This is a genomic window from Streptomyces sp. CB02056 (assembly GCF_001905545.1).
Lineage (GTDB): Bacteria > Actinomycetota > Actinomycetes > Streptomycetales > Streptomycetaceae > Kitasatospora.
In genome coordinates this window covers 284340-339581 of sequence record NZ_LIPD01000001.1, presented here as the reverse complement: position 1 = coordinate 339581, position 55242 = coordinate 284340, and the positions used below count along the sequence as shown (strand labels likewise).

Below are 55242 nucleotides of genomic sequence, written 5' to 3'. Positions count from 1 at the left end.
CCCGAACAGCTGCTCGCCGGTCGCCATCACCCACTTGCCGAGCGGCGGGTGCGCGACGAACTCGGGCGCGGAGCCCAGCGGGATCGACTGCGGGACGGAGAGGATGTCGGCGTTGGCGTGGTCCGGCCAGGTGCCCTCGTAGCCCTGCTGGAGCAGCGACCAGGCGTCCTTGGGGTAGTACGTCTCGTCGAAGACGAAGGCGTTGGGGTGGCCGAGGTTCCAGAACCGCAGCAGGCCGGCGAAGAGCGCGACGGCGATCGGTCCGAGCCAGCCGGAGCGGTCGGCCGCCCAGCGGACCAGGCCCCCGCGCGGGGCCGGGGCCGGGGCGGCGGAGGTCGGGGCCGCCGGTGGGTGCGTGAGCGCCGCTTGCGTCATAGCCTCGCCGATTTCGCCTGTCTGCTCTGCCCGGGGCCTGGCTCCGCCCGGGTCGCGCCGCGCCCGCCGGGGCCGGGCGGTCAACAGCCACTGACACTATGTGGCGGTGCCCGCGAAGCCAAGCGCGACGGGCGCCGACCAGGTGACCTGGTCGGCGCCCGTGACGAACACCCGTGCGGGCCGTTCCGCTACGCGGCGGTCTGCAGTTCCCGGACCGGGACGGCGTGGACCACGGCCGGGGCCGCGTTGTCCTGCTCCGGCGTGAGGTACGGGCGCAGCCTCAGCGCCAGGACGACGATCAGCACCGTGGAGCCCGCCATGGCCGCCAGGTAGAGCGGCCAGGCGCCGGAGCCGACCAGCAGCACGCCGACGGCGGGGCCGACCGCGATCGCGATCTGCTTCACCAGGGAGTACCCGGCGTTGTAGGTGCCGAGCAGCCGGGCCGGGGCGAGGTCCGCGACGATCGGGCCCATGGTGGGCGCGAGCAGCGACTCGCCGACGCCGAAGAGGGCGTAGATCGAGACGATGGCGACCGTGGCGGCCATGGTCTCCGTCCGGATCAGGCCGGCCACCAGGGCCATCGCCCAGGCACCGAGCCAGACCACGCCGGCCGCGGCCATCGCGGTGGTGCGGCGGCGGCGCGCGGTGATCCGCACCATGAACATCTGCAGCACCACGATGGTCAGCGCGTTGGCGCCGATCGCGAAGCCCAGGGTGGAGGGCGCGGTGCCGACGGTGGAGGTCGCGAAGGCCGCGACACCGGACTCGAACTGGCCGTAGCAGGTGAAGAAGATCAGCCCCGCGAGCAGGCAGAGCCGCAGCATCGCCTTGTCGGCGACCAGGGCGCGCAGGCCGGTCGGGCCGTCGGCCTTCTCGTGGACGGCGGTCAGCTGGACCTTGGATATCCGGGCGGTGCCGGTGACCAGGGCGAGGCCGAGGAACGTCGCCGCCTCGATGGTGAACAGCCGGGTGAGGCTGGCCGGGTCGGACACGTTCACGATCTGCCCGCCGACCAGCGCACCGATGCCCATGCCCAGGTTGACCAGGGTGAACTGGAGCGCGAAGGCACGCGAGCGGGTGGCGGCCGTGGAGCAGCGGACGATCATGGTGGCGAGCGCCGGCTGGCAGGTGGTGACACCCGCGCCGAACAGGAAGGCGGAGACCAGCAGGGCCGGGGTGCCGGTGGCGTGGCCGAAGGCGAACGCGCCGGTGGCGGCGAGCGCCGTACCGGCCAGCAGCACCGGGCGGGGGCCGTACTTGTCGATGCCGCGGCCGATGAACGGGAGGACGGCGAGGGCCGCCAGCGCGAAGAGGGTGAACACCATCCAGGCGACCATCGACCCCAGCCCGCGCACCTGGTCCACGTACACGAACATGTACGGCATCGTGAACCCGCTGCCGAACGCACTGAGTGCGTTGCCGATCTGGACGCGGCGCAGCGGGCCGCCCGCTCCACGCCGCTGCCTCTGCTGCTTCACCGTGCCGGTCACCGTGCACATCCCTTCCTGGCTTCAACTGGATACTCTTAAGTCCAGAAGATTTCAGAGCTAAAGTTTGACGAGATAAAGTCTTAGCACCGGAAGAGTGCGGAGTCAAAGGCTTAAGGAGTGCACGCTCGTGCGACACTGGTCCGCATGACTACGGACAAGCCGCGGCCGGCCACTGACAAGCCCGCCCCGGCCACCCCCCTGGAGTTCGGCATCGCCGAGCAAGTGGCCCTCTACCAGCGGGAGTTCCCCACGGTCGACCCCCAGGTGGAGACCATCGTGCAGACCCTCAACCGGGTCTCCCGGCGGATGGGCGTGGCGTACGACCGCCAGCTGACTGTGCTCGGAATCACCTCCGCCGAGTGGGAGGTGCTCAAGGCCCTGGTGGTCGCCGGCAGCCCGTACCAGCTGGGGCCGGGCGAGCTGGCCAAGCGGCTCGGCCTCACCCCGGCGGCGATGACGCACCGGATCGACCGGATGGTCGCCGACGGCCTGGTCACCCGGGAGCGGGACGAGAACAACCGGGTGCGGGTGATCATCGAGCTGACCGAGACCGGCCGGGACAAGTGGCTGGAGTCGATGCGGATGGCGGCGGTGTTCGAGGAGGAGCTGCTCCAGGACGTCGCGGGCGAGGACCGCGCCGCGCTCTCCGCGATGCTGGGCCGGATGCTGCGGCGGATCGAGGAGAGCCGGCCGGACGCCCCCGGCCGCACCCCCGGCCAGGCGTAGCCCGGCACTGGGAACACAAAGGAGCCCGGGGCCGGGAACGCGGACGAGTCCGGCCCGCCGGGAGGATGATCCTCCCGGCGGGCCGGACTCGTCACTTCAGGTGCCGCGAGGGTCCGTCAGGCCCCTCGGTCAATCGGTGGTGCGGGTCTCAGCAGGGGCCGTTGTCGGTCCAGACGCCCCACTGGCCGCTCTGGCTCGGGTCGTCGCCCTTGGTCCACCACTTGTTGGTGTAGTAGTGGCCCTTCCACGAGACCTTGGTGCCGCCGGCCGCGTAGGTGGTGTTCGCGTCCCAGCTCGGGGCGGCCGGGCAGGAGGCCGGCGTGGTCGGGGTGCCGGTCGGGGTCCCGGTCGGCGTGCCCGTGGGGGTCCCGGTCGGGGTGCCGGTCGGCGTGCCGGTGGGGGTGCCGGTCGAGGTCGGGGTCGGCGTGCCGGTCGGCGGGGCCGGGCAGGCGGACGCGGAGCCGTTGGTGGCGCTCACCATCTTGTCGAACAGGGCGGTCTTGGTGCCCAGGTCGTACAGCGAGAAGGCGAAGGCGCCGCCGAGGCCGTTGCAGTGCGCGTAGTCGAGCTTGGCCTGGATCGACTTGGCGTCCTCACCGCTCCAGAAGGTGTTGCCGTCGTAGAAGTACGTGGCCTGGGCCGCGTCGTCCCAGAAGGTCTTGGACGGGTTGTCGACGAAGCCCGCGAGCTCCTTGAACATCTGGATGCCGGGGACGTTGCCGGACATCGCCGCGCCGGCCGCCGGCTGGGTGGCGGGCTGGTACAGGCCGTGCTTGCCGTTGTCCTTCACGCCGGTCCAGCCGCGGTAGTAGAACGGCACACCCATGTTGATCTTGTTGGCGGGGAAGCCGCCGGGGATGCCGTACTCCTTGTCGCCGACCGTCCACGCCTTGATGGCGTTGTCGATGGAGTACTTGCCGTTGCCCGGCTTGGCCGGGGTCGACGGGTCGTCCGGGGTCGAGTAGAGCGCGGCCTGGTGGTTGGTCGGCCCCTGGGCGTCCCAGCCGCCGTGCATGTCGTAGGTCATGACGTCGAGGAAGGTCAGGTACTGAGCGATCTTGTCGGTCTCGACGTTCATGATCTTGTCCTGGCCGGCGCCGACCGCCGCCGCCAGGGCGTAGGTCTTCTTGTCGGCCGCGCCCTGCGCGTCCAGCTGGGTGCGGAACTCCTTCAGCAGCGCGGTGAAGTTCTGCTTGTCCGCGGGGCTGGAGATGTTGCCGGTGTGGCCGCCGCCACCCGGGTACTCCCAGTCGATGTCGATGCCGTCGAAGACGCCGGCCGCCGAGCCCGGGCCGCCGAAGCCGGCGTCGGCGGGCAGGTTGCCCTTGATGAACATGTCGATGCAGGACGACACCAGGTGCTTGCGCGAGGCGTCCGTGGCGGAGGCCGGCGAGAAGTACTTGGAGTAGGTCCAACCGCCCAGCGAGAGCAGGACCTTGAGGTTCGGGTTCTTCGCCTTCAGCTTCTTCAGCTGGTTGAAGTTGCCCGCGATCGGCTGGTTCCAGACGTCGCCGACGCCGTCGACCGAGATGTCCGCGCCGAAGCTCTTCTGGTAGTCGGCGAACGCGTCGGCGGCGCCGTCACCCGCGTTGGGGTTGTTGTCGTTCGTGTCCGCGGCCTTGGTGGCCTCGAAACACCCCAGGTCGGTCGGGTGGATGTTGGCGAAGTCGTAGATCAGGTAGTCCAGCTTCCCGGCGACGCCGGTGTCCTGGATCGTCTTGGGGTAGTACGCGTTCGCGTAGACCGACCACTGGTCGTAGTAGGCGACCTTGATGCCGCCGCTGGTGGCGGGCGCGCCGGTGGAGTTGGTGGTGGCGGCGTTGGCCGCGGCACCGCCGGTCAGCGCGAGACCGGCGCCGAGCAGCAGGGAGGCGGTGGTGCCGGCCGCGATGGCGGCCAGGCTCTTGGGACGGCGTCGGCGGCCGCCCTGCGGAGCCGGGGTCCCGGCCCTTTCAATGCGTGAGCGCAGCATGGGTGCGTGACTCCTGGTTGTGGGGGTACCCGCCGTCCCGGGGGCGCGCGTCCGGGGTGGGGCCGGACGACCGGGACATGACAGGCATGGGTGGGGAATCGAGCGGATCAGACCATGACGGACTACCGGGATGTGCCGAACCGGCGCCGGCAGCACGAGGCCGCCGACGCCGGTTCAGGGGCTCCCTGCACCTGGGCAATAAAAATGGACTAGACCAACTCGCCCGTCAAGGGGTGCTGTTGGGCCTTGAGCCCCGCTTAAGGTTCCGCACCCGCGCTGAGCTGGGCGGCCGGGTCCAGACTCAATAGCGGACGGCGTTGGCCACCTCGGCCTTGACCGTGCCGGACAGGTCCCGGTTGGCGTGCCCGGTGGCCTGGGCGCTCTGCCCGGCGGCCACGTCCTGGACGGTCACCGCGGTCGCGTCCAGCACCTTGCCGGACTCGTCGGTGAAGTCCAGCTGGATCACGTACCGGTACGACTGCTGCCCGTGGTTGGTGACGGTCAGCGACACCTGCGGCTTGCCGTCCGAACCGGTGCTCACCGCCCCGACCGCGACGTCCCCCTTGGCGTCCAGCCCGCCCTTGATCCCGGCGACGGCCGAGGAGGCCGCCGACACCGCCGCCGAGGCCTGCGCCTCCGCCGAGGCGATCGCCGCACCCGCCCCGCCGGCCACCGAGGCCAGCGCCGAGGCGGCCGAGGCCGCGGCGCTCGCACCCCGCTCCACCGCGGCCGCCGCCCCGGAGGCCACACTGCTCGCGCTCTGGCCGGAGGAGCAGCCCGCGAGCGCCGCCGCACCGACCACCGCGGCGACCAACACCCCTGCCACCGCCCGCCGTTGGCGGCGCAGCGGCGGTGCGTCCAGGTCCTGGGCGGTGGCCCTCGGCGGGGTACAGGCCCTCGCGCGGGTGAGCGGCTGGCGGTCCATGCGGTCCCTCGTTTCCGGTCGGCGCCGGGCTGCCCGGCACACCTCCCGGCCCACCCTCCGAGGGCGGGCGGGCCTCCGCCAGCAGGGCTGCTGCCTCCGGGTGAACCGGCCTGCGGGACCCGCCCCCGCGAGGGGCCCTACGAGAGCCCCGAACCCTCCTGCTCGTCCGCCTCCACCGCGGCCCGCTCCTCGCGCAGCCGCACCTGGTGGCGGCGCCGGGCGACCGCGCCGTACGCCCCGGCGGCGCTCGCCACGAAGGCCACCAGCCCGACCCACGGCCGGTCGAAGACGTGGCCGGTCAGGTGGTCCAGCGAGTACCGGCCGGCACCGGCCAGGCCGATCGCCAGCCCGGTCGCGCCGAGGAAGGCCGGGTACTCGTAGCCGCCGGACATCGCGAAGAAGCCGGCCGGGGCGTGCACCGACACCGCGCCCGCCATCGTCCCGGCCACCACCGCGCCGGCCGCCGGGGTGGCCAGCCCGGCCACCAGCAGCGCCCCGCCGCCCGCCTCGCCGAGGCCGGCCGCGAGCGCGCTCTCCCGGGCCGGGTGGAAGCCCATGTGCTCCATGGCCTGGGTGGTGCCCTCCAGGCCGCCGCCCCCGAACCAGCCGAACAGCTTCTGGGTGCCGTGCGCGATCAGCACCCCGCCGACCGCGCCGCGCAGGGCCAGCAGGCCCAGGTCCTTACGGTTCAGGCACATGTCGCATCCTCGCTTCCGCGGCGGGCTGGTCCCGCTCGCTGGCAGTCCTGCCTCCATAGCAACCGAGAGCGCCCGTCCCTTCGAGCCGGGACCGCCATCCGGGCGAATTCGCCCCTGACCAGGAATGGAACGGCCGCCGGGGAGATTCACGCCACGCCCGGCCGCGGGGCGTGGCGCCCCGACTGCCCGGGGCCGCGCGGTCATGCTGGGCCCATGTTCGTCTTCAACCTGGGCAGCGCCTTCATCACCTTCTTCGCCGTGGTCGGTCCGCCGAAGACCCTGCTGGCCTTCGCCCGGCTGGCCGGGACCAGGAGCAACCTGGAGCTGCGGCGGCTGGCGGCGCTGAGCACGGCCATCTCGGCGGTGATCGGCCTGGTGCTCGGCTTCGGGGCCGACGAGCTGACCACCCTGTTCCACATCAGCGACCAGTCGCTGCAGCTCGCGGGCGGGGCGATCTTCTTCGTCTACGCCGTCGCGCTGGTCTTCGGCGTCCACCTCGGCTCGGACGGCGAGGAGGACGAGCACCTCGCGAACCCGCTGGTGGACGGCATCCGCGAACTGCTGCTGCCGTACATCGCCAGCCCGCTCGCCATCACGGCCGTCCTGGTCGCCTCGCTCAACCAGGACAACTGGGGCTGGAAGGCCGCCGTCTCCGGGGCGTACGTGGCCGTCGCGGTGATCAACTACCTCTGCGTGGCGGTGCTCGCCCCGCTGATGCGGCGCACCCACCGCACCTCGCTGGAGGTGCTGTCCCGGCTGCTCGGGCTGCTGCTGGCGGCGGTCGGCGTCGAGCTGTTCCTGGAGGGCCTGGCCGGGCTCGGGGTGCACCTGCCGACGGGGCACTGAACCCGGCCAGACCCTCAGCCCCCTCCCCCGGCTTAGGCCCCACTCAGCCCGCCGCGAGCCGGGCCAGCACCCCGCCGATCCGCTCGCGCACCAGCGGGTCGGCGACCAGCCCGTCCGGGCCCACCGCGCCGCGCTCCAGCGGCAGCCGGACGCAGGCCTCGTCCAGCACCGCCGCACCGGTGTAGCCGAGGACGGTGCGCAGGGTGGCCTCGGCCCCCAGGCCGCGGCCCGGGCCGGCGGCGTTGATCCAGCCGGTGGGCTTGTCCGAGATCTCGACCCCGCCGACCGTCCAGTCCAGCAGGTTCTTGAACGCGCCCGGCAGCGTCCCGGCGTACTCGGGGGTGCAGACCAGCAGCGCGTCGGCCGCCCCGATCGCGGCCCGCAGCCCGGCCACCGGCTCCGGCAGCGGGTCGGTGTCGTGGTCCGGGTTGAAGTGCGGCAGCCCGGCCAGGCCCTCGTAGTAGGCGGCCCGCAGGCCCGGGGTGGCGGCCGCCACCGCGGCCGCGGTGCGCAGCACCGTCTCGTTGGTGGAACCGGCCCGCAGGCTCCCGGGCAGCAGCAGGATGTGGCGCTCGTTCGGCATGCCGGGCAACCTACCCCTTGACGCCCGCGTCAGGGCCGGCCGGCCTCGGTGCCGCGACCCGACCGCGGCCCGACCGCGACCCGGCGGCGCTCAGTGCGGCACCACCGGCCGCCAGGGCACCGGGCTGGAGAGGATCATCGAGCTGGACGGCTGGCCGTAGCCGCCGAGCCGGTCGCACACCGCCTCGAACTCGGCCATCGTCGACACCGCGACCAGCAGCACGCAGCACGCCCCGCCGGTGACCCGGTGCAGCTGGACCACCTCCGGCCAGGTCGGCACCTCCGGGTCGCGCAGCACGCAGCGCGGGCCGTAGCACTGGATCTGGACCAGCGCGGTGATCGGCAGCCCGGCCCGGGTGAGGTCCACGTGGGCGTGGTAGCCGCTGATCACGCCCTCGGACTCCAGCCGGCGGACCCGTTCGGCCACCGCGGGTGCGGACAGGCTCACCCGGCGGGAGAGTTCGTTGTACGAGAGCCGGGCGTCGGCCTGGAGCTCGGCGAGCAGACGGCGGTCGACGGCGTCCAAGGCGGCCTCCCGGGTGGTCGGGATCAAGGGATTTCCATTCGTAAAGCGAATCGGCGGAACGCCTCGCGAACGACAGCTCCGAAGGCGGTTGTGATGCCCGTCGACCATTCAAGCGGGGGGCACCGCCGCCGCACAATGGGCACCCGGTGGAACCCGGCAGTCCGGCTGGTCCACCGGACCGGGCGACGCGGCCCGGAGGATCTGGAGGGATCGGGATGGGGCACGACACGGTGGAGACGCCCAACCTGTCGTTCGGCCGGGGCGGAGCGCCCGGCCGGGGCACCCCGTACGCCGAGTACGTACGCCTGGAGGAACTGCACGGCCTGCAGCACCCGCGCAGCAAGGAGCCGGCCGAGCTGTCGTTCATCGTCACCACCCAGGTGATGGAGCTGCTGTTCGACCTGCTGCGGCACGAGTGGACGCTCGCCCGGCAGGCGCTGCGCGAGGACGACCTGACCGCCGCCCTGGCCGCGCTGCGCCGGGGCACCCACGTCCAGGACGTGCTGGTGGAGTCCTGGGACCTGCTGGCCACCATGACCCCGCACGAGTTCAACTCCTTCCGCTCGCTGTTCGGCGAGGCCTCCGGCTTCCAGTCCGCCGCCTTCCTGCGGCTGGAGTTCCTGCTCGGCAACAAGAACGCCGCGCTGCTGGCGATGTACGACGGGATGCCCGACACCCGGGCCGAGCTGACCGAGGCACTGCGCTCCCCCGGCCTGTACGACGAGGCGCTGGCGCTGCTGGCGCGCCGCGGCCTGGCCCCGCACCCGGCCCCCTCCGAGCAGCGCTACCAGCCGTCGGCGGAGGTCGAGGCGGCCTGGCGGCGGGTGTACACGGAGCCGGAGCTCGCCGCGCTCCGGCCGCTCGGCGAGGCCCTGCTGGACGTGGCCGAGCGGGTCACCCGGTGGCGCCAGCGCCACCTCTCGGCGGTCAAGCGGACCATGGGCGGCAAGCCCGGCTCGGGCGGCTCCAGCGGGCTGACCTGGCTGCGCAAGTCGGCCGAGCAGGACGTCTTCCCGGAGCTGTGGACGATCCGGGACGGGCTGTGACGGGCACAACGGGTACGGAACGGGACGGGCAGAGGATGACGAGGGAGGGACGGGCAATGACCACGCGCGAGGACTGCGCGGCGCTGGACGCCGCCGACCCGCTGGCGGCGTTCCGCAAGGAGTTCGCCCTGCCGGACGGGGTGGTCTACCTGGACGGCAACTCGCTGGGCGCGCTGCCGGTGCGCACGCCCGAGCGGGTGCGCCGGGTGGTCGAGGAGGAGTGGGGCCGGGAGCTGATCCGCAGCTGGAACGACGCCGGCTGGTTCGAGCAGCCGTACCGGCTGGGGCGGCGGATCGCGCCGCTGGTCGGCGCCGCTCCGGCGGAGGTGGTCGTCTGCGACACCACCTCGGTCAACCTGTTCAAGGTGCTGTCGGCCGCGCTGCGGCTGCGCCCGGGCCGGCGCACGGTGCTCGGCGACGCCGAGGCCTTCCCGACCGACCTGTACATCGCCGAGGGCGTGACCGGCCTGGTCGAGGGCGCGCGCAGCGCGCTGATCCGCCCCGAGGAGCTGGACCGGCACCTGGACGGGGACGTCGCCGCGGTCGTCCTCTCGCACGTCGACTACCGCACCGGCGAGCTGCTGGACATGCCCGGGATCACCACCCGGGTGCAGGCCGCGGGCGCCCTGATGATCTGGGACGTGTGCCACTCCGTGGGCGCGCTGCCGGTCGGACTCGACGCCGCCGGCGCGGACTTCGCGATCGGCTGCACCTACAAGTACCTGAACGGCGGCCCCGGCTCGCCGGCCTTCCTGTACGTCGCCGAACGGCACCTGGCGGCCGGCCCGCTCCAGCCGCTCAGCGGCTGGTTCGGCCACGCCCGGCCGTTCGCCTTCGAGCCCGGGTACGAGCCGAAGCCGGGCATCGGCCGGTTCCTGACCAGCTCGCCCTCGCTGCTCGGCCAGGCCGCCCTCGGCGCCTCACTGGACATCTGGGAGCGGGTCGACCTGGCGGAGGTGCGGGCGAAGAGCCTGGCGCTGACCGACCTGTTCGTCTCGCTGACCGAGGGCCTGGACGGCGTCGAGGTGGCGACCCCGCGCGAGCACGCCCGGCGCGGCAGCCAGGTCGCGCTGCGGCACGCCGACGGCTACCCGGTGGTGCAGGCGCTGATCGAGCGCGGGGTGATCGGCGACTTCCGCGCGCCGGACCTGATGCGCTTCGGCTTCACGCCGCTCTACCTGTCGTACACCGAGGTCTGGGACGCGGCCCGGCAATTGGCCGAGGTGCTGGAGAGCGGCGAGTGGCGGGCGGAGCGCTTCTCCCGCCGGGGCGAGGTGACGTAGCCGGCCGGGAGGGCCGGCCCCCGGAGCGGCGGCACGACCCGGGGGCCGCCGTGACGCAGCTCATGCCCGGGCCGAGTTCGACCTCCGTCGTCCTTGGGGATGCTCAAGGCTGACGGAACGTCACACCCTGGGGAGGCGTGCGTGAACCTCGAACTCGGCCCGCTCAAGCCCGAACCGGCCCCGCTGCTGCTGGGCCTGGCACTGCTCTTCCTGCTGATGTGGGCGCTCGGCCGCCGTCTGCTCCCGCGGATCGAACGGGTGCAGTCCGAACGCTGGGAGGCCACCGAGGGCCGCGCCGAACGCGCCGAGGCCCTGCTCGCCGAGGCCGAGGCCACCCGGGAGGCCCGACTGCTGGAGCTGGCCGAGGCACGGCACGAGGCGGCCCGGATCCGGGAGGAGTACGCCGAGCGCGGCGCGGCGGCGATGGTCGCGGCCCGCGCGGAGGGCATCCGCGCCCGGGACGAACTGCTCACCACCGGCCGCGCCCGGATCGCCGCCGACCGGGCCGAGGCGGCCCGCGTGCTGCGGCAGGACGTCGGCGAGCTGGCCGTCGCCCTGGCCGGCCGGGTGATCGGCGAACCGGTGCACGCCGTCGCCGCGCGACGTCGGACGGTGGAGCGCTTCTTCGAGGCGAACTAGCCTTGCCGGAGCGTCAGTTCGTCAGCTCCTGGACCAGCCCGCGGTAGACCGCGAAGGCCGGCTTGGGCGTGTAGTCGTCGCGCAGCAGGCCGAAGCGCGGGAACAGTCCGGCACCCGCGCTGTCCGCGTCGCGCAGCGCGAAGAACGCGTAACCGGTGACGTGGAGTTCGGCGGCGAGCCCGGCGACCGTCCGGACCACCTCCGCCACCACCTCGGCCTGCCGCGCCTCGCTCCGCCCGGGGCCGGTGGGCCAGCCGTTCTCGCAGATCCGCAGCGGGACGTCCGGCCCGATCCCGGCCCGGGGCAGCGCGTCCCGGCGGAAGCCGGTGAGCACCGCCCCTACCGCGTCGGCGAGTTGGGACGGCGGGACGGGACGGAAGACGTCCGGGAAGAAGTCCAGGCCGACGTAGTCCAGGGCGCGGTGGAAGCGCTCGTCGGCGAGCTCCCCGAGCTCGGTCCAGAAGGTGTCCGCGGGGTCGAAGGAGGGCACCGCGTTGAAGCCGACGGCCAGCCGGTCGAATCCGTGGGCCAGCGCCTCCTCCTTGGCCGCGACCACGCCCTCGACCAGCGCCCGGCGGACGTTCGGGATGCTGCCGTCCACGGGCGGGAGGTCCAGGTTGGGCTCCTCGCAGATCTGGAGCAGGGCGAGGCGGTGCCCCTCGGTCCGGACCGTCCGCCGGACGAAGTCCAGCCAGCCCGCCAACTCCCCGCTCCGCTCCCGGTACTGGACCACCAGGTCGAGCCGGCGGCCGTCGACGGCGTACCGTTCGGGCCGCTCGGGGGTGTGCTCGCCGCCCGGGTACGAGCGGTAGGCGCGGACCAGGAACTCCCCTGCACCGCCCTGGAGTTCGCGCAGGGCGGCGGTGATCCGGGCCGGGTCGTCGGGGCGGGCGGGGGTGATCACGCCGGTGTCGTCGCCCGCCAGCCCGCCGGGATAGATGCCGAAGGTGAAGGTCATGCCGTCACCGTAGCGGATATTTTTGGTGTCACCACAAGTTTTCAGTGACACCATGATTGGCGGATAGGATCCGGCCATGGGACTTCGCGAACTCAAGAAGCAGCAGACCCGGGAGCTGCTCTCCGACACCGCCATGGGCCTGTTCGCCGAGCGCGGCTTCGACCGGGTCACGGTGGTCGAGGTGGCCCGGGCCGCCGGGGTCTCGCCGAACACGGTCTTCAACTACTTCCCGACCAAGGAGGACCTGTTCTTCGACCGCCAGGAGGAGGTGGTCGCCCACCTGGCCGAGGTGGTCCGGCACCGCCCCCCGGGCAGCTCGGCCGTGGACGCCGTCCGGGCCGACCTGCTGGCGGCCTTCGCGAGCGGCGAGCCGACGGTCGGGCTGAACCCGGGGATCGCGGCGTTCTGGCGGATCGTCGAGGACAGCGCCGCCCTGCGGGCCCGACTGCTGGAGCTCGGCGAACGGGCCGAGGCGGCGCTGGCGGCCGCCCTGGCCGAGGAGTCGGGCGCCGCACCGGAGGACCCGCTCCCCCGGATCGTGGCCGGAGCCGTCGCGGGGGCCCACCGGGCGGTGCTCGGCGAGATCCGGCGGGCCATGGTCGCCGGGGAGCCGGCCGAGGCGGTACGGACCCGGGTCGAGACGGCGGTGCGGCACGCCTTCGGCCTGCTCGCCTCGGGCCTCGCCCGCTACCCGGCCGAGCGGTAGGCGGCCGGACCGGGGGGAAGCCCGCGGCGGCGGGGACGGGAACGGCGCAGGCCGCCCGGTCGGGGTCGACTCGGGCGGCCTGCGCCGCTGTCCGGCTGATCAGTTCGTCAGTTCGTCAGTTCGTCAGCCGTACGGTCCGTCAGCTGTGGCGGCCGCGGCGGCGGGCGGCCAGTACGGCCAGACCGCCGAGGCCGAGCAGGCCGACGCCCGCCAGGCCGAAGACCACCGGGGCGTTGCCCGCACCGGTGGAGGGCAGCTCACCGCCACCGGGGTGCTGGCTGGTCGGCGCCTTGGTCGGGTGGTGGCTGGTCGGGCCCGGCCCGGCGCTCGACGTCGTCGCGCTGGCCGACGGCGAGGTCGGCGCCGGAGAGGTCGGCGCGGGGGACGTCGGGCTCGGCGAGGTCGGGGACGGTGATGTGGGAGACGGCGAGGTCGGCGACGGAGACGTCGGGCTCGGCGAGGTCGGTGAGGGGGACGTGGGCGAGGGGGACGGCGTCGGCGAGGTCGGCGACGGGCTGGGCGTCACGGCGCAGTCCGGCAGGTCGCCGTCGAACGGGTAGCTGTGGATCTCGTAGCCGCCGGTACCGGTGTGGACCAGGTTGCCCGCCAGGTACACCCGGCCGTTCATGCCCGGCTGGGCGATGGTCGTGGTGCCGCCCGGGTTGCCGGCCATGACCGAGCCCTGGAACTGGGCGCTGCCGAGGATCTGCGCCGAGGTCGCGGTCGGGAAGTTGTACATCAGCTTCGAGCGCATGTCGGTGGTCTGGTCCCCGGCCAGGCCGGTACCGGTGTAGGTGTTGATGATCGGACTGTCCCCGAGCATGTTCACCACGACGGTGGCGCCGGCCGGGATGTTGTTGAAGACCAGGCCGATCTGCCCGCCGGACGGCGAGGCGAGGTTCTGGGTGACGTTGAAGACCTGCTTCATGCTGGTCCCGTCGCCGGTGAAGGTCGCCTGGCTCGGGGAGATGTCGACGGTGCCGGTCGCGGTGGCCCGGCCGACGCAGTCGGAGACCTCCTCGATCTGGGTCAGCACCGACTGGTAGGGCGCGGCCGCGTTCGGGTCCTGGATCGACTCGCCGGTGGGGTCGATGTTCACGGTGCCGGTGACGGAGCCCGCGTGGCGCAGGTTGCCGAAGGCCGGGCCGTGCGAGTCGCTGCCGCCGATCAGGATCGCGTTGCCGGTCAGCACGTCGACGTTGCCGCCGGTGGTCACGAAGTCGCTGCCGTTCGGCGGCACCACGCGCGAGCCGACGCCGACGACGCCCATGTTGTAGATGCCGCCGCCGTTCTTGTCGACGGTCAGGTTCCCCAGCGCGACGATCTTGCCCTCGGCCTCCGCGGCGCGGCCGGTCACCGTGTAGTCGCCGCCGGTGAAGACGTTGATGGTGGCGTCGCGGCCGGGGAAGTCGCCGTTGTTGGGCGGCGGCCAGGTGGCGGGACAGTCGGGCCCCGAGCAGGCGCCCAGCGGCGGGGCCAGCGGGGCGGCGGAACCGACCGTCAGCACCGCGGCCAGCGGCAGCGCGGTGAGGGCGGTCGCCACCGCCACCCGGACGGCCCGGCGCCGTCGTGTGGCCGGTGTTCTCACGGCGGTCGTTCTGTGATCCGGCGAACCGGTGGCCTGACCCATCGACAATTCCTCCGTGCATGAGAAAAGGACAGGCCGGGACGACCTGCCATGTTCCGTGCCATCTGCTGGCGATCTCACAGATCCGGGACATCCAACCCCAAAACGGACCATCCGCACTTTACAGACCCTCAGATCGGATCCGAAATTCATCCGTACGGAGCAGCGCTTCCTCGGGCGGGCGCCGACGGACGGCAAGGCCCCAGGGCGTGTCTTCGAACTCGCGTCGCCCCGCAGACGCGAGTTCGAAGACAGGCCCTAGGTTGGAGGCATGACCACCGAGGCCCAGGAACAGAGCGCGCCGCTCGTCGCCGTCGCGTCCGCCGACGCCGTACTGCGGCACCCCGAGGCGGGCGAGCACCTGCTGACCGCCATGGAGCGGGAGCGCGCCGCGCGCTTCCGGCACGAGTCCGGGCGGACCGACTTCACCGCCGGCCACGTCCTGGTCCGGCTCTGCGCCGCCCGGCTGCTCGACGTGCCGGTGGCCGGCCTCGTCCTCGCCCAGCAGTGCCCGGACTGCGGGCTCGCCGACCACGGCAAGCCCTACCTGCCGGACCACCCCGGGGTGCACGTGAGCCTGTCGCACACCCGGGGCGTGGTCGCGGCCGGCGCCGGGTTCCAGCCGGTCGGGGTCGATGTCGAGCTGTCCACCCGGGGCGGCTCGCTGCGCTCGGTCGCCCGCCGGGTGCTCGCCCCGGCCGAGCTCGCCCTGGTCGAGGCCGACCCGGAGCCGGAGCGGGCGTTCCTGCGGCTCTGGGTGCGCAAGGAGTCGCTGATCAAGATCGGGCGGGCCACCCTGGACACCCTCGGCCGGGTCGACCTCTCCGCCCTGCCGCTGACCGTCCCGCCGGGCGCCCCGCTGCGCAGCCGGTACGAGGACCTGCACCTGCTCGACTGGACCGACCCGGAGCACGCCGCCGCCGTCGCGGCCGTCAGCACCGCCCCGCCCCGGATCGTGGAGCTCACGGCGGCCGGCTGAGCGAAGGGGGCGGGGCGCCGGGCATCGGCGGGCTCCGGCGGCGGGCTCCGGCGCCCACCCGCGCGGTGGGCCGGTGAATAAGCGGTGTTAGCGTGCCTGGTCGTGGGCCCGCCGATCGCGTGCGCCCCGCCCCCAGCCGACCAGCTGCCCACCGGATTCAAGAGGGTGCCCCGCCATGGCCAAGTTCCTGCTGAGCCTGCACGTCCTCGTGTCGGTCCTGTTCATAGGCCCGGTCGCGGTGGCCGTCAGCATGTTCCCGCGCCGGGCGAAGGCCGCGCTGGCGGGCGGACCGGACCGGGCCTCCGACGCCGGCGTGCTGCGGGTGCTGCACCGGATCACCCAGGTCTACGCGCTGCTCGGGGTCGCGGTGCCGGTGCTGGGCATCGGCCTGGCCCAGGTGATGGACGTGCTCGGGCAGTCCTGGGTGATCGTCTCGATGGTGCTGACCGCGATCGCCGCGCTCTCCCTCCTGCTCTTCGTGCTGCCCGGCCAGCAGGCCGCCGTGGACGCGCTCGAACTCGACCCGTCGGACGAGCAGCACGCCAAGGCCGTCGGCGGCCTGAAGCTGCTGCCGATGACCGCCGGGGTGTTCAACCTGCTGTGGGCCGTGGTCGTGGTGCTCATGGTCATCCGCCCGGGGTCGAGCACTGTCGTCTGAGCCCCTGATCCCCCGGGCCCCGGGCTCCTTGTCGCCTGGTCCCCCGCGCCCCCTCCCGCCGACCGGGGTGGTTCGAGTACCGTCCTGGGCCATGACGATCATGGCGGGCATGGGCAGCCCGACGGGAACCGGCGTCGGTCCGCTGCTGCGCGGCTGGCGGGTACGACGGCAGCTCAGCCAGCTGCAACTGGCACTGCGGGCGGACTCCTCGGCCCGCCACCTCAGCTTCGTCGAGAACGGCCGCTCCCGCCCCAGCCGGGAGCTGGTGCTGCGGCTGGCCGAGGAGCTGGACGTCCCGGTGCGCGAGCGCAACGCCCTGCTGCTGGCGGCCGGCTACGCCCCGCACTACCCCGAGACACCGCTGGACGACCCGTCGATGGCCGCGCTGCGCGGCGGGCTGGAGCGGCTGCTGGCCGCCCACGACCCGTACCCGGCGGTCGTGGTCGACGGGTCCTTCCGGGTGCTGGCGGCCAACCGCTCGCTCGGACTGCTCCTGGACGGCGTCGCCCCGCACCTGCTGGAGCCGCCGTTCAACGCGATCCGGATCACCCTGCACCCGGACGGGCTCGCGCCGCGCATCGTCAACCTGCGGCAGTGGCGGCGGCACCTGCTGGAGCGGTTGGAGCGGCAGCTGGAGCTGGTCCGCGCCGAGCCGCTGCGCCGACTGTACGAGGAGGTCCGCGGCTACCCCGAACCGGCCGACGACCCGGCGGACGAGCCGGCCGACGACCGGGTGGACGGGCCGGCCGCGTACGGGTCCCCGTTCGCGCTGCCGCTGCGGATCCGGTACGAGGAGCGGGTGCTCTCCTTCCTCTCCACCATCGCGACCTTCAACACGCCGCTGGACGTCACCGTCTCCGAGCTGGCCATGGAGACCTTCCTGCCGGCCGACGCGGAGACGGTGCGGTTCCTGCAGTCCGTGGTCGGCCCCGAGCGTCAGGTCGTGCCCGACACGCCTTAGCCCTGCTGCCGGGCCCGGCGCCGCAGGGCGGTGAACTGGAGGACGGCGAACAGGGCCACCGCCGCGGCCTGCACCGGGATCCAGACGAACCCGGCGGTGGTCGGCTCCAGCCACGCCTCCATCGCGACCAGGCTGAGCACCACCCAGGCCAGGTTGACGCCGATCACCGCCCGCACCCCCGGCCCCGGCGGCTGCCGCCGGGCGGCCAGCGCGCCGACCGCGAGGGCGTACCCGAGGAGGAGCAGCCCGACCTCGACCAGGGTGGTGCGGCCCGCGCCGAGCAGCTCGCCGAGCGGACCGGAGAAGGCCAGGTAGGCCAGGCCGTTGCCGCCGGTCACCAGGGCGTCCAGGGTCAGGGCGCCGCGCACCGTCCACGGGGAGAAGACGGAACCGGGCCGGGCGGGGCTGAGGGTGTTCGCGTGGACGGACATGGCGGATCGCCTCCTGTCGGGGGTGGGCCCCGGGACCGTGGCGGCCGCACCGGGTGCCCCCACCCTGCCCGGCCCGGCGGCGGGCGTCGATTACCCCGCAGGTAAGGGCGGGCGCCCGCACGGGCACGGGCGTCGGGCTACGGCCGCCGGGCCACGGGCAACGCGGGCTACGGCCGCTGGGCCACGAGCAGCCGGGCTACGGCCGCCGGGGTGGCTGCCGGAGCAGGACGCCCGCCCGCTTCACCGCGCGGGCGGTGATGGTGGTCTCCGCCCTGGTGACGCCGAGCGGTCCGAGGGTGTCGGTGAGGAAGCGGTAGAGCTCGCCGTGGTCCGGGCAGAACACCGTGGCCAGCAGGTTGGCCGGGCCGCTGGTGGCGAACACCCCGTGCACCCGCGGGTGGCGGGCCAGCACCGTGCCGACCTCGGCGATCCGGCCGGGCGGCACGTCCAGCCAGAGGTTGGCGTCCACGGCCAGGCCGAGCAGCCGCGGGTCCACGGTGGCGTGGGTGCGCAGCAGCCCGGCCCCGTCCAGCCGGTGGAGCCGGCGGCGCACCGTGGACTCGGGCGCGCCCACGGCCGCGGCCAGTACGGCGTGGGACTGCCGGGCGTCCTCGCCGAGCCGCTCCAGCAGCGCGCGGTCGAGATCGTCCAGCGGCGGGGGCTCGGCGGGGCGCGGGACGGCGGGCCGGGCGAGCGCGGCGGCCTCCTCCCCGGTCAGGTACCCGGCCCGCCACTGCCCGGCGTCGGCGAAGGCGTGCAGCACCGCATGGGTGGTGGTCTCGGTGACGGCGCCGGTCGCGGGCAGCTGCCCGTACAGCAGCCGGTCGCGGGAGCCGGCGTCGGTGAGCACCACGGCCCCGACCTCGTGGCCGCCGAGCATCACGTCGACGAACGGCACGTCGGGGCGGTCGGCGAGGGCCCGCGCGATGGCGTCCACCCGGCCGCTCAGCACCCGGACCCGCAGCAGCAGCGCGCCCACGGCGGCGTCCTCGACGTCCGGCAGCCGGACCACCCGCAGCACCCCGGCCTGCCGCATCCGGCCCAGCCGGCGGGTGACCGTCCGGGCGGAGACGCCCAGCACCTCGGCGATCCGGCCGGGCTCGGCCCGTCCGTCCACCTGGAGGGCGCACACCAGGCGGCGGTCGAGGGTGTCCAGCACGCTGTCCGGATCGGCGGTGGAGAGGTCCATGGTGTCCGATCCCCGCCACTTCCGGCGGCTGCTGCGTCCTGTTCGGCAGCCCCGACGGTACTCCTTGTCCCGGGCGGCCGGAGCGGACACCGGCCCGGAGCGAGGAGGAGTCACCGTGACGGACGGGCAGTGGACGCTGGCGGAGGGCGTGGAGGCCGCGGTGCGCGAGGTCGGTGCGGGGCTGGCGGCACGCCGGTCCGCCGAGCCGGTCACGGCGCGGACCGTCGCGGAGGCGGCGGCCCGCTTCGCCGAGCTGGACGGCCCGGCGGCCGCCGCCCTGCGGGAGCGGCTGACGGCGCTGCGCCCCCGGGCCGGCTGGGTGTCCGAGGAACTGGACGGCCCGGTGCCCGCCGAGGGCGAGTGGTGGCTGTGCGACGCGACCGACGGCGCGGTGCAGTACCTGCTCGGGCAGCCGCACTGGGCGGTGACCGCCACGCTGGTGCGGGACGGCGCGGCGGTGCTGGCCGTGGTGCACGCCCCGGAGCAGGACGGCCGTACCTACCGGGCGGTGCTCGGCGGCGGGGCCGAGCTGGACGGGCGGCCGATCGCGCCCCTGGAACGGGAGTTGGCCGTCACCGTCGCCGCCACCAGCCAGCCGCCCCGGGTGGCCGCCGACCCGGTGGCGCTGCGCCGGGCCGGCGAGTCGCTGTCCGCGATGGCGGGCGCCGTCCTGGCGGTGCGCAACCTCGGCCCGACCGCGCTCCAGGTGGCCCAGGTCGGCTCCGGGCACCTGGCGCTGTTCTGGGAGTACGGCCTGGACGCGGGCAACCTGCTGCCCGGCGCGCTGATCGCCCGCGAGGCGGGCGCCACGGTGACGGACGCCGCCGGGGCGGCCTGGACGGCCGGCTCCGACGGCTTCCTCGCCGCCGCGCCCGGGCTGCACGCCCGGGCGCTGGAGGTGCTGCGGACGGTGCGGTGATCAGCCCCTCGGCTCGGGCCCCGCTTCGGACCCCGGTTCGGGTCGCGGTTCGGGTCGCGGTTCCGGTCGCGGTTCGGGTCGCGCTCCGACACCCGGTCCGAGTCCGAAGAGGGCGGCCGCGTTGTCGTGGCAGACCGCCCGCAGCCACTCCTCCCCCAGCCCCAGCCCGGCCAGCGCCTCCAGCTGGTGGACGTACCGGTAGGGGATGTTGGGGAAGTCGCTGCCGAGCAGGACGCGCTCCCGCAGCCCGCGCAGGCGCGGCAGTTCCGCGCGCGGGAACGGGACGTCGGCCTCGGCGAAGTCGGTGAACGCGATGGTGGTGTCCAGCCGGACGGCCGGGTGGCGCTCGGCCAGGTCGAGGAAGTCGCGGTACTCGGGCATCCCGAGGTGGGCGACCACCAGGACCAGGCCGGGGTGCCGCTCCAGCACCGCGCCGATCGGGCCGGGGCCGGTGAACTTGCCCGGCACCGGCCCGGACCCGCAGTGGGTGACCACCGGGGTGCCGGTCTCGGCGAGCAGCCCCCAGACCCCGTCCAGCAGCGGGTCCGCCGGGTCGTAGCCGCCGACCTGGAGGTGCGCCTTGAACACCCGGGCACCGTCCTCGATCGCCCGGGCCACGTAGCCGGGCGCCCCGGGCTCGGGGAAGAAGGTCGCGGTGTGCAGGCACTCCGGGGTGCGGGCGGCGAAGTCGGCGGCCCAGCCGTTCAGCCAGCCGGCCATGCCGGGCTTGTGCGGGTAGAGCATGGACGTGAACGCCCGGACGCCGAAGTCCCGCAGCCGCCGGACCCGTTGCTCCTCGGCCTCGCGGTAGGTGATCGGCCACGGGCGGTTCACCAGCGGGCCGGCCGCGTCGAAGTACGCCCACACCTTGTCGAGGACGTTCTTCGGCATGAAGTGGGTGTGCACGTCGATCAGCCCCGGCAGGCCGAGGCCCTGCCAGAACGCCCGGACGCCCTCCGCCTCCCCGACGCCGTCCGCCTCCCGGTCGCTCACGCGATCACCGGGCGGGCGCGGTCGATGATCGCCCCGGTGTCGACGCCGGACGGCAGGGTGCCGAAGGCCGCGCCGTGGTCGCCGCCGAGCCGGCTCGCGCAGAACGCGTCGGCGACCGCCGGGCTGCCGTACCGGACCAGCAGCGAGCCCTGGAGGGCCAGCGCCATCGACTCGACCAGCCGACGGGTGCGGTACTCCAGGTCCCCCGGGTCGGTCAGCTCCTTGCGCAGCGCGGCGACGGCCGCGTCCAGCCGGCGGTCCGCGCCGGCGGCGGCGTCGAGTTCGCCGAGGAAGGCCTCGACGGTCTCCGGGCGCTTGGCCATGGCGCGCAGCGCGTCCAGGGCGGCGACGTTGCCGGAGCCCTCCCAGATCGACACCAGCGGCGCCTCCCGGTAGAGCCGGGGCATCCCGGACTCCTCCACGTAGCCGTTGCCGCCCAGGCACTCCAGCGCCTCGGCGGCGTGCGCCGGACCGCGCTTGCACACCCAGTACTTGGCCACCGCGAGGCCCAACCGCCGGACCAGCGCGTCGGTTTCGTCGCCGGCCAGGGCGCGGTCGGTGGCCCGGGCGAGCCGCATCGCGACGATCGTGGCCGCCTCGGACTCCACCACCAGGTCGGCGAGCACGTTGCGCATCAGCGGCTGGTCGACCAGCGCCTTGCCGAACGCCCGCCGGTGCAGGGCGTGGTGCACCGCCCGGGTGGCGCCGTAGCGCATGCCGGAGGCCGCGCCGACGGTGCAGTCCAGCCGGGTCATGTTGACCATCTCGATGATGGTCGGGACGCCCCGGCCCTCCTCGCCGACCAGCCAGCCGACCGCGCCGTCGTACTCCAGCTCGGCGGAGGCGTTGGACTTGTTGCCGAGCTTGTCCTTGAGCCGCATCAGCTGCAGGCGGTTGCGGCCGCCGTCCGGCAGGACGCGCGGCAGCGCGAAGCAGCTGAGGCCGCCCGGGGCCTGGGCGAGGGTCAGGAAGAGGTCGGACATCGGCGCCGAGGTGAACCACTTGTGGCCGGTGAGCCGGTAGGTGCCGTCGGCGTGCGGGGTGGCGGTGGTGGTGTTGGTGCGGACGTCCGAGCCGCCCTGCTTCTCGGTCATCGACATGCCGGCGATCAGCCCGCGCTTGGTACGCGGCTCGCGCAGCCCGTAGTCGTACTCCCGGGCGGCCAGCAGCGGCTCCAACTCGGCGGCCAGGGCCGGGTTGGCGCGCAGGGCCGGGACGGCGGCGTAGGTCATCGAGATCGGGCAGGTGTGGCCGGCCTCGACCTGGCCCCAGACGAAGAACCGGGCGGCGCGGGCGGAGTGGGCGCCGGGCCGCTCGTCGCGCCAGGGGGCGGCGTGCAGGCCGTACCCGACGGCGGTGCGCATCAGCTCGTGCCAGGCCGGGTGGAACTCGACCTCGTCGATCCGGTGGCCGAAGCGGTCGTGGGTGCGCAGCACCGGCGGGTTCTCGTTGGCCAGCCGGGCCCACTCGGCGGCCTGCTCGGAACCGGCCAGCCGGCCCAGCTCGCGCAGCTCGGGCTCGGCCCAGCCGGCGTCGGCCCGCTGGAGGGCGGCGAGCAGGGTGGGGTCGGCGGCGGTGTCGTGTCCGTACGGCAGGGGCACCTGGTTGGTGACCTCATGCGTAGCTGTCATCGCGTCCTCCCAGGGCACGCAGGGTGAAGGAGACCAGGGCGGGGACCACCGTGGTCTTGTCGCTCTGTTCGGGCTCGGCGGCTCCGGTCCCGGCGGCTCCGGTCTCGGCCGCTCCGGTCTCGGCCGCTCCGGGTGTGGCAGCTGCCCCGGACGCGGCTGTTCCGGGTACGGCTGTTCCGGGTGCGGCGGCGAGCGGGCCGGCCAGGGCCTCGCCGACCGCGCCGACCAGGGCGGCGGCGGTCAGCACCGGGTCCTGCTCGGGCAGTTCGCCGCTCGCCACGGCGGCGGCGATCTCGGTGGCGATCACGTCCCGGAACGCCCGCCGGAACACCAGTCGCTCCTCGTCCACGACCGCGTCGGCCGGCTCGACCAGCAGCGCGTACGCCAGCCGGGGCGCGCGCAGGGCGCGGGCGGCGAAGGTCTCGACCACGGCGGCGATCCGCCGCCTCGGGGTGTCCTGGCGGGCGACGGCGGCGTTGACCGCGTCGATCTCGTGCGTGACCACCCGGCGGAACAGCTGCACCGACAGCTCGGCCTTGCCGCTGAAGTGCTGGTAGAGGCTGCCGGTGGCGATCCCGGCGCGGTCCGCCACGGCGGCCATCGTGCAGCCGCCGTAGCCGCGCTCGGCGAGCAGGCCGACCGCCGACTGGAGCACCGCTTCGCGCTGGGCGTCCAGGCGGGCTTGTACGGCGGGCGTGCGTCGGTAGGCCATGCAAGCATTGAAGCACTGATTCACTGCTTCGGGGAGGGGCTGGGGCGGCCCGACCTTCCCGCCGGCGGGGCGCGGGGGACGTGCGGGCGCGGGGGCGCGGGACGACGCGAGGAGGCCGCCCCGGGTTCCGGGACGGCCTCCTCCTCATGCGTGGTGGTGCGACCTGCCTAGCGCGAGCGCGAGCGCTACAGCGGGCGGCGCTCCTGCTCCAGCCGCTGGCCCTCGACGTCCAGCGGGCCGAAGTCCGAGCCCGGCTGCGGCGTCTTGGCGAGCGAGCGGGCGGCGTTCGCGTCGCCCAGACCGGCCCACTCCAGCACCTTGGCGGTGGCCTCCGCCGACTGCGCGGCGGGCAGCTGCTCGATCTTCGAGCCGTGGTTGCCGCCGGGCACGGTGTAGACGTAGCTGTCCTCGCTGCCCCGGCCGAGGTGGAACGGCTTGGCACCCCACGGGTCGTTGCCGCCGTAGACGTACATGATCCGCTCACCCTCGCGCTTCACCCAGCGGTCGATGTCGGGCATCGCGTTCGGGTTGAAGACGGTCGGGATCTCCTTCGGCACGTAGCTGCGGACCGAGTAGAGCTCCTTGTAGTCGTAGTGCAGCACGTCCTTCAGGTGCGAGACGTCGAAGAACGGCGCGCCCAGCTCGGTCGCGGCCTGGTAGTAGTACGCGGTGTACTTCGCCAGCGACTGGTCGCTGTTGCCGGTGATGCCGGACTGCGAGTCGAACCAGGCGTACAGCTCGTCGTCGGTCGCGGTCGCGGCGACCGGGACCTTGGCGCAGTCGGCCTCCAGGCTGTACTGCCAGAAGCCCCAGACCACGTCCAGCACCCCGGCCTCGTACGCGCGGTCCGGGGAGCCGAGGGTGTTGAAGGTGGAGCCGGACGCCTTGTTGTCGGCGACGTAGCGGGGCACCAGGCGGTCACGGCGCACCAGCAGCTCGCGCTGGGCGGCGTTCAGCCTGGCCCGGCACTCGGGGGTGCCGACGGTCCGGAAGAAGTCGCTGTACGCCTGGTAGTCGTTGACGTTCGTGTTGTTCGGCGCGACGTAGGCGATCGTGCCGGCCACGTCGTCCGGGTAGAAGCGGCGGAAGTAGGTGGAGGACATGCCGCCCTTGCTGGCGCCGGTGGACAGCCACTCCTCCTGGTAGATCCGCTTGAGCGCGGTCACCAGCCGGTGCGAGTCCGCGGCGCCCTGGCGGATGCCGGCCTTCGACCAGTCCGCCGGCTCCGGGCGGGAGGGGGTGAAGAACCGGTACTCGATGGACACCTGGTTGCCGTCCACCAGCCGGGTCGGCTCGGTGCGGGACGGGTTGGTGCCCAGCGTGTAGCCGTTGGTGTAGAAGACGGTCGGGCGGTCGTAGCCGCGGTGCAGCAGGCTGAAGCGCTGCTGGAAGGTGCCCAGCCAGGGCCGGAAGTGGTCGATCGGCTGGGTGTACGTGGCGACGAAGTAGCGGTGACCGGTGGTGGTCGGCTTCTCCTCGGTGATCGTCACGCCGGGGATCGCCGCCAGGCGGTCCTTGATGTCGGCGGTCGGGTCGTCGGCGGGGCTCCGGCCGTGGCGGGACGCCTTGCCCTGGTCACCCTGCGCCCCCTGGGCACCCTGCGCGCCCTGGCCGTCGGCGGCGGACGCCGGGCTCGCCAGGCCGCCGAACGCGAGCAGCGGTATCAGCAGGGCGGAAACCAGCAGCCTTCTCACGGTGGTGGTCATCAACTCTCCATCTGTTCAACTGGCATGACTGCCGCCCGCCGGTACGGCCGCGCGGCGCGGGTGGAGCGGATGGTGCGGGTGGAGCGGGGTGGAGCGGTGGCCGACTGGTGGACGGCCGGGTGGGGCGGGGTGGAACGGGTGGAGCGGTGGCCGGCCGATGGACGGCCGAATGGGCCACCCGCCGTTCGCGGATGGCCCATCGGGGGAAAAGTGCTGGTCAGCGCGGTTGCCCTGGTGGCTTACGGGCGGGGCAGGGTGCAGCCGGCGAGGGTGAGGTCGAAGCGGTTGCCGGCGGCGAAGCAGGCCGGGATCCCGTAGGTCTCCTGGGCGTAGCCGATGCCCGGACGGACCGTCACCGCGCCGTTCTGGTCCACCTCACAGGGGTTGTCCAGGGTGCAGGTCTCGCCGCTCTCGTTGATCGTGTTGTTGACGGCGACCACCTGGCCGGTCGAGGCGTCGACCACCGGCGAGCCGGAGGTGCCGCCGATCACGTTGCAGGTGGAGGTGTAGCGGACCGAGTCCTTGAAGGTCCAGTCGGCTTCCTTCAGCCGGTAGGCGAAGCCGTCCACCGAGCAGGAGTAGATCTTCTTCCAGTAGCCGGAGACGACCTTGATCGAGGTGCCCTGGACCGGGTGGGTGGCGGCGATCGTCAACGGGGCTATGCCGTACCGGGACTGGATCGAGGCGTAGGTGGTGTTCAGCTGGTAGATCGACACGTCGGTGTCGGTCATCGCGCCGTAGACGATCTTGTTCGCGCGCAGCGTGGCGACACCGCTGCCGCTCCCGTTGAGCAGGGTGAAGGTCCGGCTGGAGGACCGGTTGAGGACCACCTCGCCCGGACCGGGCATGCCGGTCTCCAGGCAGTGGCCGTTGGAGAGTATGAGGGCCGGGTCGTTCGCGGTCGAGCCGGGCATCCGCACCAGCGAGCCGGAGCAGTTGCTGAGGGCGACCGTCCCGGCGAAGTTGACGGCGGTGACGGGCTTGGCTGCGGACTTGTCGGCGGAGGCTGCGGCCTGGGCCGGAGCGGCTCCGCCGAGGGCGGTGGCCCCGGCGACCAGGAGCGCGGCGACCGTGCCTATGAGCGGCTTGAGCGGCTTCTTCATGAGAGACCTCTCGATGTGGGGGGATCCACTGGTGGGGGTGCACCAAAGCTGTCGCGGACATGACCCACTGTCAAGAGTCAAAGCAACACCAAGAACCGCCCAAGCCGCAATGACCGGTTATCGTCGCCACCCGGCCAACTCCCGGACGGTCAACCCGCCTGCCAGTGCTCCCGACCGAGACTGATCAGGCGCAGTTGGAGGCGCGCGGTGGCGGCGATCCGCCGCTCCCGGGCCGGGTCCGTCTCCAGCGCCTCCAGGAAGGCGGCGGCCGTGGAGACCATGTGGTCGACGTACAGCTCGGCGAGCATCCGCAGGTCCTGCTCGCTCCACCGCCGCGACTGCGGCTGCAGCGCCAGGGCGGCTCCCACCTCGGCGGCGAAGCGGCCGAGTTCGGCGTCGATCGCCTCGCGCACCCGCCGAACCCCGCCGTGCCGCTCGCGCGCCAGGAAGCGGACGTGCGGCCGGTGTTCGCGGACGTGCCGCTCGATCACGTCCACCGCGCGGTCGATCAGCTCCTCGGCGTCGCCGGCCTCGGCGAGCACCGAACGGATCATGACGTGCAGGCTGGCCAGCGACTCCTCGACCAGCGCCACCCCGAGGGCGGCGAGGTCCGGGAAGTGCCGGTAGAAGGCGGCCGGGGAGAGCCCCGCCTCGCGGGTGACCTCCCGGACGCCCAGGCTCGCCAGGTTCTGATCGGCCAACAGGTGCAGCCCGGCATCCAGCAAGGCCCGCCGACTCTGCTGCTTCTGGGCCTGTCTGGCCCCAACGGTGTGACTCACGCCATTCAGTAAACATTCGTTTGCCGAACTTGGCCAGCCGAGCGTAGAGTGGGGCCGAAGTCAGTGAACACTTGTCAACCGAAATCGGCGCAGTCCCAGCCGCAGCCGAAGGAGTCAGCCGTGATCCTGCTCTCCGCCCTGGTCGCCATGGGCATCCTGATCGGCACCGCCGCCCACACCTCGCTCCCGGTCTTCCTCGCCGCCTCCGCCGGCATCACCGCCTGGTTGCTCGCCTTCGGCGCCCGCGAGGGCATCGCCCGCCTCCGGCACCGCTGACCCGGCCGCTCCGCGGACCGCACCCGCGGCCACTCTCCAGAGAGGACCCGCACCACCATGAGCACCGTCACCGACCGCATCGCCATCGGCCGCATCGCCACCGGCCGCCAGAACATTGACCGCCCGGAGCGCCAGGCCCAGCAGGCTGCTCGTCAGACGACCGGCCGTCAGGGCACCGCCGAGGCCGACGGACTCGCTGTCGCCTCCTTCCTCCTCGGCCTGCCCGGCCTACTGCTGTTCAACATCGTCCTCGGGCCGATCGCCATCACCCTGGCCACCCTGGCCCTGGTCCGCGGCACCAACCGGCGCGGCCGCGCCGTCCTCGGCCTGACCCTCGGCATCGCCTCGCTGGCGATCCTCGCCGTCACCACCGCCACCTCCCACGGGGTGCTCATCGACATCAGCTCCTGAACCGGCCCGACCCCAACTTCCCTTCCACTCCCACTTCCTGATCCCGTCTCCTATCCTCAGCCCGCCTTCCGCTCGGCTCCCGATCCACCGTCCCGGCCCTGACCCGCCGGTGAACCACCGGTGAATCGCCGGGCTGACCTCGGCTCCTGAACCGACGGTTCGAACGACTGATCCCGTCAACCCGCCCCACTCCCCCCGCCCGCCACGTAGGGTGGGCCCCATTGGCCGGGCGACCTCAGGGGGCAGGAGTGACTACGGAGAACCGCAGCGAGGCACAGCCGGAACGGACCACCCCGACGGGTGGACGGCTGCTCGCCGTGAGCGATCTGCACATCTCCTACCAGGAGAACCGCGACCTGGTGGAGAAGCTCCAACCCTCCCACCCCGGGGACTGGCTGCTCGTCGCCGGTGACGTCGCCGAGATCACCACCAGCATCGAGTGGGCCCTCGGCCTGCTCGCCGAACGCTTCGCCCGCGTGGTGTGGGTGCCCGGCAACCACGAGCTGTGGACCCACCCCGAGGACCCGGTCCAGCTGCGCGGAGTGGCCCGCTACGAGCACCTGGTGGAACGCTGCCGCCGGCTCGGTGTGGTGACCCCCGAGGACCCGTACCCGGTCTGGGAGGGCCCCGGCGGACCCGTCCGCATCGCCCCGCTCTTCCTCCTCTACGACTACACCTTCCGCGCGCCGGGCACGACCACCAAGGAGGCCTCCCTGGCGGCCGCCTACGAGAGCGGCATCGTCTGCGCGGACGAGCGGATGCTCTACCCGGACCCGTTCCCGGACCGCGACTCCTGGTGCCGCGAGCGCGTCCGGCTGACCGAGAAGCGACTGGCGGCCTGCGACCCGGACGTCCCGCTCGTCCTGGTCAACCACTACCCGCTGGTCCGTCAGCCCACCGAGATCCTCTGGTACCCCGAGTTCGCCCAGTGGTGCGGGACTGAGCTGACCGCCGACTGGCACACCCGGTTCAACACCGCGGCGATGATCTACGGCCACCTCCACATCCCGCGCCGGACCACCTACGACGGCGTCCCGTTCACGGAGGTCTCGCTCGGCTACCCGCGCGAGTGGCGCAAGCGCGGACTGCCGGACCCGCTGCTGCGGGAGGTCTTCCCGCAGCAGGCGGGCTGAGCCTCCGGCCCACCGTCACGCGGCCGGGTTGCCGGCCCCCGGCGCCGCCGACACCGTGGACCTCCACGGCGTCGGCGACCCGGGCGTCGGCCACCCGGGCGGCGGCGCCCCGTACGACGCCCGGGGCGGTCACTTGGCGCCGCCTCCTCCCGGGTCGCCCCGCGGCGGTTCGCTGAGCACGGCCCGCTTGGCGCGGTACTCCTCGGCGTCGATGTCGCCCTCGGCGTAGCGGCGGCCCAGGACGGCCAGCGGATGCTCCACGACGGCCCCGACTCCGGCTCCCGATCCGGGCCCGAACCCGGCCCTGGCGCCGTACCCGCAGCCGTGCCGCCGCCAGACCGTGCGGCGCAGGACCGCGATCACCAGGACCACCACGGCGATCCAGACCAGGGGGATCAGCAGGATCCACGGGCCCGGGCCGTGCCAGTCGGCCAGCTGGGTGTACATGGTGGTTCAACTCCTCGGTGGTGGGCTTCCAGCGCCTCGGGCGGTTCCCGAGACACCTGAAGCGTCCCGCCGAAGACCCTCATCGCGCGTCCTACCAGCAGCGGCAGTTGGGATACTCCCGGGAGAGTACGAACCACCCGCGACGCTCCGGCCCGGGAGCAGGCCTCAGCCCAGCCAGCCCGGCCGCACCAGCCCCGACTCGTAGGCCAGCACCACCAGTTGCGCCCGGTCCCGCACCCCGAGCTTCACCATCGCCCGGCTGACGTGCGTCTTCGCCGTCAGCGGGCTGACCACCAGCCGCCGGGCGATCTCCTCGTTGGACAGCCCCATCCCGACCAGCGCCAGCACCTCGCGCTCCCGCTCGGTCAGCATCGAGATGTCCGAGAGCCCCTGCGGCACGGTCTCGGGCCGCTTCGACCGGGCGGCGAACTCGCCGATCAGCCGCCGGGTGACCCCCGGTGAGAGCAGCGCGTCCCCCGCGACGGCGACCCGGACCGCCCGCAGCAGGTCGGCCGGCTCGGTGTCCTTGACCAGGAAGCCCGCCGCCCCGGAGCGCAGCGCCTCGAAGACGTACTCGTCCAGCTCGAAGGTGGTCAGCACGACCACCCGCACGGAGGACAGCGCCGGGTCCTCGGCGATCCTCCTGGTCGCCTCCAGCCCGTCCATCCGCGGCATCCGGATGTCCATCAGCACGACGTCCGGCACGAGTTCGCGGGCGAGCCGGACCGCGGCCTCGCCGTCGTCCGCCTCACCGACCACCGTGAGGTCGTCCTGGAGGTCCAGCAGGGCCCGGAAGCCCGCCCTGACCAGCAGTTGGTCATCCGCCAGCAGTACCCGAATCAATCGCTCTCCGCCTTCGGTGTCGGCAGCTCCGCCCGGACCCGGAAGCCGCCGTCGGGCAGCGGCCCCGCCGTGATGGTGCCACCGAACGCCGCCGCGCGTTCCCGCATCCCGACCAACCCGCTGCCCGACCCGCCCGCGTCACCGGGCACCGCGGGCCCCGGGTCCTCCACCCGGACCACCAGCACGGCCCGGTCCGTCCAGTCCAGCACCACGACCGCCTGCCGGGCCGCCGAGTGCCGGACCACGTTGGTGAGCGCCTCCTGGACGATCCGGAAGGCGGTGAGGTCGACGGCGGCGGACAGCGCGCGCCGCTCGCCGCGCTCCTGCACCTCCGCCTCCAGGCCCACCCGGTCCGCCTGCTCGGTGAGTTCGTCCAGCCGGTCCAGCCCCGGGGCCGGCCCGCGCGGCGGCGCGCCGGGCCCGCGCAGCGTCGCGAGCACCTGACGGACCTCGCCGAGCGCCTCCTTGCTGGTCGACTTGATGGTGACCAGCGCGCCGCGCGCCTCCTCCGGCCGCCGGTCGAGCAGCGCGAGCGCGACCCCGGCCTGGATGTTGATCAGCGACAGGCTGTGCGCCAGGATGTCGTGCAACTCCCGGGCCATCTTGAGCCGTTCCTCGTTGGCCCGGCGCTCCTCCAGCTGCTGCCGGTAGGCCCGGTGGGCGGCGATCCGCTCGCGCCGGAACCGGACCAGCTCGCCGCCCGCCATCACCAGCAGCAGCCAGGCCAGCAGCCCGAGCTCCTGCGGCCAGACGCTGCCGGACGGCGGGGCGGCGCGCTGCCAGCTCGCCGGCAGCACGAAGGTGCCCAGCAGGTGCACCAGGTAGACCCCGGCCGCGCCCGTCCAGGCCGCCCGGCGGTGCCCGGAGCCGATCGCCGCGCAGCAGGCGATCAGCCAGCTCACGAAGACCGGCCCGTACGGGTACCCGGCGGCCAGGTACCCGGCGGTGACCACCGAGGTGCCGGCCGCCACCGCGACCGGCCGGCGGCCGCGCAGCACCAGCAGGGCCGGCCCGAGCAGCAGCAGGAGGTAGCCGAGGGCGTCCAGCGGGACCCGCCCGTGCTGGCCGTGCGCGGCGACGGTCGAGCCGACCACCTGGATCGCCGCGACCGCCACCGCCGGCCCCAGGGCGTGGCCCACCGCGGCCGCGCGCGCCCACGGCGGGCGCGGCGGCTCGGGCGGCTCCCCCCGCGGCTGCTCCGCCACGGGCGGCTCGGTCGGCGGGGAGGTGGGCGGCATCATGCCCACAAGCTAGACCCGCGCCGCGCCCGTACGCGTCCTCCAGCAGTGGCGTTCGGGCGTACTCCCCCTGGAGTACGCCCGAACCAGGCCCGCCTCGACCGGATCAGCCCTCGGCGGCAGCGGCGGCGGCCTTCGCCTCCGCCTCCTCGAAGGTCGCCGAGGCCTCCGGCCGCGCCAGCGTGACCACCAGCTCCCCGTCGCTCACCTCCGCGATCAGGGTGTCCCCCTCCCGCACCGAACCGTCCAGCAGCAGGTTGGAGATCCGGTTGTCCAGCTCCGACTGGATCGTCCGGCGCAGCGGCCGGGCCCCGAACTCCGGCTGGTAGCCCCGGTTGACCAGGTACTCCTTGGCCGCCTCGGTGACCTCCAGCCGGATGTCCTGGGCCCGCAGCCGCCGCCGGCTGCGCTCCAGTAGCAGGTCCACCACCGACAGCAGGTCCTTCCGGGTGAGCGCGTGGAAGACGATCACCTCGTCGATCCGGTTGAGGAACTCCGGCCGGAAGTGCTGCCGCAGGTCCCGCATCAGGTCGTCTCGGATCTCGTCCACGTTGCCCGCGTGGTCGAGGATCCGCTGCGAGCCGATGTTGCTGGTCATGATCACCACGGTGTTGCGGAAGTCGACCGTACGCCCCTGGGAGTCGGTCAGCCGCCCGTCGTCCAGCACCTGGAGCAGCAGGTTGAAGACGTCCGGGTGGGCCTTCTCCACCTCGTCGAAGAGCAGCACGCTGTACGGCTTGCGGCGCACCGCCTCGGTCAGCTGCCCGGCCTCCTCGTAGCCGACGTACCCGGGCGGGGAGCCGACCAGCCGGGAGACGGTGTGCTTCTCCTGGAACTCGCTCATGTCGAAGCGGATCATCCGGTCCGGGTCGCCGAACAGCAGTGCCGCCAGCGCCTTCGCCAGCTCGGTCTTGCCGACGCCGGTCGGCCCGAGGAAGAGGAAGGAGCCGGTCGGGCGCTCCGGGTCGCCCATCCCGGCCCGGCCGCGGCGCACCGCCTGGGAGACGGCGGTGACCGCCTCGTCCTGGCCGATCACCTTCTGGTGCAGGTGGTCCTCCAGCTTGAGCAGCCGCTCCTTCTCCGTCGCGTTCAGCTCCGCGACCGGGATGCCGGTCCGGGAGGAGAGCACCTGCGCGATGTCGTCGGCCGTCACGTCGACGACCTCCTCGCGGGACTCGGCGACCGCCGCCAACTCGTCCTCGGTCTGCCGCAGCTCGGTCTTCAGGTTGGCGGCCCGGACGAACTCCTCGTCCGCGACGGCCTCGTCCAGCTCCCGCTTCAGCTTGGTGATCCGGTCCCGCACCCCGGTCGCCTCGGTGGAGCCGCTCAGGCTGCGCAGCCGGACCCGCGCACCCGCCTGGTCCAGCAGGTCGATCGCCTTGTCGGGCAGGAAGCGGTCGCTGACGTACCGGTCGGAGAGCGTCGCCGCGGCGTCCAGCGCCTCGTCGGTGAACCGCACCTGGTGGTGCGCCTCGTACGCGTCGCGCAGCCCCTGGAGGATCTCGATCGTCTCCTCGACGCTCGGCTCGGGCACCAGCACCGGCTGGAAGCGGCGCTCCAGCGCGGCGTCCTTCTCCACGTGCTTGCGGTACTCGTCCAGGGTGGTCGCGCCGACCACGCTCAACTCACCGCGCGCGAGCGCCGGTTTGAGGATGTTGCCGGCGTCCATCGACCCCTCGCCGCCACCGCCCGCGCCGACCACGGTGTGCAGCTCGTCCAGGAACAGGATCACGCTCTTCTCGGCCGCGGTGACCTCGTCGATCACGTTCTTCAGCCGCTCCTCGAACTCGCCCCGGTACTTGGAGCCGGCCACCAGCGCGGTCAGGTCGAGGGTGACCACCCGCTTCTCCCTGAGGCTCTGCGGCACGTCCCCGGAGACGATCCGCTGGGCCAGGCCCTCGACGATCGCGGTCTTGCCGACGCCCGGCTCACCGATCAGCACCGGGTTGTTCTTGGTCCGCCGGGAGAGGATCTCGACGGTCTGCTCGATCTCCTCGGCCCGGCCCACCACCGGGTCCAGCCGGCCCGAGCGCGCCTCCTCGGTGAGGTCGCGCCCGTACTCGTCCAGCGTCGGCGTCTCGCTCGGGTGGGCGCCCGTACTGCTGCGCTCGCCGCCGGTGCCGCGGCCCTCCAGCACCGACTTCAGCGCCTCCTGCGAGGGCGCCGCGTTGCGCAGCGCCACCCCGGCGCCCGAGCGCTCCTGGTCGAGCAGCGCGCCGAGGATGTGCTCCGGGCCGATGTACGAGGCCCCGGCCTCCTGCGAGCGGGCGTGCGCGGCGAGCAGCGCGCGCTTGGCCGAGGGGGTGAGCGCCGGCCGGCCGTCCACCGTCTCGGGGTTGCCGGACGGCAGGGCGTGCTCCAGGTCGCCGGAGAGCCGGTCCGGGTCGATGCCGGCCCGTTCCAGCATCCGGCGCGAGGGGTCCACCCGGGTGGCCGCCCAGGCCAGGTGCGCGGTGTCGAGGTCGCTGGAGCCGTCCTCGGCCGCCCGCTGCGCGGCCAGCGCGAGCAGCTCCTGCGAGGACTCGCTGAGCAGCCGCCCGATCGGCACCCGCTGCACGGCGGGCGGGGAGGCCATCGGGCTCATCCCGAAGAACCGGCTGAGCAGGTCGGAGAACGGATCGTTCGATCCGAACGGGGGCATGGTCACGGCAAGTCACCTCTCCCAAGCGGTTTGCAGCCACACAAACACAGGCCGGACCGGCCCGCCCGTCGAGCCGACCGGGGCCGTCACCCGGCGTGCCCGGGCCCCGCCGCCACGGTCCGGTGGTCCGCCCGTCCGCTCGTACGGACGGGGGTTCGCGGTCACCCGGTGACCTGGTCCAGCAGCACGCCACCGCTGTACGTCACCGCCATCGCCAGCAACCCGCCCACGACGTTGCGCAGGACCGCCCGGGCCGGACCGGCACCCCCCAACCGGGCGCTCGCCCAGCCCGACAGGGTCAGCGCGGCCACCACCGCCACCACCGTCACCACCAGCCGCCACGACTCCGGCGGCAGCAGCACCGCCAGCAGCGGCACCAGCGCGCCCAGCGTGAACGCCGCCGCGCTGGCCAGTGCCGCCTCCCAGGGGTTGGTCAACACGTCGGGGTCGATGCCGAGTTCGGTCTGCGCATGGGCGGCCAGCGCGTCCCGCTCGGTCAGCGCCGTCGCCACCTCCCGGGCCAGGCCGTCCGCCAGCCCGCTGCCCCGGTAGTAGTCGGTCAGCTCGTCGAGCTCCCCTTCCGGGTCCTCCGCGAGCTCCCGCCGCTCCCGCGCCAACGCGGCCCGCTCGGTGTCCCGTTGGGTGCTGACCGAGACGTACTCGCCGGCCGCCATCGACATCGCCCCGGCCAGCAGTCCGGCCACCCCGGCCGCGAGCAGCGCCGTCCGGGAGCCCGCCGCACCCGCCACGCCGGTCAGGATGCCCGCCGTCGACACCACGCCGTCGTTGGCCCCCAGCACGGCCGCGCGCAGCCAGTTCAGGCGCGAGGACAGCTCCGCCCGCGACCCCCCGGCCTGCGCCCCGACCTGCTCCCCGACCTGCTCAGCCATCCGCCCACCGCTCCCAGGGGTCCGACCGGTCCCCCCGATCCTCGCCCGGCGCCCCCGACCCCGCCACCCGCCGCCGAGCACGGCCCGCCGACCCGAGCCCCCTCAGCCCGAGCACCGCCCGCCGGCCCGAGCTCCCTCAGCCCGAGCACCGCCCGCCGACCCGAGCCCCCTCAGCCCAGCACCCCCTCAGCCCAGCACCCCGTCAGCCCGACACCCCCCGCCCGTCCAGCACCGCCGCCAGCGCCCGCCGCAGGTCCTCCGGCCCCCGGTAGCGCACCCCGGTCATGCCCAGCGCCACCGCCGCGTCCACGTTCTCCTGGCGGTCGTCGACGAACAGGCACCGCTCGGGCGCCGCCCCGGCCCGCTCGGCGGCGATCTCGTAGATCCGCCGGTCCGGCTTGGCGCTGCCCACCCGGGAGCTGTTCACCACCTCGTCCGCCAGGTCCGTCAGCCCCAGCAGCGCCAGGTCCTCGTCCAGCCACGCCGTCGCGTTGGTCACCAGCACCACCCGGCAGTGCTCCCGGGCCCGCCGCAGCAGCCCCACCACCGCCTCGTCCGCCCGGAACGGCGAGTCCGCGAACGCCTGCGCCAGGGCGCGCGCCTGTGCGTCCGTCACCCGGCCGGCCAGCCCCCGCGCGATCGAGTCCACCCACCGCGCCTTCCCGATCCGCCCGAGCAGCAGCGGGAGGTCGTTCTCCGGCGCGAACCCGACCTCCGCCGTGGTCCCCTCCGCCAGTCCCGCCGCCCGCTCCAGCGCGGCCACCCGGCTCCCGTCGAAGAACCGGATCACGCCGTCCACATCGCACAGCACCGCGTCGAACGCCACCTCAGCCACCTCAGCCATCCCACCTCCCTATCACCCGGGATCACCGGCCCCCGTAGCGGGTGCGGCACGAGGACCGGGCGGCGGTCCTGGTCCGTTACCGGCCAGAAGGGGCGGAATCGGCCCGTCGGGCGGACCCGGGGGCCAAAACGGCACATTCCCGGCTGGCGTTCGAATAACAACCTCGACGTTCGATTGCAATGTTCGAAATGTGACAAGCCGCCCTACCGCCCTGGCCAGCATCGATGCCGGATGTCACACACCGGAGTCGTCCGGCGACGGGCCGCAATCGAACGCCGATAAAAAACGAAGATTCACCCGTTGGAGTGACCCAGCTGGACATGCACCGTTCCGGAAAGGGAAAGTCTCGATGTCCTCAACAAGGGCCATTGGGGGGCTCCTATGGTGGAATCTCGCTCGAATCAGAAGACGATCGAGCAAAAAAGCGGAGTCGGATCGCTGCTCGGCGCTCAGAAGCCGAGTCGCTCCGCAACTCCCGGGGTCGGAAAACCGTGCGACGGCGGAATGCCGGCGGACACGTTCGACCCCGAGCTGTTCCGGGAGAATTCCGAGACGGTACTGAACCGGCTCGAAAGCCATCTGGCCGATTCCTCGATCAGAGGGCTCGAACTCATCGACCCCGAAACGCTGACGCTGGCCGCCAGGGCCCTGATGACCTCCGAGCGCGAGAAGATCGCGGCCTTCGACGAGAAGCGGCTGGACGCGATCACCGACCTGTACATCAGGACGGGGATCCAGGTCCACTCGCCGGGGTACATGGGCCGGCAGTTCTCGGGCGTGGTGCCGCTGGGCGGGGTCGTCGACTTCGTCAGCTCGGTGGTCAACCAGCCGTCCTCGTTCTACGAGGCCGGCCAGCTGCCCAGCGTGGCGGAGCGCATCATGGCCGAGGAGCTGAACCGTTTCATCGGGTGGGAACCGGACTCCTTCGCCATGGTGACCACCTCGGGCGGGTCGCTGGCCAATCTGACCGCGCTGCTGGCGGCCAGGAACAAGATGTTCCCCGGCTTCTGGTCGGACGGCAGTCCGTCGGGGGACGGCCTGCCCCGCCCGGCCATCGCGGTCGGCGCGGACGTGCACTACAGCGTCTCGCGGGCGGCCGGGATCCTGGGGATCGGCGAGTCGCAGATCGTCCGCCTGCCGATCAACGCGGAGCAGCAGATCTGCCTGGAGCAGGTGCGGCCCGCCCTGGCGGCGGCCGAGCAGCGGGGGCTGAAGGTGTTCGCCCTGGTCGCCTCGGCCGGCACCACCTCGGTCGGCGCCTTCGACCCGCTCGACGGACTCGCCGACATCGCCCGGGAAGCCGGCATCTGGCTGCACGTGGACGGCGCCCACGGCGCCAGCCTGCTGGTCTCCGACCGGCTCCGGCACAAGCTGCGGGGCATCGAGAAGGTCGACTCGGTGGCCTGGGACGCGCACAAGATGATGTTCGTCCCGGCGCCCTGCACGCTGCTGTTCTACCGGAACAAGGAGGACAGCCTCGGGGCCTTCCAGCAACGCGCCAGCTACGTCTTCGACGAGGAGCCGGACCGCTACACCGAGCTCGACAGCGGAGCCCGGAACTTCGAGTGCACCAAGCGGCCCATGATCATGCCGCTGTGGACCCTCTGGTCCGTCTACGGCCCGGCCCTGTTCGCCGAGAAGATCGAGTACCTCTGCGACCTGACCGGGGAAATCCACCGGATTCTCCTGGACGAGCCGGATTTCGAGACGCTGCACCGCCCGGAGGCCAACATCCTGTGCTTCCGCTACCGACCGGCAGAACTTCCGGACGACGGCGTGCACCGCCTCCAGGTGGCGATCAGGAACCGGATCAAAATCCGGGGGAATTTCTTCATCTCCAAGGTGAACATCGACGGGGTGGCCGCCCTGCGCGTGGTGATGATGAACCACCAGATCACCGCCGAACACTTCCGGATGCTGCTCGGTGAGATCAGGCGGGTCGGTACCGACCTCCTGGCCGACGCCCGCTGAGGGCCGCCGAAGAACCGTGCCCGAACAATCCCTGCCGAACGAACGACGGCACATGAACACGTGAACAACAGAAGGACGGGGAATTGACGATGAGTGCAGTGAGTGTCGCGCCCGACCGGCCGGCGGCACCCGGCGGCATCGACGAACTGGCGAGCTGGCTGATCCCCGAGTGGGAGCTGAATCCGGAGTCGGTCGACGCGGTGGAGAAGCTCCCCTCGTTCGCGAGCAAGCTCCGCGAGTGCGAGCGGGTCTGCCAGGCGCCGTACAGCGAGGTGTCGCACGAGCTCCAGGACGCCCTGGTGCTGCGCCGCCTGCAGCAGATGGTCAACACGGTGCGGCTCAACCCGCTCTGGCGCAGCCGCCTGTCGGGCGCCGGCGTCGACGCCGCCCCGCGGACGTACGAGGACTGGCAGCGGATCCCGCTGTCGGACAAGGAGACCCAGCGCGAGTTCTTCATGGGTTCGCGCCCGGGCATGGTGGTGCCGCTGGCGCGCGGCGGCTTCGAGATCGTGGCCAGCGGCGGCACCAGCGGCGGGAAGCCCCTGGAGTCGGTGTACTCGCTGCGGGAGCTGCGGGACACCTACGAGGTGGCCGGCCGCTTCATGGGCGCCTACCAGCTCGCCAGGTACCTGCCCGGCACCGACCCCAAGTGGCTGTACACCACGCTGGCGGACTACCAGATGTGGAGCAGCGGCACCATGGTGGGCGGGGTGCTGGCCCAGGTGCCGGGGGTCAACTACATCGGCGCGGGGCCGGTCACCGCCCCGGTGCTGGAGCACATGTTCTCCTACCCCGGCCCGAAGGCGCTGATGGGGATCACCGCGGGCATCGCGATCCTCAGCGAGCTCGGCGCGGGCATGAGCCAGGAGGCCAAGGAGAGCTTCCGGGTGGCGCTGTACGGGAGCGGGGTGCTGCCGCAGCGCAAGCGGGCGGAGCTCAAGGCGATGTACCCGAACCTGTCGATCCTCAGCTACTTCGCCGCCACCCAGGCCGAGACCATCGGGCTGCAGCTGACGGAGGAGTCCCCCTGCCTGGCGGCCGTGCCCGGGCTGCACCTGGTGGAGATCGTCGACGAGAAGGGCCGCTGGGTCGCCGAGGGCGAGGAGGGCGAGCTGGTCGTCACCCGGCTGCACGGGCACGAGGCCCCGCTGCTGCGGCTGAAGCTGGGCGACCGGATGATCCGCCGCCCGCGGCTGGACGGGCCCGGGCTGAAGACCGGCCAGTTCGAGTTCGCCGGCCGCACCGGGGACATCCTGCACCTGAACGACAGCCAGTACTCGGCCCCGCGCGCGTACGAGGCGCTGCGGGACGACCTGCTCAAGGCCACCGCGATGGACCTGGACGTGGTGGCCCACGAGATCCAGTTCGTGAACCACCGCGAGGGCAAGACGATCACGCTGCTGGCCTCGGTCGACGACGTCGCCGGTCTGACGTACCGGATGGACGCCGCGCTCGGCCCGTACGGGGTCCAGCACGTCTTCGTCAACGCGCTGCCCCGCTCGCTCTCGCTGTTCAACCAGGGCGAGGCGAACCCCGCCTCGATCGAGAAGACCGGTTACCGGTTCCTGGTCAAGTTCGTGCCCCGGGCGTCCACGGAGATCGAGCGGACGTCGGTCGGCAAGGTGCCGCTGGTGCGCGACCGGGGCTGACCGGGACTGACCAAGCCGGCGGGGCGGTACGACCGCCGCTCCGGAACGTTGGTTCGAGGAATGGAGTGAGGATGAAACCGCAAGTGAACATCGCCGTCGTGGTGGACGTGATCGGCGCGCTCTCGGACAAGTCGCTGCTCAACGGCAACCTCTGCCTGATCGACGACGGGTCGTTCGACAGCAAGAACCAGGGGACGCCCGACCTGGTCACCGTGGTGGTCCCCGGCCAGGTGGTCCAGTGGTCCGCCCTGGCGGTGGACCTGCAGACGCCCGTCGAGATCCGGAGCATCAGCTTCGTGCCGGCGGACGGGGCCGCGGACGCGGCCGCGTACGGCGTCGACCCCGCCGCCGCGGTCGGCTCCGCGGTCGAGGGCGTGGACGCCGGTGCGGCGGACGGCGCTGCGCCCACCGACCACCGGGTGTCGGCCGGCCAGCTGGACCTCAACGTCTGGTCCGGCGTGGTCCCGCCGTACCTGGTGCCCGGGGTGCCGTACCGGTACCGGCTGGAGCTCCAGATGTACGAGGGCGAGCACAGCGTGCTGCACATCGACTCGCCCGCACTGATGTGCCTGTAGGCGGAACACCGACAAGGAGGGTGGGCGCATGGCCCAACAACTGGCGATCATCGTGCTCGTGGACGTCGGCAACGCGCTGGAGTCCCGGACGCTGACCGGCAACACCTATCTGTTCGACAACATGAAGCTCCACGGCTCCCTGAACCAGGGCACCGGCGAGCTGGTCACCGCGATCAACGGCAGCTACTGGAGCGACGGCTCGCAGGCCGGCGAGCAGGTGCTCAACTGGCTGCCGTACAGCCTCGGTTCGATCCCCCCGACGGTGCCCCGCGGCTACCACACCACCCGGGCGCGGGCGGCCGAGAAGGAGGCGCTGGCGGAGCTCGCGAACCTGAGCGAGAAGGCCGGGGTCGCGAACGGCGACACCGAGGCCGCGCTCACCCGGATCCGGCAGACCGTCGGCACCAGGGTCAACGGCGCCTCGCGCACCGCGGCCCTCTCCGGGCAGCGGGTCTTGGACGTCACCGGCCGGGTGGTCTCCGACCACGGCCAGGACACCCACAGCTACCCGGCGCCGGTGATCACCGACATCTTCGGCGAGGCGGTGGACGAGAAGATCATCTACCCGGCCGAGTACGGCTCCCCGGACCTGGTCACCGACGGCTGGTACTGGTCGGCGACGATCGACACCTCCCGGCCCGGGACCTACAGCTACAAGATGCGGATCCAGCTCCACGAGCTGATCCAGCGGGCGGGCGAGTGGACCTGGGAGCCGGTCAACCTCACCTGCGAGTCGAAGCTCCGGATCACCGCGGAGCCCAAGCGGAACGGCTTCACCGGGGCGGGCGTGGGCTACCTGCCGATCGCCCCGGCCGCCTTCGGCTGAACCGCTGTCCCAGGAAGTCCCCGTAAGGACGAGGAGGAGTAGATGACCACCAAGCCACGGCTGAAGACCACGCCGAAGCGCCCGATCTCGATCACCGCGGTGGTGGACTGCGTGGGCATGCTGGCGTCCCAGAGCACCCACGGCCACCTGTACCTGTACGACACCAACAAGGCCGGCGGGTCCGCCGACTTCGGCACCGAGGAGCTGCGGACCAAGGTCAAGGCCGGCGACCAGCTGCTCTGGAACGTGCTGGCGCTCGAGTGCGAGGCCTACGTGGCCATCGACGGGATCGAGATCGACCACGAGGTGTGCGAGCCGGTCCGGAAGGTGTACCCGGGCACCGACGTCGCCTACTGGACCGGGACGGTGAAGAAGGACGCCGCGTCCCCCGTGCCGTACCGGATCCGGTTCCGGCTGGGCACCCAGGCCGAGCCGATCACCACCACCGTGTCGCCCGTCCTGGTCGGCCGGGCCACCTGACCGCTCCGCGCAACGGACGGCTCCGGGCGGGTGGACCGCCCGGAGCGGCGCGCTCGAAGGAGGAACCTTGACAACCACGGCAAGCAGCGCCACCGAGGGGAAGCAGAACCCCGGGCAGCTGAACTCGGTCCAGCTCAACGTCGTCACGCTCGTGAACATGGAGCGGGCCACGGCCAACCGCTCGCTGGGCGACGCGATGTACATGATGGACAACAGCGTCGGCGGGTCCGGCCAGGGCACCCGGCAGCTGGAGACGGTCTGCAAGCAGGGCCAGGTGATCAACTGGATCATCCGCCCGCTCGACATGGAGCGGCGGCTGGACGGCACCTGGCCGCCCATGCCCAAGATCAACAACATCGTGGTCCTCGACACCGAACTGGGTGACGAGGAGGACGTGGCCGAGCGGAAGCTCTTCACCGAGCTCAAGATCTACGGCATGCCCGACCGCATGCGCTCCCCGCTGACCCCGGTCTACTACTACTGGGCCGGCACCGTGCTCAGCACCGCCAAGCCCGGCCTGTACCGCTACCGGCTGGTCGTCGAGCTGGAGCAGGAGGGCACCAAGGAGAAGCTCTACCTCAACACGGTCGACCACCCCGCCCTGCGGGTCCTCGAGGTCTGACCCGGCCCCGGCGCCGACACCACGAGAGCCCGGTGCCCCCGACCATCCCGGTCGGGGGCACCGGGCTCCCTGCTGTGGGCGCGGACGGTTTCGAACCGCCGACATCTGCTTTGTAAGGCTTGGCGTCCGCCACCCGCCCCTACCTGCGCCCCGCCTGGCCTGGCCATTCCCCGGCTACCGCACCGCCGGGGCCCATGACTGACCGCCATGTACCGCCCGATCTGGCACGCCTCTGGCACGGCCTGGCCTAGCGGTTACCAGCCACCGCGAGGGCCTGACGCACAGATAGCCACTTCCACAATATTCCGGACACAGCCCCCACACACGTGCCAAGCTACGCCCACTGTTCCTGCCAGCCTCCCGGAGCAAAAATTGAGTAGTGACATGCACGTCTCCATCACACCGCGCGGTATGAGCGTCCAGGAGGCGTACCGCTTGTTCAGGGACGACGCTCTATTGGTCAACAGGCGGTACCAGCGAAAGCTAGTCTGGTCCGTAAGCGAGAAGCAGTTGCTGATCGACAGCATCCTGGATGGATACCCAATCCCTCTGATCTTGCTCGCAGAGCGGCCGGAAATTCACGGCAGCGGAAAGTACGAAATCATCGATGGAATGCAGAGACTCGACGCAATCTTCTCATTCATCGAGCAAAAGTACGACTACAACGGCATGCATTTCGATTTGGACCAGAGCGCGCGAGCCCGGCAGGCCGCAGATGCAGGGTCATTCGAGCCAGCCGAAACCCTATTTATACTCCCAGCAGAAAAGTGTGCAAACCTGCTCGACTATCAACTTGCGGTTACGATCTATCCCACGCAAACCGAGCAGCAAATTACCAATGTATTCAGTCGAATCAATTCGAACGGGCGGCAGCTTAGTGTCCAGGAGAAGCGACAGGCTGGAATGATCAACCCATTCTCAGAACTGGTCAGAACAGTAGCAAGCTCGCTTCGCGGCGACGTCTCCGACGACGTTCTGCTCCTACACAATATGCCCAGCATTTCTATCGATTCGGCCCGCGAGAAGCAACAATACGGCGTTAAGGCTGAAGATACCGTATGGATCCGCCACGGAATCCTTAACGTGAAACAGCTGCGCGAGGGCGACGACGAGCAGATGGTCGCTGATATTGCGGCATCGATCCTCCTTGGAAGCCCATTTCCAGCAAGCAAGGAAGAGTTTGACGACATATACGATGCAGAGAGCGAGAAGCATAAGCGAATCGAGCGCAACCTTGCCGCATACGGCGCACGCCGGCTAGAAGAAGAGATCCAGTCTGTCTTTTCCGTGCTGACAGAGGTCGCGGACCAACAGCTTCCTTCGCCGAATGGACTCAGGAACCTTGTCCGGCCCGGAACTGGCGGCAACCCGATTCGAACGCCTTTCTATGCAATCTTCATGTCATTTTTCGATCTGATCATCCGACAGCAGAAGTCTCCAGACGACTACGAATCAATTGTCTCTGCCCTGCGCGGCGTCAGCCCGCGGCTGAAGACTGCACGCCACTACACCTCGGCCGAGGATCGGGTATCCAACATTGATGCCGTCACCGGCCTGATTCAACGACACTTCGTTGCAAAGGTCCCCCCGGCATTCGGACACGGCCCTGGACTTGCGCTCGACTTTGAAAATTCTCTCCGCCGATCTCGCATCGAAACAAGCCGATACGAGTTCAAACAGGGCCTGCTGCGACTCGACAACAAGCGTGAATGGGACGAGTCGATTTTCAAGCGGCTGGCCGAGACGATCTGTGCGATTGCCAATGTGCAGCCAGGCGTCGAGGGCTATCTATTCATCGGCGTCGCAGACAAGGATGCTGACGCGACTCGAATCCAGTCACTAGACGGAGTAGAGCCCGTAAAGGTGGGCCAGCATCATGTCGTTGGAATCGAAAGGGAGGCGAAATCAAAGGGAATCCCCCTGGAAAGCTACACCCAGAAATTCGTCACCAAAATTTCGCAGCAACCAATCAGTGAGCCCTTGGCTACGCAGATTCTTTCCGGAATCGACATGATCGAATATAAGGGGCTGTCCGTGCTTCGGATGCTAATTCCAGGCCAGTCTGATGTATCTTACGTCGACGACCGGATTTTCACCCGCCGGGGCTCCTCTACGGAAGAGATTAAAGATCTCAAGCAAGTGGCGGCGCTAGTGAAGAGTTTCGGCTAGACCCCGCAGGCGGCGGAGCGGTTTTGGCCGGTGTCCTGCCCGGGCTGGGGTCGAGCATGATCGGGGGGCCGTAAGCTGCTGCGACTCGGTCAGGGCTTTTGGGCCTGACCGCAGTTTGGCCGAGTGGCCCCCCGGTCTTGCCCGACGCGGGTCCCTGGCCGGGGAGTGGGTAAAACCGCGGAGCCGCCCGCCCCAGCCACCCTGCTGCCCCTGTCCGGGCGGTCACGCCGGGACCGGGCGCCAGCCCGCACGCCCGCCGTCGGCCGCCCGGGGCGGGGCAGCGGCGCGCGCAGGGCGCGCGCCCTTGACCTAGTAGAGCGGAATTCGGTAGTGACTCCGGTACGGCTTCGAGGCTCGCGTACTACAGCGTGACGGTCGCAACGGCGGCGTCGTCGTGAGCCTTACCGCGGGGCCAGCGCTGGCCGTTGATGTCGCCGAGTTCGGCAGTGCGGACTTCCCGGATGAGCGCGGCCGGCCCGTGGTCGCGGATGAGCTTCAAGGCCTCGGGCCAGTCAGCGAGGTGGAAGCGGTCGACCAGTCGGGACGCTCCGTCGCTGAGCATGTGAAGCCAGTGACGTCGGCACGCGGGACGCTACCGGTGAGGGTTACGTACGCGGCGGCGGGGTCGGCGGTGGCCGCCCAGAAGCCGTCCTGCTGGTTGCGGTGGGCGCGCATGGCCTCGACGTAGCCACGGAGGGCGTCGGCGTGTTCGGGCGTGCCGGTGGGGACCGCGTCCATGGAGCCCCGGAGCGCGGCACCGACCTGGGCTTCGCGGTCGTCGGTGATGGCGGCCGGGCCGGCAGCGGGGTCGGTGTGTTCGAGGATCAGGGTGGAGTCGGCGAGCAGCAGGTATTCGAGATCCTGGCCGGTGAGGCGAACCGCGATGACAGTGGCGGACGGCGTACCGGGGTGGGTGAGGTCGCACTCGGGGTGCAGTGCCGCGGTGGTGGTGATGGCGTCCGCGAGGCAGTCGGTCAATGCGCGGTCCGGCTGGTTGGTCACGCTCGCAAGGAGGTTGACGCCGAGCCGGGTGACGAACCACGCCACGCCGTGGGAGCAGCCGCAGTCTAATCCGGGCGGGGTGCTGGCGCCGTCGAGCAGGACGACGGCGCTCGGGCTGGCCGCGACGAAGTCCTCATTGGGGCGGTCCTGGCGGGCGGGTTCGGTGGCGATCTCCAGATGCACCCGGCTCGCCTCACAAAACGGGGCCAGCACCCGGGAGCTCATGACCAGGATGGGCCACAGCAGCACCCTGGCGGCGCTGATCTACCAGCACATGACCAGCGACCGGGACCGGGCCATCGCCGACCGGATGGGCGAAGCGGTCCGCCAGGCGCTCGGCGGGGAACGGCCGGCACCGGGGGCATCGGGCACGCGAAGGATCGCGCGGGTCCAGTAAGAGCCAAGAAACGATCGAGGGCCGGTTCGGATGGGTCAGCCTCCGAACTGGCCCACCGTGTGGGCGGGCATAAACCGTTCGAACCGCCGAGTCCCGTCCCAGCCCCTCTCCGGTGGCCCAGATCCATGACGACAGCGAAGGACCGCACCAAGCATCGAAAATGAGCCCGTCTTTGTGTCGGGCCGTGGGAAGCTGAACGACCGCAAAGCTCGGGGAGGGGACGCATCAGTGGTCGAAGCGACATCTGGACAGCACGAGAGTGCGGTCGATCAATACGTGCTTGAACACAGCGAACCCTACTTCTTCAGCCGCTATGGGCGTGTGGAGTTCATCGTCTTCGAGCAGCACTTGGCATCTCTCGCCTGGCTGCACAGGAAGGTGGGAGAGGCCGTCGACCAGGAGACGACGGCGTTGTCGACCCTCCGAAAGAGCGGTGAGCACAGAGTCCCTGGTTGGGAAGCTGAGAGCGACATGGTGCTCGATGACTCCCTATCCGTCCTTGACACCGATACTAGGCAGATCGGCGCCGGGATCATCATCGTGTCGGCCGCTGCAGCCCTTGAAGCGCTGATGAACGAGATCCTGTGTGAACCTACGGACCGCCGGTTCCGCAAAGCTGGACTGGCCCGAAAGGCCGAAGTACTGGCCGAGCGTTGGCAGGGGGAAGGCGATCTGGCGGATTTCGCCGAGCACATCTCGTGGCTGAAGGTCCGGCGGAACGCATTTGCGCATCGCCTCATTGCTGACGATGACGACTCCAAGCAATGCTCGTGGATCTTCGACGACGACATGGCGGAGGAGGCCCTGGAACGGCTCGGTGTCATTGCGGAGACGTTGGAGGAGATCTGGGAGCAGCGGCTCAGGCCCCAGGGCTCAGATGCCACTCACGGCGACGCCGTGCAGCAGGCCCCGGTGAGCTAAGGCCCTCGCCGGAAGAATCTGGCACGGGGCTGGCACGGGGCGAGTAGGGGCGCGGAGACGATCAAGGGCCAGTTCGGGAGGATCAAGCCTCCGAACTGGCCCTTCGTGCTGGTGGGCGCGGACGGTTTCGAACCGCCGACATCTGCTTTGTAAGAGCAGCGCTCTACCACTGAGCTACGCGCCCCCTGCCGTGGCCCGACCGGGCGCACGACGAGAGCCTAGGGTACCTGGTCCCGGGAGGTGGTGGGGGACGGGCGCCCGGTGAGGGGCGGGGCCGTGCGGCGGGCGGGGTGGGAGGGGGTGCCGGGCCGGCGGGGTGATCGGGGAGAATGGGGGCCGGATCAGCGGGTCGGAGCAGGGAGCGCGCAGTGACGGTGGCCGGCGGGAGCGGGCGGGGGCGGCGTCGGGCGGGAGCGGCACTGGCCGACGCGTTGGTGGTGCCGGTGGCGCTGGCGGGTGCGCTGGCCGCGGTCGGGCTGGCCTCCGCCGGAACCGGCGGCTGGTGGGGCCGGCGCGGCGGCGGCGAGGGCGGACGGGCGCAGGCCCGGGAGGCCCGGGCGGCGGCCCAGGAGGCGTTCTACGAGCTGGAGGAGACCCAGCGCGAGGTGCAGCTCGCGGTGGAGACCGTCCGCGCGGCCGAGGAGGGCCCGACGGCGCAGCGCGCGCTGGCCGACCTGGCGGCGATCTCCGGCCGGGTCGAGCAGGTCACCGTGAACTACCTCGCCGCGCTCGACGCCCACAACCTGGACAGCGAGACCCTGGACGCCGGCACGGCCGCGCAGGCCAGGCGCCGGCTGGAGGACGTGAAGAGCCAGCTCGGCTCGGCCCGCGCGGAGCTGAACGACTTCCTGCGCCGCCTGCAGCCGACCGTCGAGCACGCCGAGCAGCAGCTGATGCGGGTCACCCCGGCGGTCGAGCAGGCCAAGCGCGCGCTGCTCGCGGCCACCACCGCGCTGGACGGGGCGCGCGGCGCCGGCCTGCGGGCGGACGACCTGGCGGCCCGGCTCGCCGAACTGGCGCCCGAGCTCGGCCGGCTGAACGAGGGCCCGGCCCGGCACGGGGTCGCGGACACCCTGCGGCGCGCGGAGGACGTGAAGCAGCGCGCCGAGGCGATCGCCGCCGACGCCGGACAACTGCCGGAGCGGGCGCGGGAGATCGACCGGCGGGTGGCGAGCCTGCGGACCCGCATCCAGGCGCTGGAGACCAAGGCCGAGACGGTCGAGCCCGCCCTGAGCGAGCTGCGCCGCCGGTTCAGCACCGCCTGCTGGCAGGACCTCCAGCGGGTGCCGGACCAGGTCGCGGAGGCCGGGCGGGCCGCCGAGCGCAAGCTCGCCGAGGCCGCCCGGGCCCGGGACGAGCAGCGCTGGGCCGACGCCACCGCCGCGATCGGGACGGTCCGCGCGCTGCTGGAGACCGCCGACGGCTCGGTGCTCGCGGCGAACGACCGGCTGCGGCAGCTGAACGAGGTGCAGCACGACCCCAACCGGGAGATCGAGCGCGCCCGCTTCGCCATCCGGGACGCGCAGCGGCTGGCGATGGCCGGGCGCAGCGCGCCGGACCCGCGGCACGCCGCCCCACTGGACGAGGCGGTGGCCCGGCTGGACCGCGCCGTGGCCACGCTGGAGGCGGCCGGCCGGCACCCCGACTACTGGCACTTCCTGACCGAGCTCGCGGCGGTGCGGGACACGGCGGCACGGGTGATCGAGCTGATCCGCGGGGACCTCGGCGGCCACCGGTAGCACCGGGAGCGCCAAGGCATCGGTAGCACCGAAGCACCCGGAAGCCCTGGAAGCACCCGAAGCGGGCTGCCGGCGGGGACCCCGCTCGGTACCCTGCCGGTATGCCTCGCTACGACTTCCGCTGCCGCTCCTGCGGCGCCACCTTCGAGCTCCGCCGCCCGATGGCCCAGGCCAACGACCCCGCCGTCTGCCCGCAGGGCCACCAGGACACCGTGAAGCTGCTGTCCACCGTCGCCGTCACAGGCGGCGCGGCCGCCGCCCCGCAGGCCCCCGCCGGGGGCGGGGGCGGTTGCTGCGGCGGCGGCTGCTGCGGCTGACCCACCCGCAGCCGAACCCGGACCCGAACCCGGACCCGGGGGTCAGCCCCCGACCGGCAGGGCCGACGCCCCCGCCAGGAACCGCCGGACGATCTCCTCCCCCGCCGTCACCCCCACCTCCGTCAGGGCGGTGACGCCGGGGGCCGTCCAGCCGCTGTCCGCGAGTTCGCCGTGCCCCGGGCGCCAGCCCGCGTCCGCCGCGAGCAGCAGGTCGGCGTCGAGCAGCGAGTCCCCGGCCGCCAGCACGGTGTCCGCGCCGCGGCGCCGGACGACCTCGGCCAGCGCGGCGCTCTTGGTGAGCGGCGCGGGCACCGCGTACACCTTGCGGCCCTGCAGGGAGACCGTCCAGCCGCGCTCGGCGCACCAGCCGGTCAGCTCCGCCAGCCAGCCCTCCGGCAGCGCGGCGCGCTCGACCACCAGGTAGGCGAACAGCTCGTCGGCGACCCGCCGCTTGTGCGTCCACTCCGGGTCGGCGCACAGGGCGAGCCGCCGGACGACCTCCTCCAGCGGGGCCGAGCCGGCGGCTATCCGCGCGGTGATCTCGGCCCGCCAGTCACCGTCCGGCACGCCGTCCACCAGCAGCTGCCCGCCGTTGGCGCAGATCGCGTACGCGGGGACCCAGTCCGGCGTCGGGCCGGGCAGGTTGACCCGCCCGTACTGCTCCGGCGTGCGGGTGGTGGCCGGCACGAAGCAGGCCTCCCGGGCGAGTTCGGCGAGCAGCCCGGCGGCCCGCTCGGTCATGAAGGACAGCGGCCGCCCCTGGTACACCTCGACGCAGAGCAGCCTCGGCGCCAGCCGGTCGGGCCCGGCCAGGGCCATGGCCCGCTCGGAGTAGATCAGCGTCCGGTCGAGGTCGCTGGCCACCAGGACACCCATCAGGATTCCCTCCCCGTCGTCTCGGTCACGGTGCCCCCGTCGGCCACCGCGCGCCCGTCTCCCCCGGTCGCCCCGCGGCTGTAGCGGGGGTGGATCAGGCCGACGCAGGTGTACGGCAGGCCGTCCACCTCCTCGACCTCGACGCCGCGCTGGGCGGCGAGCAGCCGGACGTGGTCGAGGTCCGCCCCGGCGCCGCGCCGGGCGAGGATCCGCCAGGGGACGCGGCGCAGCAGCACCCGGGTGGTCTCGCCGACACCGGGCTTGACCAGGTTGACGTTGTCGATGCCGTACTCGGCGCTGATCCGCTCGACGGCGGCCCAGCCGGCCCGGTCGGGCTCCCGGTGCGGGTCGGCGGCGAGCCGGTCGGCGCCCTCGACCGCCGCGGCGCGGACCTCGCCGAAGCGGGCGGCCACCGCGTCCAGGAAGAGCGCCGAGACGTCGTTCCCGGCCAGCTCGGCGTAGTGCTTGGCGCCGTGGAAGTCGTCCGGCCCGATCAGCCCGGCGCGCAGCACGGTGCGCGAAACCAGCCCGGAGACCGTGGAGTTGAGGCAGGCGGACGGGATCAGGAAGTCGTCCCTGGTGCCGTACGTCCGCACGCAGCGGCCCGGGTCGGCGAGCACCGCGAGGTCCGGGTCGAAGCCGGTGCCGGCCAGCGCGTCGGCCAGTTCGCGGGTGATCGCGCCCTTGCCCGTCCAGCCGTCCACGAACACCACGTCCTGCGCCCGGTGGTGGGCCGCCAGGTACCGCAGCGCGACCGGGTCGATGCCGCGGCCGCGCACGATCGAGACCGCGTAGTGCGGCACCGACAGGCCGTGGGCGAAGGCCAGCCAGCGGCGGACCAGGATGCCGACGGGCGTGCCGGCCCGGGCCAGCGAGGCCAGCACCAGCCCGGGGCCGCGCTCGCGCAGCAGCGTCTCGGCGACGGTGCCGACGGCGAGCGCGATCCGGCCGGCGGAGCCGCGCAGCGCCTGGTGGAACAGCTCCTGGTACTCGGGGCTGGGCTGGTACTCGACCGGCAGCGACTCGGCGTAGTGGGCGCCGCCGTTCTGGACGGCCTCCTCGCGCTCCTCGGTGGGGGCTTCGAGCGCGACCCCGGAGAGGTCCTTGAGCAGCCAGGCCACCTCCTCGGCGGGGTACGAGGAGAACGCCGGCCCGTACAGGGGCGCGGGCAACTCCGAAGAACCGGGCAGCTTCGAAGACCCGGGCGCCGACAGGGGCGCGGGCAGCGACGAGGGCGCGGCGAGCGGAGCGGGCACGACGGGCACCGGCCGGTGCGAGGGCAGCACGGCGAGCACCACCCGGTCGGTCACCCGCCGCAGCTGGCCGAGCAGCGCGTGCTCGCCCTCGTGCAGCGCCGGGGTGTCGGCCACGTCGTCCACCACCAGCACCACGGCGTCGAAGCGCCGCGCCGGGTCGCTTCCGGGGGCGACGTTGTACGCGTAGCGCTCGGACGAGCCGCCGTCCCGCGGGTCGTCATGGGCGGGGAAGGCGAGCCGGGTGCGGATGGCGTAGCCGGGGTCGTCCACCGCCAGGACGGGCGAGCGGGTGGTGGTGGAGAACCGGACGCGGTCGCCGCCGAGCCGCTCGGCGAGGGCGTCGGCCAGGCGCAGCGGCGCGTACATCAGCTCCTCGAAGCCGAGTACCAGCACCCGCCGCGCGCCGGCGGGCAGGGCCTCGGCGAGCTGCCCGGCCAGCCGGGGCAGTGCGGCGTCCAGCCGGGCGCGGTCGCGGGCGGTGAAGCCGTGCCGGCCGCCGTCCGGGAGCCCGGCGGGCCAGTCCAGTTCGACCCGGTCCAGCGGTGCGGGGCCGGCCGACGGCGGCTCCCCGGCCGGGGGCGCCGTGGTCGGCGCCGCCTCGGCGATCAGCCGCTCGGCCCGGGCCACGACGTCCTCCGGCAGCTCGACGCCGCCGCTCGCGGTGGCCACCAGGTCCAGCCGGACGCCGAGTTCGGCGGCGGCCTCATCGAGCCGGCGCCGGTCGGCCGCGGAGCGCAGGTCCACCAGGGCGACCACCACGTAGTGCCCGCGCGGGTGGCGGGCGTGCAGGTCGCGGATGGTGTTGAGCACCGTCCGTCCGGTCGAGAACTCGTCGTCCACCAGCACCAGCGGCCCGTCGCCGGCGAGGAGTCCGGGGTCGGCGGGGAGCAGCAGGTGCGAGGTGGCGTGCGAGTGCTCCTCCTCGAAGCCGCCGACCGGGTCCAGGCCGGGCACCGGCCGGCGGGTGGAGTGCAGGTAGGGGGCGTCCAGGCCGTCGGCGACGCTGTGGCCCAGGCCGGTGGCCGTCTCCGCGTAGCCGAGTACGACGGCCCGTGCGGCCGCCTCCGCGCCGAGCAGGTCGCGGACCCGGCGGCCGAGTTCGAGCCCGGCGCCGTGGACCACCGAGGGCCGCTGCGGCACATGCTTGCCGAGCACGGTGGAGACCAGCAGGTGGGCGCGCTTGGGGTTCCCCGAGCGCAGCGCCAGGCCGACGAGTTCGGGGAGGCGCTCGGAGCCGGTCAGGGCGATCCCGGCCCGGTCGGCGACCCAACGGCCGGTCCACGTCTGCGGTGTTGCTGTCACTGCTGGTCCTGCCTTCGGTGGTGCGATGGTGCGTTCGTCGGTGCGTTCGTGGCCGGCGTTCACGGGTGCGTTCGTCATGTCCGTCGGTGTGTCCGTCGTGTCCGTCCGGGCGCCGTCAGCCGCACAGGCAGGCCGACAGCAGTTCGGCGAAGCTCACGTCCTCCCGGGCCACCCCGAACACCTCCGCCCGCAGCAGCACCCGCTCCGCCCAGGCCCGGTGCGGCCGGGCCTCGTTCATCTTGTTGGTGTACGCCGAGCGCAGTACCCCGCCGCCGTCCTGCTCCTGCCGGAGGATGTCGCGGGCGTCGCAGTACTCCTCGTGCGTGACCACGGAGAGGGCGTGCACGGCCGGTACGTGGCTGGGGTGGATGCAGGTCTTGCCGAGCAGGCCGTTCGCCCGGTCGAGTTCGACCTCCCGGATCAGCCCGTCCAGGTCGTGTTCGATGATCCGCCGGCGGACCTCCTCGCCGGAGGCCCGGAGCACCCCGGCCGCGGCGGGGACGGAGGCCCCGGCGAACGGGGTCCGGCGCAGCTGCGGCTTGAACATCCGCTCCTGCACCGGGAAGTACTCCCAGACCGGTCCGGTGACGGTGTACCCGGTGCCGTCCGCCCGGCCGAGCACGTTGACCACGTCCCCGATCACCGAGGCGACCAGCGCCACGTCGTACGCGGTGAGGTCGGGCGAGCGCCGCAGGCCGTACGCGGAGCAGAGGTCGGTGACCCCGAGCCGGACGGCGAGCACCCGTTCGCGGTGGGCGGCGAGCAGCTCGGCGATGCCGAACAGCTGCTCCCGCCTGGTCTCCAGGTGGGCGAGTTCGGGCGACTCCAGGACGGGCATGGCGAACAGCCGCAGCCCGGTCGCGGCCTCGGCGGCGGACAGCGCGGCCAGGTACCCGCCGCCGTTCGCCGGGGTGAACTTCGGCAGCACGAAGCCGCTGAGCAGTTCGACGGCCGGGCCGAGACGCTCGGCCAGGTCGAGGATCTGGGCGGCGCTGCGGACCCTGATGAAGAGCAGGGGGTGGCTCTGTGCACAGTCGGTGAAGTCCTTGACCAGGTCATTCAACTGCTCGACCAGGTTCCGTTCACCCGCGTCCACCTCGTGATCGGCGATCGCGTCCTCCAGGCAGAGCACCATCGACACCACGCCCCGACCAGCGAGTTTGCGGATGTCGGCGGCCAGGGCGGGCCTGGTGGCCGGACTGTAGAGGGTGCCGCCGAGGGCGGTGGCGATCACCTCCGGCCCGCTCCGCGCGCTGAACGGGCGCGGCTGTTCCAGGAAGAGCCGGCCGCGTACGTCCTCGGCGAGGTGGCCGAAATGGCGCAAGGTGCTCTCCTCCAGGAAGTGGACCGGCCCCCGGCCCGTTGCCGACGACACCCTGGTCAACCGGCCGACCGGGCGCCAAGGTTCCCGGGCACGCCGCCGCCGGACGCCCCTCCGCCGAACCCCCGGAGACCTTTCGACCGCCCATCGTACGGACGGGATCCGGCCGGTCCCGGTTCCCCGGCACTGAACTCCCGGAACATCCCGGTCCACTTGGACGATCATGGGCGCATCGAGGCCCCATCCCGGAAACGACGGCGGCAAACCTCGGAAAGCGCAAGTCTTGGCAAAGTCCGACTCCGCGCGGACCGGTCCGGTCACGTTGTCCGAAGGGGTGGCGAACAGGCAGGATGGTCGGCTATGACGCACGTGATGGCCAAGGGCGCCAACATCGCACTGCCGGCGGCGGCGGTCCGCGCCGTGCTGCGCTGGAGCGCCACGCCCGGTGCGCCGGACGTAGACGCGTCCGCGCTGCTGCTCGGCGCCTCCGGAAAGGTCCGCTCGGACGCCGACTTCGTCTTCTACAACCAGCCCCGCCACCCCTCCGGCCTGGTCCGCCACCTGCCCAAGCAGCAGACCTCCGGCGGCGCCGAGATCATCGACACGGTCGAGGTCGAACTGGGCAAGCTGCCCGCCGAGGTGGACCGCGTGGTGCTGGCCGGCTCCTCCGAGGGCGGGCCGTTCCGCGCCGTGCCGGGGCTGCGCCTACTGCTCTTCGACGCCACGGCCGGCGAGGGCGTCCCCGCACTCGCCGAGTTCGCGATCGACGACGCCGAGAACGTCACCGCCCTGGTCGCGGGCGAGCTGTACCGCCGGTCCGGGGCCTGGAAGTTCCGGGCGATCGGCCAGGGCTACACCTCCGGGCTGATCGGCCTCGCCACCGACTTCGGCATCACCGTGGACGACGAGGCGGAGGCCGACCAGGCCCCCGGCGCCACCCCCGCCCCGTCCGGCGCGTCCGGCGCGTTCGACCCGCGCAGCACCCCGCTGCCGGACCCGCGCTCGACCACCCCCGAGCCGGGCACCTTCACCCTGGCCCCGGCCGTCCCGCAGTCACCGCCCACCCCGGCCCCGGCCACCGCACCGGCCCCGGCCACCGCCGCGAACGCCTCGCCCGCGCCGGCGACCCCGCCGCCGCCCACCGCCCCGCCGACCGTGCCCCCGCCGCCCACCGCTCCCCCGAGCAACCGACCCGGCACCGGCTACGGCTACCCCCAGCAGCCCGGCACGGGGTACGGCTACCCCCAGCAGCAGCCCGCACCGCCGCAGCAGCCCACCGGCGGCTACGGCTACCCGCAACCGGGCACCGGCCAGCAGCCCTACCAGCAGCAGCCGGGCGGTTACGGCTACCCCCAGCAGAACCAGCCCGCGCCGCCGCAGCAGCGCCCCGCCGGCTACGGCTACCCGCAGCCCGGCACCGGCCAGCAGCCGCCCGTCCCGCCGCAGCCGCCGGCGGCCCAGCCCCCGGCGCCCACCGGCGAGGAGTTCGCGCTGCCCCCGCAGGGCCCGCAGTTCCAGCCCCGCTGACACCCCCGGCGGGGCCGCCGGACGACCCCGGCCCCGCCGCGCGCACCGCGCGCCGCCGTGGAACCGCCGCCCGCACCGCCCTCCGCCGTGGAACCGCCGCGCCCGCCGGCGTCAGTCGCCCTTGTACCCGCGCTGCCACTGCATCCCGAACCCGTACAGCCGGTCGATGTCCGCCTGGAACCCGTTGACGTACCGCACCTCGCGCCGCACCGTCAGCTGGTTGTCCCCCGCGTTCTCGATCAGCACCACCGCACAGGAGCGCGCCGCCCGGGCCCGCTCCTCCAGCTTGATCTCGATCCGCGGCCCGGTCTGCGGCACGATCGTGACCACCGCGTGCGACTGCTCGAAGGCCGGCGTGCCGTCGTAGATGTAGACGAAGATCAGCAGCCGCTTGAACTTGTCCTTCTTCTCCAGGTTGACGTACATCGTCTCGCCGGACGGCGCCCCGTACTGGTCGTCGCCGCTGAGCTTGATGTACGGCGCGTTCTGGAGGTCGCCGAAGAGCCCGCCGAGCGGCTGCACCACGCCGGTGCTCCCGTCGGAGAGCTCGTACATGCAGGCCAGGTCGAGGTCGACGTTCATCGGCTCGCTGTTCTGCGGCGAGTCCGGGTCCTGCGGCCGCAGGATCCGCGGGCTGAAGAACCGCTTGACGGACTCCCGGGCGCTCGGCCGGCGGGAGCCCCCGGCGCTCATCGTCCAGTGCAGGTTGACGTAGAGGTAGCCGGTGGTGGCGGCCGACCCGGTGATCGCGTGCTGCGGAGTCGACTTGGTGAGTATGACCTTGTGCTGACCGCCGGGGTTGTCGAAGGTGTAGCTCTTGTCCCCGCGCAGGTACTCCCAGATCGAGACCATGCCGTCCTCTCCCCCTGCTCCCGCCAGGCGTTCTGACGGTCCGCCGACCAATGATCGGGCATCGGCCCGGCCGTCGGATACCCCGTCCACCCCTCCCCTATCCAACCGGCGGGTCGATTGGCAGGAGGAAGCCGCCCTCCCGTAACATGCCGCCCCTTCGGACGCGATATCGTCTAGCCGCACAGGCGTCCCGTCCGCCCCTGCGCGGGTGCGGCGGGCATGCCGTGCGGCGACGAACCGACCGTCAGGCGGTGCCC

The 55242-nt window shown here is 72.6% G+C and carries 54 protein-coding genes and 1 tRNA gene (1 of these 55 cut by a window edge); 25 read left to right on the top strand and 30 right to left on the bottom strand.

Annotated elements, in window-relative coordinates; genetic code table 11:
* Together AMK13_RS01495 and AMK13_RS01490 are read right to left on the bottom strand one after the other, a co-directional pair.
* On the bottom strand, nucleotides 1–375 hold the 5' portion of the coding sequence (locus tag AMK13_RS01495; RefSeq protein ID WP_079271743.1) for a dolichyl-phosphate-mannose--protein mannosyltransferase. The gene continues 1248 nt to the left of window position 1, outside the view; the window shows 375 of its 1623 coding nt (coding positions 1–375); the start codon lies at nucleotides 373–375; its stop codon lies beyond the left edge, outside the window.
* Nucleotides 376–563: 188 nt separating this feature from the next.
* Nucleotides 564–1865, bottom strand: a complete 1302-nt coding sequence (locus AMK13_RS01490; protein WP_234348552.1) for an MFS transporter — start codon at nucleotides 1863–1865, stop codon at nucleotides 564–566.
* A gap of 144 nt (nucleotides 1866–2009) precedes the next feature.
* Between AMK13_RS01490 and AMK13_RS01485 the strand changes: the two genes are divergently transcribed.
* Nucleotides 2010–2591 (top strand): MarR family winged helix-turn-helix transcriptional regulator, encoded by a 582-nt coding sequence (locus AMK13_RS01485; RefSeq protein ID WP_049656022.1) that lies wholly within the window; start codon nucleotides 2010–2012, stop codon nucleotides 2589–2591.
* A 148-nt stretch (nucleotides 2592–2739) separates the two neighbouring features.
* On the opposite strand, the gene AMK13_RS01480 is transcribed toward AMK13_RS01485, so the two are convergent.
* From AMK13_RS01480 to AMK13_RS01470, 3 genes are all read right to left on the bottom strand, one after another.
* Nucleotides 2740–4563, bottom strand: a complete 1824-nt coding sequence (locus tag AMK13_RS01480) for a glycosyl hydrolase family 18 protein (protein WP_079271742.1) — start codon at nucleotides 4561–4563, stop codon at nucleotides 2740–2742.
* Between the two features lie 301 nt (nucleotides 4564–4864).
* The gene (locus tag AMK13_RS41610; RefSeq protein WP_107418640.1) at nucleotides 4865–5488 is read right to left on the bottom strand and encodes an FxLYD domain-containing protein; all 624 of its coding nucleotides are present in this window, start codon (nucleotides 5486–5488) and stop codon (nucleotides 4865–4867) included.
* Nucleotides 5489–5625: 137 nt separating this feature from the next.
* On the bottom strand, nucleotides 5626–6186 hold the full coding sequence (locus AMK13_RS01470; RefSeq protein ID WP_049660922.1) for a DoxX family protein: 561 nt from the start codon (nucleotides 6184–6186) through the stop codon (nucleotides 5626–5628).
* Nucleotides 6187–6399: 213 nt separating this feature from the next.
* Between AMK13_RS01470 and AMK13_RS01465 the strand changes: the two genes are divergently transcribed.
* Entirely contained in the window at nucleotides 6400–7032 is a 633-nt protein-coding gene (locus AMK13_RS01465) for a MarC family protein (protein WP_049660921.1), read from the top strand.
* 43 nt (nucleotides 7033–7075) lie between these two features.
* On the opposite strand, the gene AMK13_RS01460 is transcribed toward AMK13_RS01465, so the two are convergent.
* Together AMK13_RS01460 and AMK13_RS01455 are read right to left on the bottom strand one after the other, a co-directional pair.
* Complete coding sequence (locus AMK13_RS01460; RefSeq protein ID WP_074000809.1) at nucleotides 7076–7615, bottom strand: NADPH-dependent FMN reductase; 540 nt, start codon at nucleotides 7613–7615, stop codon at nucleotides 7076–7078.
* A 90-nt stretch (nucleotides 7616–7705) separates the two neighbouring features.
* Nucleotides 7706–8167 carry an Lrp/AsnC family transcriptional regulator gene (locus tag AMK13_RS01455; protein ID WP_234348510.1) on the bottom strand — a complete coding sequence of 154 codons (462 nt, stop codon included), beginning with the start codon at nucleotides 8165–8167 and terminating at the stop codon, nucleotides 7706–7708.
* A 188-nt stretch (nucleotides 8168–8355) separates the two neighbouring features.
* Here AMK13_RS01455 and AMK13_RS01450 point away from each other — a divergent pair, with 188 nt between their 5' ends.
* The 3 genes from AMK13_RS01450 (at nucleotide 8356) to AMK13_RS01440 (ending at nucleotide 11108) form a co-directional block, all read left to right on the top strand.
* Nucleotides 8356–9186, top strand: coding sequence for a tryptophan 2,3-dioxygenase (locus AMK13_RS01450; RefSeq protein ID WP_074000808.1), 831 nt, complete (start codon nucleotides 8356–8358; stop codon nucleotides 9184–9186).
* A gap of 56 nt (nucleotides 9187–9242) precedes the next feature.
* A complete protein-coding gene (gene kynU / locus AMK13_RS01445; RefSeq protein ID WP_074000807.1) occupies nucleotides 9243–10469 on the top strand; it encodes a kynureninase in 1227 nt (408 codons plus the stop codon).
* Between the two features lie 141 nt (nucleotides 10470–10610).
* On the top strand, nucleotides 10611–11108 hold the full coding sequence (locus AMK13_RS01440) for a F0F1 ATP synthase subunit B family protein (protein WP_158077659.1): 498 nt from the start codon (nucleotides 10611–10613) through the stop codon (nucleotides 11106–11108).
* A gap of 13 nt (nucleotides 11109–11121) precedes the next feature.
* Here the strand turns inward: AMK13_RS01440 and AMK13_RS01435 are convergent, their stop codons facing one another.
* The gene (locus tag AMK13_RS01435; RefSeq protein ID WP_074000805.1) at nucleotides 11122–12066 is read right to left on the bottom strand and encodes a hypothetical protein; all 945 of its coding nucleotides are present in this window, start codon (nucleotides 12064–12066) and stop codon (nucleotides 11122–11124) included.
* Nucleotides 12067–12142: 76 nt separating this feature from the next.
* Here AMK13_RS01435 and AMK13_RS01430 point away from each other — a divergent pair, with 76 nt between their 5' ends.
* Nucleotides 12143–12772 (top strand): TetR/AcrR family transcriptional regulator, encoded by a 630-nt coding sequence (locus tag AMK13_RS01430; RefSeq protein WP_074000804.1) that lies wholly within the window; start codon nucleotides 12143–12145, stop codon nucleotides 12770–12772.
* Between the two features lie 139 nt (nucleotides 12773–12911).
* On the opposite strand, the gene AMK13_RS01425 is transcribed toward AMK13_RS01430, so the two are convergent.
* Nucleotides 12912–14360 carry a choice-of-anchor A family protein gene (locus tag AMK13_RS01425; protein ID WP_158077658.1) on the bottom strand — a complete coding sequence of 483 codons (1449 nt, stop codon included), beginning with the start codon at nucleotides 14358–14360 and terminating at the stop codon, nucleotides 12912–12914.
* A gap of 310 nt (nucleotides 14361–14670) precedes the next feature.
* On the opposite strand from AMK13_RS01425, the gene AMK13_RS01420 reads away from it, so the two are divergent.
* The 3 genes from AMK13_RS01420 to AMK13_RS01410 all read left to right on the top strand — a co-directional run bounded on the left by AMK13_RS01420 (nucleotide 14671) and on the right by AMK13_RS01410 (nucleotide 16997).
* Nucleotides 14671–15378 (top strand): 4'-phosphopantetheinyl transferase family protein, encoded by a 708-nt coding sequence (locus tag AMK13_RS01420; protein WP_074000803.1) that lies wholly within the window; start codon nucleotides 14671–14673, stop codon nucleotides 15376–15378.
* A gap of 175 nt (nucleotides 15379–15553) precedes the next feature.
* A complete protein-coding gene (locus tag AMK13_RS01415; RefSeq protein WP_074000802.1) occupies nucleotides 15554–16036 on the top strand; it encodes a DUF2269 family protein in 483 nt (160 codons plus the stop codon).
* 91 nt (nucleotides 16037–16127) lie between these two features.
* Nucleotides 16128–16997: a helix-turn-helix domain-containing protein gene (locus tag AMK13_RS01410; RefSeq protein WP_074000801.1), complete on the top strand. Its 870-nt coding sequence runs from the start codon at nucleotides 16128–16130 to the stop codon at nucleotides 16995–16997.
* Here AMK13_RS01410 and AMK13_RS01405 read toward each other — a convergent pair.
* Together AMK13_RS01405 and AMK13_RS01400 are read right to left on the bottom strand one after the other, a co-directional pair.
* Nucleotides 16994–17428 carry a hypothetical protein gene (locus tag AMK13_RS01405; RefSeq protein WP_074000800.1) on the bottom strand — a complete coding sequence of 145 codons (435 nt, stop codon included), beginning with the start codon at nucleotides 17426–17428 and terminating at the stop codon, nucleotides 16994–16996. The genes AMK13_RS01410 and AMK13_RS01405 overlap by 4 nt on opposite strands.
* A 196-nt stretch (nucleotides 17429–17624) precedes the next feature.
* Nucleotides 17625–18617 (bottom strand): Lrp/AsnC family transcriptional regulator, encoded by a 993-nt coding sequence (locus tag AMK13_RS01400; protein ID WP_074000799.1) that lies wholly within the window; start codon nucleotides 18615–18617, stop codon nucleotides 17625–17627.
* 115 nt (nucleotides 18618–18732) lie between these two features.
* On the opposite strand from AMK13_RS01400, the gene AMK13_RS01395 reads away from it, so the two are divergent.
* A complete protein-coding gene (locus tag AMK13_RS01395; protein ID WP_241852707.1) occupies nucleotides 18733–19536 on the top strand; it encodes an inositol monophosphatase family protein in 804 nt (267 codons plus the stop codon).
* On the opposite strand, the gene AMK13_RS01390 is transcribed toward AMK13_RS01395, so the two are convergent.
* The 6 genes from AMK13_RS01390 to AMK13_RS01365 all read right to left on the bottom strand — a co-directional run bounded on the left by AMK13_RS01390 (nucleotide 19537) and on the right by AMK13_RS01365 (nucleotide 26460).
* Complete coding sequence (locus AMK13_RS01390) at nucleotides 19537–20529, bottom strand: amidohydrolase family protein (protein WP_107418639.1); 993 nt, start codon at nucleotides 20527–20529, stop codon at nucleotides 19537–19539.
* On the bottom strand, nucleotides 20526–22160 hold the full coding sequence (locus tag AMK13_RS01385; protein WP_074000798.1) for an acyl-CoA dehydrogenase family protein: 1635 nt from the start codon (nucleotides 22158–22160) through the stop codon (nucleotides 20526–20528). Before AMK13_RS01385 ends, AMK13_RS01390 begins: the two co-directional genes overlap by 4 nt.
* The gene (locus AMK13_RS01380) at nucleotides 22144–22872 is read right to left on the bottom strand and encodes a TetR/AcrR family transcriptional regulator (RefSeq protein ID WP_074000797.1); all 729 of its coding nucleotides are present in this window, start codon (nucleotides 22870–22872) and stop codon (nucleotides 22144–22146) included. The genes AMK13_RS01385 and AMK13_RS01380 overlap by 17 nt, the downstream gene beginning before the upstream one ends.
* Nucleotides 22873–23057: 185 nt before the next feature.
* Entirely contained in the window at nucleotides 23058–24578 is a 1521-nt protein-coding gene (locus AMK13_RS01375) for a S28 family serine protease (protein ID WP_074000796.1), read from the bottom strand.
* A 239-nt stretch (nucleotides 24579–24817) separates the two neighbouring features.
* Nucleotides 24818–25681: a S1 family peptidase gene (locus tag AMK13_RS01370; RefSeq protein ID WP_074000795.1), complete on the bottom strand. Its 864-nt coding sequence runs from the start codon at nucleotides 25679–25681 to the stop codon at nucleotides 24818–24820.
* 149 nt (nucleotides 25682–25830) lie between these two features.
* A complete protein-coding gene (locus AMK13_RS01365) occupies nucleotides 25831–26460 on the bottom strand; it encodes a TetR family transcriptional regulator (protein ID WP_074000794.1) in 630 nt (209 codons plus the stop codon).
* A 120-nt stretch (nucleotides 26461–26580) separates the two neighbouring features.
* On the opposite strand from AMK13_RS01365, the gene AMK13_RS43290 reads away from it, so the two are divergent.
* The 3 genes from AMK13_RS43290 (at nucleotide 26581) to AMK13_RS01355 (ending at nucleotide 28280) form a co-directional block, all read left to right on the top strand.
* Nucleotides 26581–26736: a hypothetical protein gene (locus tag AMK13_RS43290; protein WP_158077657.1), complete on the top strand. Its 156-nt coding sequence runs from the start codon at nucleotides 26581–26583 to the stop codon at nucleotides 26734–26736.
* A gap of 57 nt (nucleotides 26737–26793) precedes the next feature.
* The gene (locus tag AMK13_RS01360; RefSeq protein WP_241852706.1) at nucleotides 26794–27147 is read left to right on the top strand and encodes a DUF4190 domain-containing protein; all 354 of its coding nucleotides are present in this window, start codon (nucleotides 26794–26796) and stop codon (nucleotides 27145–27147) included.
* A 248-nt stretch (nucleotides 27148–27395) separates the two neighbouring features.
* A complete protein-coding gene (locus AMK13_RS01355) occupies nucleotides 27396–28280 on the top strand; it encodes a metallophosphoesterase family protein (RefSeq protein WP_074000793.1) in 885 nt (294 codons plus the stop codon).
* Between the two features lie 129 nt (nucleotides 28281–28409).
* Here the strand turns inward: AMK13_RS01355 and AMK13_RS01350 are convergent, their stop codons facing one another.
* From AMK13_RS01350 to AMK13_RS01325, 6 genes are all read right to left on the bottom strand, one after another.
* Entirely contained in the window at nucleotides 28410–28727 is a 318-nt protein-coding gene (locus tag AMK13_RS01350; RefSeq protein WP_074000792.1) for an SHOCT domain-containing protein, read from the bottom strand.
* A 165-nt stretch (nucleotides 28728–28892) separates the two neighbouring features.
* Nucleotides 28893–29570, bottom strand: coding sequence for a response regulator (locus tag AMK13_RS01345; protein WP_074000791.1), 678 nt, complete (start codon nucleotides 29568–29570; stop codon nucleotides 28893–28895).
* The gene (locus tag AMK13_RS01340) at nucleotides 29567–30811 is read right to left on the bottom strand and encodes a sensor histidine kinase (protein WP_241852705.1); all 1245 of its coding nucleotides are present in this window, start codon (nucleotides 30809–30811) and stop codon (nucleotides 29567–29569) included. Before AMK13_RS01340 ends, AMK13_RS01345 begins: the two co-directional genes overlap by 4 nt.
* A 103-nt stretch (nucleotides 30812–30914) precedes the next feature.
* Entirely contained in the window at nucleotides 30915–33449 is a 2535-nt protein-coding gene (locus AMK13_RS01335) for an ATP-dependent Clp protease ATP-binding subunit (protein WP_380717030.1), read from the bottom strand.
* 161 nt (nucleotides 33450–33610) lie between these two features.
* Nucleotides 33611–34339 (bottom strand): VIT1/CCC1 transporter family protein, encoded by a 729-nt coding sequence (locus AMK13_RS01330; RefSeq protein ID WP_074000789.1) that lies wholly within the window; start codon nucleotides 34337–34339, stop codon nucleotides 33611–33613.
* 202 nt (nucleotides 34340–34541) lie between these two features.
* The gene (locus tag AMK13_RS01325) at nucleotides 34542–35183 is read right to left on the bottom strand and encodes an HAD family hydrolase (protein ID WP_074000788.1); all 642 of its coding nucleotides are present in this window, start codon (nucleotides 35181–35183) and stop codon (nucleotides 34542–34544) included.
* Between the two features lie 504 nt (nucleotides 35184–35687).
* On the opposite strand from AMK13_RS01325, the gene AMK13_RS01320 reads away from it, so the two are divergent.
* From AMK13_RS01320 to AMK13_RS01290, 7 genes are all read left to right on the top strand, one after another.
* Nucleotides 35688–37154 (top strand): pyridoxal phosphate-dependent decarboxylase family protein, encoded by a 1467-nt coding sequence (locus tag AMK13_RS01320; protein ID WP_074000787.1) that lies wholly within the window; start codon nucleotides 35688–35690, stop codon nucleotides 37152–37154.
* An 89-nt stretch (nucleotides 37155–37243) separates the two neighbouring features.
* Nucleotides 37244–38803: a hypothetical protein gene (locus tag AMK13_RS43285; protein ID WP_158077656.1), complete on the top strand. Its 1560-nt coding sequence runs from the start codon at nucleotides 37244–37246 to the stop codon at nucleotides 38801–38803.
* A 71-nt stretch (nucleotides 38804–38874) separates the two neighbouring features.
* Nucleotides 38875–39378 carry a hypothetical protein gene (locus tag AMK13_RS01310; RefSeq protein ID WP_143204457.1) on the top strand — a complete coding sequence of 168 codons (504 nt, stop codon included), beginning with the start codon at nucleotides 38875–38877 and terminating at the stop codon, nucleotides 39376–39378.
* 28 nt (nucleotides 39379–39406) lie between these two features.
* The gene (locus AMK13_RS01305; protein WP_074000784.1) at nucleotides 39407–40204 is read left to right on the top strand and encodes a hypothetical protein; all 798 of its coding nucleotides are present in this window, start codon (nucleotides 39407–39409) and stop codon (nucleotides 40202–40204) included.
* 42 nt (nucleotides 40205–40246) lie between these two features.
* Entirely contained in the window at nucleotides 40247–40684 is a 438-nt protein-coding gene (locus AMK13_RS01300) for a hypothetical protein (protein ID WP_074000783.1), read from the top strand.
* Between the two features lie 67 nt (nucleotides 40685–40751).
* Complete coding sequence (locus tag AMK13_RS01295; protein ID WP_049654908.1) at nucleotides 40752–41306, top strand: hypothetical protein; 555 nt, start codon at nucleotides 40752–40754, stop codon at nucleotides 41304–41306.
* 384 nt (nucleotides 41307–41690) lie between these two features.
* Nucleotides 41691–43475, top strand: a complete 1785-nt coding sequence (locus tag AMK13_RS01290; RefSeq protein WP_241852704.1) for a GmrSD restriction endonuclease domain-containing protein — start codon at nucleotides 41691–41693, stop codon at nucleotides 43473–43475.
* A 361-nt stretch (nucleotides 43476–43836) separates the two neighbouring features.
* Here the strand turns inward: AMK13_RS01290 and AMK13_RS46255 are convergent, their stop codons facing one another.
* Nucleotides 43837–43974, bottom strand: a complete 138-nt coding sequence (locus tag AMK13_RS46255; RefSeq protein WP_338016240.1) for a hypothetical protein — start codon at nucleotides 43972–43974, stop codon at nucleotides 43837–43839.
* Entirely contained in the window at nucleotides 43971–44702 is a 732-nt protein-coding gene (locus AMK13_RS01285) for an integrase (RefSeq protein WP_338016239.1), read from the bottom strand. Before AMK13_RS01285 ends, AMK13_RS46255 begins: the two co-directional genes overlap by 4 nt.
* On the opposite strand from AMK13_RS01285, the gene AMK13_RS44420 reads away from it, so the two are divergent.
* On the top strand, nucleotides 44701–44874 hold the full coding sequence (locus AMK13_RS44420; protein ID WP_074000782.1) for an integrase: 174 nt from the start codon (nucleotides 44701–44703) through the stop codon (nucleotides 44872–44874). The two genes, AMK13_RS01285 and AMK13_RS44420, sit on opposite strands and share 2 nt — an antisense overlap.
* Nucleotides 44875–45102: 228 nt before the next feature.
* On the top strand, nucleotides 45103–45795 hold the full coding sequence (locus AMK13_RS01275; protein WP_074000781.1) for a hypothetical protein: 693 nt from the start codon (nucleotides 45103–45105) through the stop codon (nucleotides 45793–45795).
* 109 nt (nucleotides 45796–45904) lie between these two features.
* Here AMK13_RS01275 and AMK13_RS01270 read toward each other — a convergent pair.
* Nucleotides 45905–45979 (bottom strand) — tRNA-Val (locus AMK13_RS01270).
* 145 nt (nucleotides 45980–46124) lie between these two features.
* Here AMK13_RS01270 and AMK13_RS01265 point away from each other — a divergent pair.
* Both AMK13_RS01265 and AMK13_RS01260 read left to right on the top strand, forming a co-directional pair.
* Complete coding sequence (locus AMK13_RS01265; RefSeq protein ID WP_079271736.1) at nucleotides 46125–47534, top strand: hypothetical protein; 1410 nt, start codon at nucleotides 46125–46127, stop codon at nucleotides 47532–47534.
* A 101-nt stretch (nucleotides 47535–47635) separates the two neighbouring features.
* Entirely contained in the window at nucleotides 47636–47851 is a 216-nt protein-coding gene (locus AMK13_RS01260) for an FmdB family zinc ribbon protein (RefSeq protein WP_049659427.1), read from the top strand.
* A gap of 42 nt (nucleotides 47852–47893) precedes the next feature.
* Here AMK13_RS01260 and AMK13_RS01255 read toward each other — a convergent pair whose 3' ends face one another.
* From AMK13_RS01255 to AMK13_RS01245, 3 genes are read right to left on the bottom strand one after another with little or no spacing between them, the layout of a single operon-like run.
* Entirely contained in the window at nucleotides 47894–48727 is an 834-nt protein-coding gene (locus tag AMK13_RS01255; RefSeq protein WP_074000779.1) for an HAD family hydrolase, read from the bottom strand.
* A complete protein-coding gene (locus tag AMK13_RS01250; protein WP_079271735.1) occupies nucleotides 48727–51363 on the bottom strand; it encodes a phosphoribosyltransferase in 2637 nt (878 codons plus the stop codon). Before AMK13_RS01250 ends, AMK13_RS01255 begins: the two co-directional genes overlap by 1 nt.
* 37 nt (nucleotides 51364–51400) lie before the next feature.
* A complete protein-coding gene (locus AMK13_RS01245; RefSeq protein WP_074000777.1) occupies nucleotides 51401–52609 on the bottom strand; it encodes an HpcH/HpaI aldolase/citrate lyase family protein in 1209 nt (402 codons plus the stop codon).
* 357 nt (nucleotides 52610–52966) lie between these two features.
* Between AMK13_RS01245 and AMK13_RS01240 the strand changes: the two genes are divergently transcribed.
* Nucleotides 52967–54133: a TerD family protein gene (locus AMK13_RS01240; RefSeq protein ID WP_074000776.1), complete on the top strand. Its 1167-nt coding sequence runs from the start codon at nucleotides 52967–52969 to the stop codon at nucleotides 54131–54133.
* Nucleotides 54134–54244: 111 nt separating this feature from the next.
* Here AMK13_RS01240 and AMK13_RS01235 read toward each other — a convergent pair whose 3' ends face one another.
* Nucleotides 54245–54985, bottom strand: coding sequence for a Tellurium resistance (locus tag AMK13_RS01235; protein ID WP_049652604.1), 741 nt, complete (start codon nucleotides 54983–54985; stop codon nucleotides 54245–54247).
* Nucleotides 54986–55242: the final 257 nt, after the last annotated feature.

Excerpts from the sequence above, each read along its gene's own strand:
- AMK13_RS01360 (WP_241852706.1), top strand. The coding sequence starts at position 26,794 with ATGAGCACCGTCACCGACCGCATCGCCATCGGCCGCATCGCCACCGGC.
- AMK13_RS01400 (WP_074000799.1), bottom strand. The coding sequence starts at position 18,617 with ATGGACCTCTCCACCGCCGATCCGGACAGCGTGCTGGACACCCTCGAC.
- AMK13_RS01330 (WP_074000789.1), bottom strand. The coding sequence starts at position 34,339 with ATGGCTGAGCAGGTCGGGGAGCAGGTCGGGGCGCAGGCCGGGGGGTCG.
- AMK13_RS01465 (WP_049660921.1), top strand. The coding sequence starts at position 6,400 with ATGTTCGTCTTCAACCTGGGCAGCGCCTTCATCACCTTCTTCGCCGTG.
- AMK13_RS01300 (WP_074000783.1), top strand. The coding sequence starts at position 40,247 with ATGACCACCAAGCCACGGCTGAAGACCACGCCGAAGCGCCCGATCTCG.
- AMK13_RS44420 (WP_074000782.1), top strand. The coding sequence starts at position 44,701 with ATGACCAGGATGGGCCACAGCAGCACCCTGGCGGCGCTGATCTACCAG.
- AMK13_RS01290 (WP_241852704.1), top strand. The coding sequence starts at position 41,691 with ATGCACGTCTCCATCACACCGCGCGGTATGAGCGTCCAGGAGGCGTAC.
- AMK13_RS01435 (WP_074000805.1), bottom strand. The coding sequence starts at position 12,066 with ATGACCTTCACCTTCGGCATCTATCCCGGCGGGCTGGCGGGCGACGAC.
- AMK13_RS01265 (WP_079271736.1), top strand. The coding sequence starts at position 46,125 with ATGGGGGCCGGATCAGCGGGTCGGAGCAGGGAGCGCGCAGTGACGGTG.
- AMK13_RS01320 (WP_074000787.1), top strand. The coding sequence starts at position 35,688 with ATGCCGGCGGACACGTTCGACCCCGAGCTGTTCCGGGAGAATTCCGAG.
- AMK13_RS01340 (WP_241852705.1), bottom strand. The coding sequence starts at position 30,811 with ATGATGCCGCCCACCTCCCCGCCGACCGAGCCGCCCGTGGCGGAGCAG.
- AMK13_RS01305 (WP_074000784.1), top strand. The coding sequence starts at position 39,407 with ATGGCCCAACAACTGGCGATCATCGTGCTCGTGGACGTCGGCAACGCG.
- AMK13_RS01420 (WP_074000803.1), top strand. The coding sequence starts at position 14,671 with ATGACCACCGAGGCCCAGGAACAGAGCGCGCCGCTCGTCGCCGTCGCG.
- AMK13_RS01240 (WP_074000776.1), top strand. The coding sequence starts at position 52,967 with ATGACGCACGTGATGGCCAAGGGCGCCAACATCGCACTGCCGGCGGCG.
- AMK13_RS01485 (WP_049656022.1), top strand. The coding sequence starts at position 2,010 with ATGACTACGGACAAGCCGCGGCCGGCCACTGACAAGCCCGCCCCGGCC.
- AMK13_RS01335 (WP_380717030.1), bottom strand. The coding sequence starts at position 33,449 with ATGCCCCCGTTCGGATCGAACGATCCGTTCTCCGACCTGCTCAGCCGG.
- AMK13_RS01460 (WP_074000809.1), bottom strand. The coding sequence starts at position 7,615 with ATGCCGAACGAGCGCCACATCCTGCTGCTGCCCGGGAGCCTGCGGGCC.
- AMK13_RS01350 (WP_074000792.1), bottom strand. The coding sequence starts at position 28,727 with ATGTACACCCAGCTGGCCGACTGGCACGGCCCGGGCCCGTGGATCCTG.
- AMK13_RS43285 (WP_158077656.1), top strand. The coding sequence starts at position 37,244 with ATGAGTGCAGTGAGTGTCGCGCCCGACCGGCCGGCGGCACCCGGCGGC.
- AMK13_RS01375 (WP_074000796.1), bottom strand. The coding sequence starts at position 24,578 with ATGACCACCACCGTGAGAAGGCTGCTGGTTTCCGCCCTGCTGATACCG.
- AMK13_RS01260 (WP_049659427.1), top strand. The coding sequence starts at position 47,636 with ATGCCTCGCTACGACTTCCGCTGCCGCTCCTGCGGCGCCACCTTCGAG.
- AMK13_RS01370 (WP_074000795.1), bottom strand. The coding sequence starts at position 25,681 with ATGAAGAAGCCGCTCAAGCCGCTCATAGGCACGGTCGCCGCGCTCCTG.
- AMK13_RS01415 (WP_074000802.1), top strand. The coding sequence starts at position 15,554 with ATGGCCAAGTTCCTGCTGAGCCTGCACGTCCTCGTGTCGGTCCTGTTC.
- AMK13_RS01430 (WP_074000804.1), top strand. The coding sequence starts at position 12,143 with ATGGGACTTCGCGAACTCAAGAAGCAGCAGACCCGGGAGCTGCTCTCC.
- AMK13_RS01380 (WP_074000797.1), bottom strand. The coding sequence starts at position 22,872 with ATGGCCTACCGACGCACGCCCGCCGTACAAGCCCGCCTGGACGCCCAG.
- kynU (WP_074000807.1), top strand. The coding sequence starts at position 9,243 with ATGACCACGCGCGAGGACTGCGCGGCGCTGGACGCCGCCGACCCGCTG.
- AMK13_RS01405 (WP_074000800.1), bottom strand. The coding sequence starts at position 17,428 with ATGTCCGTCCACGCGAACACCCTCAGCCCCGCCCGGCCCGGTTCCGTC.
- AMK13_RS41610 (WP_107418640.1), bottom strand. The coding sequence starts at position 5,488 with ATGGACCGCCAGCCGCTCACCCGCGCGAGGGCCTGTACCCCGCCGAGG.
- AMK13_RS01250 (WP_079271735.1), bottom strand. The coding sequence starts at position 51,363 with ATGACGAACGCACCCGTGAACGCCGGCCACGAACGCACCGACGAACGC.
- AMK13_RS01285 (WP_338016239.1), bottom strand. The coding sequence starts at position 44,702 with ATGAGCTCCCGGGTGCTGGCCCCGTTTTGTGAGGCGAGCCGGGTGCAT.
- AMK13_RS01255 (WP_074000779.1), bottom strand. The coding sequence starts at position 48,727 with ATGGGTGTCCTGGTGGCCAGCGACCTCGACCGGACGCTGATCTACTCC.
- AMK13_RS01450 (WP_074000808.1), top strand. The coding sequence starts at position 8,356 with ATGGGGCACGACACGGTGGAGACGCCCAACCTGTCGTTCGGCCGGGGC.
- AMK13_RS01310 (WP_143204457.1), top strand. The coding sequence starts at position 38,875 with ATGAAACCGCAAGTGAACATCGCCGTCGTGGTGGACGTGATCGGCGCG.
- AMK13_RS01325 (WP_074000788.1), bottom strand. The coding sequence starts at position 35,183 with ATGGCTGAGGTGGCTGAGGTGGCGTTCGACGCGGTGCTGTGCGATGTG.
- AMK13_RS01480 (WP_079271742.1), bottom strand. The coding sequence starts at position 4,563 with ATGCTGCGCTCACGCATTGAAAGGGCCGGGACCCCGGCTCCGCAGGGC.
- AMK13_RS01410 (WP_074000801.1), top strand. The coding sequence starts at position 16,128 with ATGACGATCATGGCGGGCATGGGCAGCCCGACGGGAACCGGCGTCGGT.
- AMK13_RS01235 (WP_049652604.1), bottom strand. The coding sequence starts at position 54,985 with ATGGTCTCGATCTGGGAGTACCTGCGCGGGGACAAGAGCTACACCTTC.
- AMK13_RS01385 (WP_074000798.1), bottom strand. The coding sequence starts at position 22,160 with ATGACAGCTACGCATGAGGTCACCAACCAGGTGCCCCTGCCGTACGGA.
- AMK13_RS01470 (WP_049660922.1), bottom strand. The coding sequence starts at position 6,186 with ATGTGCCTGAACCGTAAGGACCTGGGCCTGCTGGCCCTGCGCGGCGCG.